A 57,671-nucleotide genomic window follows, 5' to 3' on the forward strand; every position below is an offset into this window, starting at 1 on the left:
CTAACGATGTAGCGATGCAGGTTGTTGCGGTAGGTTTCATTATCGGTGTGATTCAAGATTCGGCTGAAACAGCACTTAACAGCTCAACTGACGTAGTGTTCACTGCTGCAGTATGTAAAGCTGAGCAAAACAAAGCATCATAAGCTGTTGGTTTTAGCTGTTAGCTGTTAGCTGTTAGCTGTTAGCTCTTAAAGCAAACAACACGCAAATAAAAAGGGAAGCATCTGCTTCCCTTTTTTGTTATCTGATATTCGTGGTTAAAGCTGAAACGACCGTCACTTAATAGTTCTCAGTCGCTTACTCCACCATAGGAGAACCTATCAAGCCAATGAGCTCGACTTACTGGTTTCTATTCCAGTTAGACTCAACCGCGGACTGACTGAAGTCTAGAGGGTCGCTATTTGGGGTCGCTTGTCTCTCTGTTGATGCTTGTTCCGTATTAGGTTGCTGGCTGTAATCGACATTCGTATCTTGAGCACTCGAAGTTTGAGTATCTATATGGCTCGCATCTACTTTTAATGCCTCACCTTCTTCATCAGACGCTTCTTTCACTTTCTTAGGAATCGGTATATTACGTTTATAGAGCTTATTGAGCGCTTTAATGATTGAATGCTTAGTGATCGCTTCTTGAGTCAGCTTGGTCATTATCGGCTTAGTTAGAGCTTGTAAGCCCACGACGGCATCGACACCCAGTTCACCACCAACTTTATCCCGCAAATGCTTCGCTTCTGAGTAGCCAAAATGAGCCGACAAGAATAGCCAGATATACGCAATTGCATTGCCATGTTCACCATGGTCAATCCACGCTTCGCCTGCTCTAAACATGGCTTCTGCGCTGTTCTTTTCCGCTGCAGTTTCAAACCAGTACACCGCTTCACCGTGATTAGGCTCAACACCAACACCGTTCAAATAGCTCATACCCAGTTTGATCTTGCCATCTAGGTTATTTTTTTCAGCGGCCTTGTGGTACCACTCAAACGAGCTTTCGGCGGAGTAGTCTGGGTTTTCTTTGTCTAGACACCACTCGCCCATAAACAGCATGGCTTCGGTGTTCCCGCCCATTGCCGACTCTTCGATATAGGTGTAACCCTTGGGGATGTTCTTATCGGTTCCGCGCCCAGAAACGAGTGCTTTACCCATCTCAAATTTAGCCACCAGATCGTTATCCATCGCTGATATCGCAAGCTGCCAGAAATTGGCTTTTTCTCTTAAAATCAGGTCTTCTTTGCGCTTCATGCTCAGGCGCACAATGCCATACATGCCGTTGACATTATCTAGATGTGCGGCCTTATCGTACCAATACAAAGCTTCCTTGATATTGTTACGTTCGGCCTCTTTCGCTAAATATAGAATCGACGGAACATGTCCGGTTTCTGCTTTGAAATGGCGCTCTTTTTGCTCTTGGATGCGCGCTTTTTCAATCGCTTTTCGGTAAGCGACCGCACGAGCTTTGCGTTCTTGTTCCAAGCGCTGTTTTCTTAGCGATAAAGAAATCAGCCACACGGCTACAAGTATTAACGAAAGAGCCGTCGCACCAATTGCGATTCCCATTGTACTCATAAAATATTTTAACCTAACTCGGCTGATACAAATCTCGATATCGAGGTGTTATCAACCATAGTGAATGTTTCGAATTACAGGGAAAAGCGCCGTTATTAACGCGTTCCACCTTAAAATGAACTTAGTTCAGTATCTCAGGAATACATAACGATAAAAAGTCTACCGAGGCCTATCGGTATGCACTCCCTAAAGGGTGTGATCTTGCTTCAATATAGGTGTCAAATGAAGACCATCTTTCATCAGAAAAAACCTAAATATCGGTGGTAAAGTTGATGGATTTCCATCATAAATTTCGCACAGTGATAGTTAAGTCAATTGTCCGTATATGTAAGCCAGTTCCGCAACCGTCTTTGCTGAGAATTTCTTCATCAAGCTTGCTCGGTGTACTTCGACTGTTCTCATCGCAATGCATAATTCATCGGCGATTTTCTGGTTACGCTTGCCATCAATGATCTGCTTAAGGATGTCGATTTCTCTTTCGGTCAACGACGCATAAGCATGGCGATACACATTCATGTGAAGGTGCTTTTCAGAGGCTTCTAACCCTTGCTTGATTGCCTCGGCCAATTCCCCACCTTTTACTGGCTTTTGGAAGAAGTTCACCGCACCTGCTTGCAGGGCTTCTACCGCCATTGGCACATCCCCATGCCCTGTCAGATAGATAACCGACAGCGGGCTCTGTGCTTTCACCATCAACTCATGAACTTGTTGCCCTCTCATCTCTGGCATTCTGCTGTCTAGCACGACACAGCCCGGCTTTGTGAGATCCACAGAGTCTAAAAAGCTAGGGCCATCTTCATAGGCTGACACCGTGAAATCATGCTCTTCCAATAAGAACACCAACGAATCACGCATCGACTCATCGTCATCAACCACATAAACCGGCAACGTTTGATGAAGTTCAGGCATAACAAGATTCCTTATGAATCATTTGAAAGAGAAAAAGGTAACGTCACGGCAACGTGACAGCCATGAGGAGTCAGTGACTTAATGGTCATTTGACCGCTGTGGTCTTCAATCACGTCTTGGCAAATCGCAAGCCCTAAACCCAAACCGTTTTCTTTGCTACTCACAAAGGCTTGAGTGACTTGCTGCTCAGTAAAATCTAAGCCCGTGCCGTTATCGATAACCGACAGCATCATTTTATCCGGTTGATACTCGGTAATCACTTTAATTGTTGGTAGTTCGCTGTTTTTGTTATAAATATCAGACGCAGCGCTTTGTTCGCGATACTGTTGTGCGTTACACGCGTCAGTCGCATTGTTGATCAGGTTTACAATCACTTGCTGCAATCCCACAGGATCAACATGCAGTTGGATAGGCTTACCTACAGCGTGGCGCTCAATGATTATCTTGTGTTTCTGTAATCGAAATTGCAGCAGCTCAATGGTGTCTGTGAGTAACTGCTCGATGTCAGTCTGCGACTTCTCAGATGAGCGTTTCTTTATCATATTTCTTAAGCGTTGAATGATCGCGTCAGCCCTATCCACTTGCGACTGAATCTTCTCGAACACGGGTCCAATATCGGTCAATGGTTTGTTCTTCGAAATCCGTAATAAACCACCTTCGCTGTAGTTGCGAATGGCCGCCAAAGGCTGATTGATCTCGTGCGCCAAACTGCTTCCTAACTCACCAACTACTGCGATACGTTGAGAGTGCTCAAGTTGCTCACTCTTACTTTTTAGCTTGTGCAACGTGGCTTCTAACTGTTTTTTGCTGCGGCTAAATTTGTACTCCAACCAGAAGTGGTAAGCATTCAGTAACACCACCAGAATGAAGAACGCCCAAGCCCATTGCTGATTGTACTTAAGCCAGATTAACGCTTCTTTCCACCATGGCTGTTGCAGTGGGTGCATGTCGAGTTGCTGATACAATTTATCGATGGAGAGCAGGCTAGTTGGTGACGTCCAACCCGAAGCATTTGCCGCAATCGCTGGCGCACTGCTCTTTGGCATTGAAAACAGCACCTGACTCATTTGTTTAGCCAGTGCCGAAGAGGCTCGTTCTGTTTTGGCAAACGACCAGTTGGAATACAGAGGCGTAGACACTTGGCATCGGAAGCCTTGAGGCGCTTGGTTACCGATGATTCGATATTGCCCAGCCACCAGCAAACCTTCGCCAATCATGTTTTCAACCAAACAAGCAGGCACCACAGCCGCCTCAATGTGTCCTTCTCGCAATTGGTACAAACTGGCATCAATAGGAAAACCCAAGAACTGAGTATTAGAGAAAAAGTGGTTAGGGTTCAGCCCTTCCTGCATAACTTGATAGCGCATGGTGAGGTAGCCGCCAAACGCGTTTTCAGAAACCGCAGCAATTGGCTTTCCGCTCAGTTGTTCAAACGAGATATACGGAGACATCCTTCTGACCACTAATGCCGAACCGATACTGCGCGTGCTGCTCACACCTTGATCGTCGTAATTGTGACTGGTCATGGTTGCCATCCAAGAGAGCGCGTATTGACGTCCTAAACGAACTGCTTGACCGGGATTGGTGACAACAAAATCGACCGTGACATCTTTCACCGCTTCCGCCATCTCTTCTAAATTAAAAGGCTTGAGAACAAAGTGCTTACCCGGAATGCGTTCAGACAACCAATCCATTGTTGGCTGCCAACGTTGCTGCGCCGAAAGCTTACCTCGAGTCGCCAACACACCAACCTCGATAATTTGGTCGGGTTCATCTGTGTTTTGGTTTGTGCTTGTGCTTGTGCTTGTGCTTGAAGCTACTATCGCTTGTTCAGATTGAGCAGCGACACACACACCTGCAGTTAGGCTCAACCAACAAAGGCTGACAACGGTCATTAGTTTTCGAACGGTCACTGAAATCTCTTTCTCCAAGCGGACTGTTTATCCAATTTATTCTGGCTTCATTTTAGGTTAACGACGTGCTCCACGCTTAACTCATGTTTTAGATCGCCTTAAATAATCCTCTGAAACAAAGCATAACAGCTAGATTGCTAAAACCGCATTTGTTCTAGATCAACTTTAATCTGGGTATGTGGAAATCCACAATACCCCGTGTACGGTCAAAATCTGACAATGAGCCCAACAGAACGAATACCCATTTATAGGTACTAATATGGACTCATTGAAAAGACGGTTTCTCAGCCAGTTCGGTAAGGTTTCCGCCGGTGCTGCGCTCATTCCCATCACCGGAATCAACACCGCAGTCGCAAGCACAGCCATTCGCAATAACAACCAACCAGACCGTAAAGGCGAAGTAGGCAAACGCTACGCCATGGCGATTGATTTGCGTAAATGCGTAGGCTGTCAGGCATGTACTGTTGGCTGTAGCGTTGAAAACCAAGCACCGATAGGCCAGTTCAGAACCACAGTAAAACAGTATGAAGTCTCCCTTGATGATGGTTCGACGGCTCAACAAGAGGTGAAATCATTCATGCTACCTCGCCTGTGTAATCACTGTGACAACGCACCTTGCATCAAGGTTTGTCCTGTTCAAGCCACCTTCCAACGTGAAGACGGCATTGTAATGGTCGACAACGAACGTTGCGTAGCCTGTGCTTACTGTGTCCAAGCCTGCCCTTACGATGCTCGTTTTATTAATAACGATACACTGACCGCCGACAAATGTACCTTCTGCGCACACCGCCTTGAAGATGGCTTACTACCCGCTTGTGTAGAAACCTGTGTCGGTGGCGCGCGTGTGATTGGCGACCTGAAAGATCCAAACAGCGAGATCAACCGTCTGCTCAATGAAAACCAAGACGACATCAAGGTGCTTAAGCCAGAGCAGAACACCAACCCACATGTTTTCTATATCGGCATGAACGAGCGTTTCGTTAGTCATATCGAAGGCCAACCTGCGATTTATGATCCAACCGCCATCGATAACTCAGCTTCTAGCAAACAAGGAGAGACAGCATGAATATCACCGAGGTGTTAGTTCCCGCTCAAGAGATCGCTTGGCTACCGTGGGCGGTTCAATATTTCTTCTACATTGGTTCAGCTTATGCGGCGGCTATTCTGTTTTTGATTGCACTGATCTTCAAAAACTCTACCAGTCATCAATTCCGTTCTGCCCTGGTGCTTGTAATGGCCATTGGCGCGATTGTTGGTCCATTAGCCCTTACTGGTGACTTACACCAACCTGGACGTGCATGGCACTTCTACGCTCACATCACGCCTTGGTCATGGATGTCACTCGGCTCTCTGTTTCTTCCTCTGTTCTCTGGTCTGGCTGTCGCGACGGCTTGGGTTTACCTGCGTTATGACATTGCACAGCTTAAAGATAGTGAAAACCCACTTCTAAAACGCTTGTCTTGGCTAACACTCGGACAATGGCAGGTTTCAACAAAACTGATGATTGCACTCGCTGCTGTAACAGCAGTATCAGGCTTAAGTATTGCGCTTTATACCGGTGCCGAGATTGCAATTTTGGCGAGCCGACCGCTTTGGCATCAACCAGCTTCTCCGCTGCTTTGGTTTACGACCGCATTCTTCGCTGCAACGGGTTTAACGCTGTTGATTTGGGCCCTACTGCCTTCAAGCAAGCCAAGCTTAAAGCCAACAGACCTCGCTCTGGTCCAAAGAACCATTACGTTTACGGGCGGCCTTGCCATCATTCTTACGTCGATTTGGGCATCTAACCATGGTCACTTCAACTTGTATGAGAACGACGCTTGGGGTATCAATTTAGGCATCATGACCACCAGCATTTTGCTGTGCATGATCTTGGTTCTTCCGCTGCAACGTCTATCGCAAAGCAAGCTTGGTGTCATCCTTGTCGCGCTTGCGACCATGGTTTCGGCATGGGCGGTACGCTGGGTCACCATGATGGAAGTACAAACCATTCCCCGTTTTGATGTGGGTGCATTCCCTTATGAATTACCAATGGGTAGCGCAGGTTTACTTGGCATTGTTGGTATGTGTGGCCTTTGGTTAGCACTTGCCTTGTTCGCCTCTGAAATCGTGTCTGTTGGATCTACAAGAACAACTGGCTCTGCACTAAAGACAGCATCAAAGCCAAACCAAAATACATCATCGCCACTTAACCGCTCACATAGCTTGTAGTCTGAGGAATCATCATGGATAACAAACGTCGTCAATTTTTGAAAACAGGCCTTGCTGCCGGTGGTGTTGGAGCTTTTGCTGCAGGTTATGCGACAACCACAAAACACATGGTTCACGGTGCTATCGATGGCACAGCTGGCAAGAAAACCAACCACATCCAACACGGTAATTCGTTAGAGACGGAATACAGTGTCGATGAACAAGGTAAGATTTCACCAAATCCAAACCAACGCGTGGCACCATCAATGTGTTTTGGTTGCTGGACACTGTGTGGCTTGCGTGTACGTATCGATAATCGCAACGACGAGATCTTGCGTATCTCAGGTAACCCGTACCACCCACTATCAAGTGATCAGCAGATCCCGTTCAAAACACCGGTAAAAGACGCCTACATTGGCTTGTCTGGTGAGTCAGGCATCAACAACCGCTCGACTGCCTGTGCCCGTGGTAATGGTATGTTAGAGATTCAAAACAGCCCATACCGAATCACTCAACCGCTCAAACGTGCCGGTAAGCGTGGCGAGGGCAAGTGGGAGCCTATCAGCTACGAGCAGCTTATCTCTGAGATCACCGAAGGTGGTGACTTGTTCGGTGAAGGCGAGGTGGAAGGGTTACGTTCGATTCGCGATATCGAAACACCACTTGATCCGAAAAACCCTGAATACGGACCAAAAGCCAACCAGTTATTGGTAACTAATGCCGGTAATGAAGGCCGTGATGATATCTTGAAGCGCTTTGCATTCAACAGTTACGGTACTCGCAACTTCGGCCACCACGGCTCTTATTGTGGCTACGCATTCCGTGCAGGCTCTGGCGCAATCATGAATGACTTAGACAAGTTCTCGCACTTAAAGCCTGACTTCAACAACGCAGAATTCATTCTGTTCATCGGTATGTCTCCAGCTCAAGCGGGTAACCCGTTTAAGCGCCAAGCACGACAACTGGCTGAAGCTCGTACTAACGGAAAACTAAGCTACACCATAGTGACACCAAGCCTTCCGGCGGGATCTTCAAGCCTTGCAGCAGGCGATCGCAACAACTGGCTACCGATCAAACCGGGCACCGATTCAGCATTAGTTTTAGGCATGATCCAATGGATCATCGAAAACCAACGCTACAATCACGACTTCTTGTCTCGCCCAAGCGCACAAGCGATGCAGAAAGCAGGCACCACACACTGGTGTAATGCATCTCACCTCGTTATCAGCGACGAAACACACCCACAAAACGGGCGCATGCTTCGTACATCGGATATTGGTTTGCTAGAAACGGGCGAACCGATGTCTGACGATGATGCATTCGTCGCACTAAATGTGACAACGTCACTATTAACATCAAATATTAAGGTCGATGAAGCGGCGTTGTTCGTCGATCAAGACGTAGAAATCGATGGTCAGACCGTTCGTGTTAAGTCTTCTCTACAAAGATTAAAAGAAGAAGCCTTCAAATATGACCTTGCTTACTACAGCGAGCAATGTGAAATCCCGCAAGATCAGATCATTGCACTGGCAAAACGCTTCACCAGTTACGGTACAAAAGCTGTCGTGGATACTCACGGTGGTAACATGCACACCAATGGCTTCTACAACTCGTTCTCTATTCTGATGCTGAACGCGCTGATCGGTAACATCAACGCGAAAGGCGGGGCGATCGCGAAAGCAGGTGGCTACCCAACTTCTGTTGCAGGCCCACGTTACGACTTTACCAAGTTCAAGGGTAAGACTAAGCCTCAAGGTGTGTTCTTATCACGCAGCAAATTCCCGTATCACAAGACCAGCGAATACAAACGTCGTGTTGCCGCAGGTGAATCACCTTACCCAACACGCGCGCCTTGGTACCCAATCTCTGCGCCGCTGTTAACCGAGCATTTATCAGCGGCCATTGATGGCTACCCATATCGCGCAAAAGCGTGGATCAACCACATGGCGAACCCACTTTATGGCGTTCCGGGGTTAGACAACCTATTAGGCGAGAAGCTTAAGGATCCAAAGCAATTGGGTTTGATCGTCTCTATCGATGCCTTCATCAATGAAACCACAGCACTATCAGATTACCTTGTGCCAGACACAGTAACTTACGAGAGTTGGGGTATGGCGACACCGTGGCACGGCGTCGCAACTAAAGCGATCACCGCTCGTTGGCCGATAGTTGAGCCTAAAACCTCACGCACCCAAGACGGACGTGCCATCAACTTAGAAAACTTCTTTATTGATCTAGCGAAAACACTCGATTTGGGTGGCTTCGGCGACAACGCAATCAAAGACAGCCAAGGCAACTGGCACGGTATCCACAGTGCGGAAGACTTCTACCTGCGCTCTGCGGCTAACTTAGCATTTGCCAAAGGTGGCGTGCCGAATGTAGATGCAGAAGACATTGTTTGGTCTGGTCTTGAGCGCCTTGTGCCTGTGATGAACAAAACGCTTAAGCCTGAAGAGATGCTAAAAGTGGCGTACATCTTTGCGCGTGGCGGTCGTTTTGAAGACGCAACCAATGCCTACACTAATGAAACCATGAAGTACAAATGGACTAAGCCACTGGCTATTTGGAATGAAAAGCTTGGTACCTCTCGTAACACCATCAGTGGCGAGCAGTACATGGGTTGCCCAACATGGTATCCACAAAAGCTGGCAGACGGCACACCATTGGCAGAGCAGTTCCCAGCAAAAGAGTGGCCATTTACTCTAACCAACTTTAAATCCAATATTCACAGTGCGGTGTCTAACCTGTCACCACGTTTAGAGTCGATCAAAGGCGTGAACCCGGTGTACATTCACCCGCAAGACGCCTCTTCAGCGGGCATCAAAACTGGTGACGTATTTGCCATTGAAACACCGAGTTCAACCACACATGCGTTGGCGATGGTGATTGATGGCATCAAGCCGCGCACATTAGGCTTTGAACATGGCTTTGGCCATAAAGAACTCGGCGAACGTGCGCACTGGATTGGGGACACGCAGCAACCAGTAAAAATGAAGTCAAACGATGGCGTTAACATCAATGATATTGGCTTGATTGACCCGACGAGAGAAGGCAAAGGTGTAATGCTGGATTGGGTGGTGGGCGCTGCAGCAAGACAAGCGCTTCCGGCGAAGATCTACAAAGTCTAATCACAAATCCAATACACGCCCCTACTGATACATAGCTAGGGCGATAACAGAGCAACTTTACCGTTCGAAGTTGCTCTGCTTTTTTAACAGCCAATGCATCGATAGCATTCAATCCGCGACATCCAAGCCTCAACAACCAATCCAGTCGCAACAACCAAAGATTCTTCTCTTTTCTTCTCTTCACCACAACTTTTTTAGTCAGAATCCATAAAGCGGCTATGCTTATACAATCGGTGCCATAAAAGAGCCTTAACAAGCAGTTACACCGAGGCGAACATGGCAGTTCCCTTGCATTTCGTTAACGGCAATCAGATTCGCCTATCGAAATTCACATAAATACCATCATGGTGACTGAGGTTATTAATGTGAGACTTACCTCAAGTTCCAAGTGAATTAATGTGGAAATCCACAATAGCGCGAGCAACCAATTATGTCGAAAATGCGTGCACTATAACCAATAGCGACGCCTCATGATTAAGCTGAACATAAAAACTCAAACTCTAACGCTTTGCATCGCTGCTCTGGGAAGCCTTTCTTTATCCGGTTTTGCACAAGCAGCGCCTAATCCAATGCCAGAAGCCGCAGAAACCTGTAGCGGATGCCACCAAGCCGACGGAAAAGGGATGCCTAACATCGCCCCGATGCTTGCAGGGCTTAATGCTGACTACCTAGAACATCAACTGGTTCTATTCTCTAGTGGTGAGCGTCAAAGCGCGATCATGAAGGGCATGGCGGATGGTGTGTCTGATCCTGCGATTCGTCGTGAAGTTGCCGAGTACTTCGCTTCGCTGCCTTCTTATGAATTCACTGATTTAGAACAACGTGGCTCACAAGCTGATATCGATAACCCGTATCGTAAGCTGGTATTCCAAGGCGATTGGGATCGAAACATTCCAGCTTGTGCAACCTGCCACGGCCCAAGTGGTATGGGCGTAGACAAGTTCCCACGCCTAGCGAGCCAACACGCCGACTACATTCAAACTCAGCTCAACGCTTGGAAAAACGGCACTCGTAAGGGTGATGATTTGAACATGATGGGCAACATCGCCGGTAAGTTGACCGACGATGAAATCAAAAACCTGTCTTACTACTTCGCATCTTTCCGATACTAAAGGGCTCGCATGAAAACATTACTTTTAATTACCGCAACCCTTGCCTCTGGACTCGCTTACGCCGAAGGTGAGTTGCCTGATCGCCAAACCGAACTGCCCGCAGTTGAGAAACCTCAAGATAACAAATATCTGGTGCCACGAGACTTGGTCGATATTCCTGCTGGGGAATTTGGCGACAAAGTAAAACTGGGCTATTCGCTGTTTGTTGACTCACAGCAGATGCGCGGCGAGTACGTCGGTAACGAGCAAAGCTGTGTCAACTGTCACATGCAAGCAGGCATGAAGGCGAATGCGGCGCCTCTTTGGGGTGCTTACATGGCCTACCCGGCTTACCGTAAGAAAAACGACAAGGTAAACAGCTACGCAGAACGTATCCAAGGCTGTTTCACTTATTCAATGAATGGCTTGCCACCAGCCGTTGGCTCAAAAGAAATGGTCGCACTAACGGCTTATTCATACTGGTTGGCGATGGGTGGCATCTTAGATAAAAACGGCATGCAAGATACGCCCGTTCCTGAGATCAGCGATGCGGATTTACAAATCGGTGGTAAAGCGGAAAGCTTTCCTCTTCCTGAAGAGCTGCTAAGCAAATATCCAATTGATGATCGCAGTAAGTTGGCTGGCCGTGGCTATCCTAAGATAGCTAACCCTGAACAAGAGCCTTCGATTTCGCGTGGTGAGAAGGTTTACCAAACCAGCTGCCAAACCTGTCATGGTCAAAATGGCGAAGGCATTAAAGGGGCTGATGGTCGATCATACCTGCCACCACTTTGGGGCGAAAACTCGTTCAACTGGGGCGCAGGTATGCACCGCGTAAACACAGCGGCTTACTTTATTTACGAAAACATGCCGCTTGGAAAGAGCCAACAGCTTTCCATTCAAGACGCATGGGATGTGGCCGCTTTCGTCAACAGTCATGAACGCCCACAAGACCCACGATACAAAGGCGATGTGGCTGCTAATGCAGAGCGCTATCACAACCATCAAGGCTACTACGGTAAAGAAGTTGATGGCCACGTGCTAGGTACAAAAGCTTACCCAAGTGGTAAGGGAATAATCCAAAACCATTAGTGGTCCCACAAAATTTTGCTAAACGTGAAGTGATACCGATGGCACCACTTCACATCTACTAATAAATTAAATAGGTATTAAGATAAGGTACATAATTAATCTACCAAACACCCAAACGTTCATATTGAGCTCGTTTCTGTAGTAGTTTTTCATCGGATTTCGCTACTTTAAGTAAGACGCGTAGGTACCCAGCAGAGGCCGAATAGTCGCGTAATTGCTCACATACTTGTATTAATCGAGACAAAATCCGATGCTGCCTTGGAAAGGCACGATTAAGCTCTTCGAGCTCTTTTCGAGCCCCCGGGTACTTAGCATTAAGGCCGAGTAACGAAGCGCTGCATAAAGTGACATCAAAATCATCCGGGGTGTGCTGTTTAGCTACGGACAGTAGATCTTGCGCCAAATCTATATTGCGCCATTTTAGCATCGCTTTGATGGCTACGATTCGTGCAGTGGCAATGTCTGTGTCTTCAGATATCAAGAATGTATCTTTATTATCAATAATTAGGCGTTCAAACTCTTTCCATCGCTCATCTTGATAAATAGCGTGGCACTGCATAAGCAAAGCATAGCTATTTTGGTTATGCTTAAACTCATTATTAGCTATCTTGGCAGCAGCTTTATAATCACCTTCAGAAAGCGCCTCTGTGAGAGAGGAAGACCAATCGGTTTTGATTCCTGTTTGATGGGGTGTGTTAGCGAGTTTAGGTGCCGCATAGCAAAGCTGACGTACTTTAGCTTGTTGAAAAGCTTGCGACAGCTGCGTTACCGATAAGTATCTTTCATTCGGTTGCTTATCTAAGCATTTAAGTATGACTGCTTCAATCTCAGGACAAATAGAAGAATTTAGCTCACTAGGTTTGGCAAATGGGGCGTGCTTTCGTACATCGACTTGTGTCGAATGTGGTAACCTTCCCGTCATTAATTGGTAGAGCAGAACACCTAAGCTATAAATATCTCCTGCGATCAGTTGTTCCGTGGTGCCTTTTCGTGATGCACAATCACAAAATTCTGGCGCAGAATAAAGTACAGTTCCGCCATTTTCTCTGGTTTTAACATAAAACTCTAATGGCAATGCAGAGCTGCCAAAGTCAGTGAGTTTTACTAAGTTGTCGTCACCAACAAGGATGTTATGAGGTTTGATATCCCCATGTGAGATCGGAGGTTCAAGCTGTGATAGATAGTCGACCGCTTTTAATACTTGCTCGTAGATATTAAAATAATACTCGGCTGAGTTTCCCGCGACACATTGGTATTGGTTGTAGGGAAACGCACTTTTCTCATCACTAAGATGAATATCTCTATTCTCAAGCTTCTGTGCCAAAGTTTCACTTGGGAAGTATTCCATCTCGATAACATAGAGATTGTTTTCTTCCTTAATACGACCCATATCATAAACTTGAATCACATTCGGGTGCGGTTCAAGTCCAATAAGATCTTTGCCTTCAGCAAGGGTTCTGTCAGGAGCTGAGTTTTGCTTAGGGATCTTAAGAGCAACAATTTTTTTATCGTTGATGCGCTCCGCTCGATATACCCAGCCATGAGTCCCATCACCCAAACACTCAAGCAAGTAGTAACGTTCGCCGAGTTGTTTGTTTGATTTAGATAAGAATAGACCTGCGACTTGATTCATTTTACCTCCGTAAAGCGACTCGCTTCGAGATAGAGTTTATTATCTGGGCGAGAGGAAAATAAGCAGCGATGAAGAATCAACGATGCATATTGCACCCCTGGAATAAACACCCCTTTACTATTGGTTGCCCCTTGCTTAAACATACGTTGTAAATTGTCAAAATCAGGGGCAGAAACAACATCTGTACTCCAAAATGACAGGACCAATACGGAAGGTTGCTCATTCCAACGGTGATAAGCTTCAAGTAAATTCAGCAACTTTCCTTCGAGCTTTTGTTTGTCTGACTTTGAACCTTGGTAGCGCTCAAACTCAACCACCGCACTCGGTTGCTGAGTGTCATAATCAAACCAAACAGAATCAGACCGAATGTCATTTCCTGCTGCCATAGGTGCTGGCGCTTCAACGACAGCCATATAGCCGAGCGTATGGCCTAATGTGTTCCATACACTGCAACCAAGGCTGTGGATTAACACATCTTCATCCTTTACTCCCCACTGTGTTAGAGCAGGGTAGCAATTATCGATGAAAGTTAGGCTATCCAACTTGTTAAGAATTTTAGAGGCAAGATCAGCCATCAAAGCGTTCCCAAACACTGAGCACATCAGGCGATTCACCACCGTGAATTAACGCTTTGGTCCCGACTTTAACGAGTAATGGTGCCGGAATGGAGCGACCACAAACGAGAGCTTCACCCGTCGATAAGCTCGATAGCTCATCAAGATCTGCTTTGCTGACCATATCTGATGCTTTAGCAATAAAGCGTTGGTCATCAGGGTTTTTCAGTCTCATTGTGATCAAGGTATTACATTGAGAGGTTACATCAGCATCAAGTTTCGATGGCCTTTGGCTGACAATCCCAAAGCCAACGCCAAACTTACGACCTTCACCAGCAATCTTTTTAATAATCCGGTGACTGACTGCATTACCGCCAGCCGGTGCGAAGTTATGGCCCTCTTCGTAAACCAAAAAACATGGACGTGTTTTATCAGTTTTGCTCGATGCAGCACTAAGTATCTCGCTGGAAAGTAGGCCACAGACAACTTGTTTAGCTGTATCGCTTAACCCTTGCAGATCGATAACGACAAGACGTCCTTTGCGATCAGAAGCACGCCCAATCATTTGGTGAATGTCTGTCGCTTGCTTCATTGTCGCAGAGTAAAAGCTCTTCGCTTCGTTTAGTACACGGCTTAGCTTCATTGAGGCTACCGCAGCGCTTCGTCCATTTAACGCTTTTGCTTCCGCTTCGGATAAGTCGTCCCATTCGCGTAATTTGTCCAGCTCATCACCGAGGTAACTGCGTAAGTTATTGATATCGCGAGGTGTGCTTTTATCGGTTTTTCGCCAATAGCGAATAGCCACATCAAGTACACGTTGTTGCGGCTCGGTTAATCCCGGTAAAATTTCTGAGATATCATCCATTTCAAAATGGTCAAACTGCAGTGCTAAAGGGCGGTTTTTGCTGGCGTATTTATGGTTAAATGCCTCGTCTTGTGGTGTATAAACTTGAATACCCGCATCAGCAGCCTGAAGCTTCTCAATCATCAGTTTTATCTCAGGCAGAGCCTTCTGATCTCTGGCATCTTCAACGCTTTCAAATCCATCATTGAAATGCAGGCTGCCTTTCGATAAAGCTCGTCCATACTCACCATGAGGGTCAAACACCACAACAGTACCGTTATTGATTGCCACCAAACGCTCGATAATACGGCCGACAGTATAAGACTTACCTGAACCCGTCATTGCAAGAATCGCCATGTGCTCAGTAACCAGCTTATTAACGTCAAGATAGACAGGTACCGTGTTATCGCCACGCTCATAACCAACCAAATTACCTAAGTGTAAGCTGCTATCTTCACGAAACTCGTAGAATTTACTCAGAAACTTAAAATCAACCGTTTCCACACGCTCACCTGGGGTAAGAGGACGACGTGGAATTTTAATTTGATTGGTAGCAGGGTCACGATAACCGACAAGTTCAATGCTAGCATGCATGTTTTCACCAGTCATATTGGCGCCAGGGAGTAATTCCAAATCTGTGACGCTGTCACCAAAGCCAGAATTAAATAACATGTTTGAACGTTGGATACGTGTCACTCGACCTAGGACTGCCACTTCAGGCTCATCTTTGCGTTCTTGGTGCATGATCCGCACAAACTCGCCACGACGAACTGAAAAGGAGTTTTCAACCACCATAGTGAGCTTACTTGCATCACCGGTATTGCCCACTAATTTACCCAGTACACTATGTTTCACTTATAAATCCTCATCCAATCCTGACAGCCAAGTGTCTTCTACTTCGTTATTTTTAATCGCATCGCTCAAACCTTGGCGATAATAGTTAGCAAATTGATCAAGCATTTTGAGTTGTTGCATTGCCAGTAATTGGGGCAAAGGTTTAGTTTTACTTTGCCCTTGGATATCCAGTGCCATTAATTTCCAAGCAACAGCATCTAATTTCGCGGTGTCCCAATCTTGCTCTTCACCGGCTAACTGCACCATTTGAATTTGGCTTGATTGGCCGCCACGATAATGGAAACCCACAATCCCTGCCGCGACAGACTCCGCAGGCTCCATTCTTAAGCTGCTATCAGAAAGTCGAAAAGCAATGGTGCGAGAAAATGCGCTTAAAATGCCATGGATAAAACGTTTATCTCCGATACCCCGTAAACTTGACTCTAGATCTTGCAACCTGCTTAAGTTGGCACTTTCGAGTTTGTCGGAAGAAAGAAGATAGCTATGACCATCGGCATTTCTTAAGTCTTGTTTGGCAATGCTGACAATTGCACTAAACCGCTCTGCAACGATACTAGCCAGGACCGGGCCGTGTGGGTTCCACGGAAACAAATGTTCTCTGTGCTGGCGCCAGAAATCAGAAATGCACGCTTTGGTTTTTTGATATTCTTCACCGTGCTTGATGTTTCTATCCAGCGGCGCCATTGCTCGATCCAAGAACAGTGGTGTATCAACCAAAATCAACTTGGCTTTGGAGCCCTGTTTTAACTGTCTCTCAACGAGCTGGTAGGCTTGACGGATCTCAATTAAATCTAAGCGTTTTCGCTGCGCTTCAAAATCAATATCATCCAATTCAGAGAGTGAATCGCTGCCGCCGCTGCTGACTTGATTTTGCTCGATGCTCATTTCGGTACACACGGCACCGGAAGCAAAAATATAGCCACCAAACGTCCCTTTAATGCATGAATGCGTCGCGATGCCAGACACATGTAAATCAATGACTTTGGGCCTTTCAACACTTTTTACCAAGCCGAGTTCTTTAAAGAGCGGCGCGACCTTCATTACGTCTCTAATTTGATGGATCAATCGCCCTGCACTGCCAGGTAGCCTAATTTGAGACTCTACGGCAAGTGATTGGGCTAAATTCTGTTTTCTCATAACACTTGCTCCTTTAAGGTCTCGGCATAAGACCAGTACGGGCTAGATTTTAATGTCGATAAGCCAAGTTCTGACAACGCATTACCGTCAAGGTACCCTCCTTGCGTTAACCGAGAAAAACCTTGGCTCGCTTCATCAACCGATAAGTTAAAAACAGGCACAACAAGCGATGCCTGATATCGAGTGAAAGCATCAACATCACCCACTTGCCAACCAAACACACAGGCTAACAGTGAATAATCGGTCGGTCTCAGTTCAATAACATCACTGCCGGTATTGTCGCTAACATCACCCACTTCACCGGCTAACGCAATGAGCTCATCGAGCCAACCTTTCACAACGGTCGCTTTATCTAATAAAGATATCGACCACAGAGGCAAACAGGTGGCAGCAAAAACGCCTGATGCTGAATGGAACCGAAAGTAACGAGTATTAAAGTTGCTTCCCCAGTAGTGACCAGAACTGCGATCACTGAGTCCTTGCTGGGCACAAATGTGTTGTGTGACTTCATCGACAATAAGCAGTGGCAGTTCACCTTCCACCTCCGACGGCGTATCGGTAAATTGGACTTGCCAATCAAGTTCGCCATCAATGCTCCCCCCTTTATAGGGAGGAATAAGTACTAATGTATTACCTGATGATTGACACCATTCACGCCATGACGTTTGTTGTGAGCCCTCTAATTGTTGATAGTCTTTTCCTATCATTAGCACACAGCCGTGTTGTGGCATTTGCTCTTTTGGCTGAGCGCCAAGCAATGAATGCAAAAAACGGCCGCGGCGATGCTGAGTTAACGATCCAGCGAGATAAATAGCCATTCGTTACCCCCCAAACGCAAATTGGAGTTTGATAATACCTTTCTCGACTAACTTACTTTGCTCGTCTGGTGATAAGTCGGGTTGCTCTTTAGCCAATATTTGACGCGATATTTCAACCCAGCGCTGAACACTAATACTGGTACCCTCAAGGGCCTGCTCGGCCTGCTTGGTCCACTCCTTGTGCCGACAATCAAGCTCTAGCGCCATCTCTGATAAAGAGCATTTTTCAAATTCAGATTGAGAAATGACTGCAATTTCAGGCAAAGCTAGTGCACTAAACAGTGGTTGAACCTGAGGACGCAAAGTTTGATTAGTCAGTTCAATTTGTTGAACGCGATATTTATTTTGTTCAAGGTCTAGTTTATTGACTTTACCTTTTAGTACGCCGACTTGATCCATCACTGGCTTCATCAGTTTTTGTGGTAGGTCCTGAATCGATGCAAACTGTCCAATACGCGCTTCATGATCGAACTTATCGCTGAACACTTCGACTTGTTCATCGAGGTCGGATAATGAGTCTTCAATGTCACGTAACTGTTCACGATAAAGCAGTATATCTTTAGGGTGATTTACATGTGGGTACCCCATAGGAGGAACCGTGCCGATGTATGTTTCAAGCTGAGTGATCTTATTATCAAGCTGAGTGATTTCGATGCGAGACTCGCTAAACAATTTAGCCAATTGACGATAAGCCTGCAGAATATAGCCATTAATTTGGTCAAACTCTTTACTCTGGCCACTACGAATATCAACCCCCACCTCACGAGCAAGATCATCTAAACGCTGTGATACTTTATCGAGCTGTAAGGTGCGCAAATAGTAACTGAGGGTATTAGATGAGCCTTGGTACTCTATTCTTTGAGTTTCTGTTACTTGAGTGTGTTGTGTTGCGCCTTTTAAAATATTGTCTATTTTGCCAAGTGAGTTAATAAACAACTCGCGAGGGAATGGGGGTTGTGAGTCTTGTTTACTACAAATACTCGCTATTGCTGCTTGGCTCGCGGATCTGATCAGCTTGGCACTACTACCTACAAAAGCGGCGAATTGCCCCGCTTGCTCTGTACGAGAATAAAGCGGACTTGATTCATCTTCTAAGCGAATAATTTTCTCACTTCGATAAGCATGAGAGACTAAATGGCGATTTAATACTGCATGAATATGTCCCAGCATGGTCTGGCGTAATAACAAAACGGTCGGCAAGTTAGTTATCACTTCTGGCAAATTATTTGTTACTTCTGGCAAGTTGTTACTTAACGCATTCTCAACGCTAATTAACTGATTCATGAGATCTTGAGCTGCAATTAAATGCTCGTCCGCTTGAGTCGTTTGGGTGCCGACTTGGTTCGCATTTCGGCCTGCAAACAGACCTGGAACTCTATCTTCCTTAAAGATATCCCTCAAAGCTTCGACTTGTTTCAGATATTCGCCACGGCCAACCATCCCTTTGCGACCATTCATATCGCTTTCTTTCGGGTCATAAAACCATGAAGTCGCATATTCGAGTTCACCCTGTTTTAGGTCGTCATAAGAGAGTTGTCGCCAGCACTCATCTTTTGCAGTTGGGTCTTCAATTTGCAATAAATTAAGCTGACTACACCACCACATCCAATCATTAAAGACCGCTTTTGTGCTCAAACCTTGGCTTGCAGGGGACCATAAGTAACCCCAATACCATTTTGCTTTCGCATCATGCAAAGACCAGTTTTGTTTGAGTGCTGGATTCGCGATGTGGGCCAAAAATGGCGGCACTTGAGCTTGAAGATGGTTGGTGTTTTCAATGTTGCTAAATAGCCCGGCATGTTCATCCAAACGGTAACCGCTTTGAAAAACTTTGCCGTTAAGCGTCAAGCGACTAAACATCGCACGCACTTCACTGGCGTCTAGACCATGACTAGAGTGAATGTCATTCAAACTGGTGACATTTTTATCTAATAACAGCAGTTGCCACGTCTTCAGTAATTTCGAACGGTCATCTTCATTAATTCGACCTGATGGACGAAGTGGCCATGCAATCAAACCTCGTTCATTAAGCCAATGACGCCATTCATGAATACGTTGATAAGCGTAGTCACGAATATTGGTCAATCGCGTTTTGAACTTCGAAGTAAACACTCGCTCATTCAATTCAAAGTTATGAGCGGCCTGTAGCTTACGGTCGATACCAATGCGTTCAATCACATCAATTTCACTGGTATTGAGGTAATAAAGCAGAATATTTTCTTTCAACAGATCGCTCACACTGCCTTTACTGTAATCGTCCATCACCCCGATAGAGCCAGTAAAAGCAATCACAGGAAAACGGCCCGCATCACTATGTTGACGAGATAACTCCTCGTTAAGCACCTTGAGTTCTTCTTTACTATCAACCCACGCAAAAGCAGCCTTAGCTTGAGGGTGTAAGCGCAAAGCCTCACAAGATTGTAATCCTCCTTGCGCCCCACGCCCCGAGCCAGTTTGGGTAAATTGAACCGCTAGATCTTTACGGTTATAAAACGCTTCTTGATTGTAGTGCCAGTCGCGGTCTAATAAACGGAACAGGCCAAGTAATCGGCTTCGACGACGCGCTTGTGGTGACAGTTCCCACTCTTGTTTTAACTCAGCCATTGCATGTTCATGACCGTCGGCAAAGCCCACTTCACGGAAGATCATCGAGTTTTGTTGCTGCGAGCGATAACGCAAGTCTAAACGCAGTAGCATCGCCACACTTGGGCCAATGTGAGTTTTATCTTCGTCGTCCAGTGTTGGTGAGTCGCCATTAAAGGCTTTCCACAGAGCATCGGCGGCAAACTCAGCCGCAGGATGGCTATAGAGCAAACTGATTAAATGACGGAACTCTTGCAAGTCGAGCGGCAATAAGAAGGTGTCTTCACTGCCTGATTCATTGATCGCAAAAGTGCGCAAGTTTTGACGCAGTGCGCGCAAATTAAGCCCTTGCTCAACACTTGGGTAAAAATATTCGTCTTTCTCACGAGAGAACTTACCGTGCTCCAACGCCTGACGGCAGTTGAGCATCGACCACTCAACCTTGCGGTACAAACTGACCACAGGTTCGTCATACTCATTTTTTAACGGCAACAGATTCAACAGCGACTGGTTCTCGCTATTGATTGGTTTAGGTAGTTGACCAAACAACAGGTGCCTTGCATGTTTGAGTAATGGCTTGTCTTCTGTTTTAATACCACCAATCGCATTGTGGTCGAGTACGTGATCAGAAATACGGCCGGAGTTTTTCAATACCTGGTCAAACAGCTCACCGATATTACTAAACGGCTCTGTCCCTTCCCCATATTTATCAAGCTCGACATCAATATTTGCCATCACCACGTTAAACCAACCAAAATTGGCCCCACTCATGGCGTACGCTGCTTCTACTAACCCAACAGGGTACTGATGGCGAAGTTGGTTTTTCTGCTGCAGCTTGGCCACATAATCGGAGACATCAGCAAAGGCATTGTTTTCCAATTCAACCAGCTCAAAGCGTCGCGCGGTTGACTGAATTTCTCGCAGCTGCTGGCCAAGTAAAGGCGAACACAACGCGACGTAACGAAGCCAAGGCAGTTTACGGCGTGGATCCTCTTCTTTGATTGCTTTACCAATCAAGCGGATCGCTTCACCGTCTAACTGACAGGCGTCATCACGGTCAATACCAAAGGTCGCGGCTTCCGCCACAGTCTCAAGCTCATCCAGGACAATCAGAATGTATTGAATACCAAACGATTTAAGGTACTGATAGGCCGAATCCACTAACTGAGTAACCGTGACTACTTCACCATTTTCGTCTTGCGCTTGATCGTAATAAAGCGCCTCATCACTGAACTGCAGTGACAACATCAAGCGACGAGCCAATTCTTGATGATCAAAACCTTCTGGCTCTAATCGTTGCAAAGCTTGCTTGGCAATACTTGATTGAATCGAACCATCAAATTGCTTGGTCGCCAACGGCAATAAAGACTGGTACAAGCCATAGGCAAACCAGTTATCCGTGTTTTGAAACTTGGAAACGATTTGCGAATAGCGGATATATAAGCCGAGGTATTCATCACGTTTGTTTTCATCATCAAACAGCTGAGCATTTTCAAGTTCACCGATATCATTGCGAACATACCAGCCTTGAGAGCAGTCATTAATTTGAGCGATCAACTCATAGCCTAAACGAGACTTACCGCGTCCCCATTCACCTTCGACCGCAAATACGTGGGCAAATTTATCGTCATCATGGTCGATGGTCTTAATAAAGGTGCGATAGCGATTGAAAAACTTACTTTGCCCCACAAGCGGATCTTTGGAGGGGTAATCAGACACACCCGTTGCGGCCCAGTTATGTTGGGCGGATAAGGCATCCCAATGTGCTTGTGGAGAGAGATTCTCTGATTGATGTTTCATGTGACCTTCCTTCTACAACCTAGCCGAAGTCGAGAATGTTTGAGTTGTTTGTTGTTCTTGTCGCCATCGAGTGGCTTGGGTGCGAATGGCACTGCGTAGTGTTTTTCCATACAAGGCAAACGCGCGTTGTCCTTTCATTCGATAACACGCATCAGCAAAGTGTGGGGCGATTTTATAACTATCGAGCTCGCCGCCTGCACCATCACGATGCTGCCAGACTTGGCGACGCATCAAGCGCTCAATCACTTCGCCAAGCTGACGGTTAAGCTCGGTATCCGAGACCACCGCTGGAAATAAGGACATCGATAATTCAGTTAAAATACGAGTAACGAATTGAGCCAAACTACCGCACAGCACTTCATCACCATATTGGTTAAGGACCAGCACGTTAACCAAAGAGGGCTTGTATGGGTTTTGCCCTGCTGGCAACTCAAGCACTAAGCCACTTTGGCCTTCACTGGCCCAGATGTCTTGCTCGTACATGATGGCCGTTAGCAATAGGGCCCAAGGTGAAGACAGGACCCAATCTAGCGCCATATCTGAACGTGGCTTGTGAGCATCAATAGGCAGCGCCAAAAAGTCTGATTCGACGAAGCGATTCCCAGACTGAGTCAGTGAAAGATCGTGCAACAGATACGGGCTGTACTTCACTTCGCACTCGGTTGTCGGCAGCAGCCTGCCTGCGACCCAATCTAAATCTGGGCGACCGCTTTCTAGTGATACTGGTTTTAGCTCGGCCAGTGGCGTTTTTTGCCACAGTGATAACTGATGCGCCATAGCAACCACGCGAACAAGGCTTGGTAAGGTAGTGATTTGTTCAGCGGTGGCGCCAAACAGTTCACGCTCTAATTGAGGGTATGGAGTGGCACTGAGTGAAGCTTTACTTAAAGTACTCTCCACCCATTCGCTGGCACCACCGAGCTGGCTAATGCGATCGACCAATTGCAGCGGATCGCTCAACTGCGCGGCCTCTTGACAACGCGCTGCGAGCAAGGTTAACCATGGCTGGCGAAATTTATCATCAGTTGTTAACAGCGCGGCCACCATTTGGGCATCACTACCCAGCTCCGCCACACCTTGCAATAGACGTTGGCTGGCCAGCCAATGGCGGCCATCATCACACGGATAGGCCAACCCTTGCAGCATTTGACGTAGCGATTTGTCGGCGATAATGGCACAACCGTTAGCCAGCAGGCGCTCTAACGGGCGCACAACTTGAGTCAGCAATGCTTGTTCATCATTCAGTACAGCCGTACTGAGTAACGCCGGTGATGATGGGCTCATTTTACGCCTCCTGCAGAGCGAGTTCAGCTTGCTCAAGTAGGCTATAAAGCTGGTCTAAATCATCAAACAGCGGTGAGGCACCGTCAACATCGATACCTTTGGCACTGAACCGTGCCAGCAGAGCACGATCTAAATCCTTGTTTCCAGACTCCAGCGCTTGTTGAGCATCAATAAGCTCTTGTTCACTGATATGACCTTCGATAAGGCTTTCGACCAATAATTTAGCTAACGACGTACACCTTTTGGATAAACGTTCAGCGTATCTTGCATAAGATAAGTTATCTGCAAAATGCTCTTCCGTATTCTCATCAAGGCGAGGGATAAGGACCTTACTAATATCAGATAGCGACGTATGTTCAACTGTCGTTTTTACAGCCCATTGATTAAGTTGCAGCTGACCTTCAGGACGATTTAACCAATGAACCAAGAGTTCGGACCGGATCGCAGTCGGCGACAACATCGCTACTCGTTGATTAATCAACATTGGTAACTCTTCAGGAAGAAAGTACTGAGCCCTGAAGTAACCATCCATACCGATGACAATCATTCCTTCTTTCGCTTGATAATTGGCTGAATCAGCATAGACACCACGATTGACTCCAGTGTCCAAGCCAATAAAGTCTTTTGTTCCAATATTACGAATACGGACTAATGGAACTTCAAATTCACCTTCAATAAAATCAGAACTCTTAACTGGGCAGCCTGAGGTTGCATTCACTATTGACGACAACCTCTCATGATCAATTGATTTAATCTTTTCTACAAGCTCAACAACATTGGAGCGATATGGCCTTGGGTCTAAGCGATCACTCAGTAAACTAGGGCTAGAAAACGTCGACTTTTCCGGCATTTTATTAATAGGAAGCTGTAAACTGTTTAGCCTTCTATCCACATCAGCAACAAGCTGCTTCGCCAACGCACGCAAACGCTCTGCCTGGCGAACTTTATCGCCGATGTAGGTTTGGGCTGTGCAACAAGGTTTCGGTATAGGCATTCGTTCAAAATTGAACAAATACAGGTTTTTTTGTACAGCTCCGCCTGCCTCTTTTCTAGCTATAACTTTAAAATGCTCTGACAACGTAAATGCAAGAACATAATAATTATCAAACACCTCTTCATTTGTTCGATATTTAACCAAAGCTTGATTGGCAGAGTATTTAACTTTTGACTCAGGAATAATAGCTGAGCTACCAATTGTTCCTGCTATACTAACGACTATATCTCCAGCTTTAACATGTGCAGTGTTTAATAATGTGTGCGTTTTTGACGTCACTTTCAGTACACTACTCTCATCAATAAATGGAGCGCTAATATCTTTTATTTTAATAAATCCGGGGTCGCTAACACAATTAGATTCAACAATAGAATTACATAGTTCATACGCCCCAAACCCCCAAACCTCCCCAGAACTACCGAAAGACTCATATTCATCAAAATTGTAAATTTTGTTCAGCGCTACAATTGCATCTGGGTCATAAAAGTCAGTATCTAAGCGCTCTGGTGTTAACCAATCACTTGAGTAAAATTGAGCAAACATCACTCACCTCGCTTATAAGCAGCGACAATTGGATCGAGATCGTTATTCACACCCGCAGCGTAATCTTCGATATTGTTCTTCACTAGGTAGCCCAAGGTTTCTGCTACCGCCATAAACACATCGGTTTGTGGCTCGGGTAAGAACTGCTCTGGGTGCTCTGGGTTGTTCGGACGTTTTTGTAAGTACAAGATGGATGTTTTTGCGCCTGTGCCAGACAATTTGAACGTATCCGATGGTAGTGACACGACCGCTTTCACAATCGCCTTACCGCCGCTAAAAGTACCTGTTTTCGGATCTTTTTTACCCATGATGTATTCACGCACGTAACGGTCACCCGAGTTACATAAAATACCGTCAGGAAGCACAATCATCAGACGGCCGCCAGGTTTTAGTAGCTGCAAACAGCGGTCAATAAACAGTACCGCAGGGTCAATGGAACCACCTTTCACTGGCTGCCACTCACCTTTTTTGTTTGGCTTACTGCCTAGTGCAAGGCCTGTGACCGTAGGGGTCATTTCGTACTTTGGTTTTTTACCGGTCGAGATATCATGCAAGTCGGTGCGGAAGCCTGGCCAAGATGATTCAACACCACCCAGTACCTGTTCCATATCCGCTTCGTACTCTTTTTTAGGATCCGTTTTTCTTTTTGGGTCTTTCTTAAATTTAGGGGTACCAAATGGCGGGTTGGTACAGATTAAATCAAAGCTGTTTGGCTGAAGCGACGGTGTGGTCAGCGAGTTACCGGTGTAGAAAATCTTCGCTTTTGGTGCACCTTGCAAAGCCATATTTACACGAGCCAACATCACCATACGCGGCGCGGCGTCAGCGCCAACAAACCCATTTTCCAGTAGGTGATTAAACTGTTGCTGACGCTCTTGATCCGACAAGCCAGCGACGGTGTGAAGGAAGTTTTTCACGCGGCTTAGCGCTACCGAGCCAAAACCGTAAGAGCCACAGGTCGGGTCGCAGAAACGGAACTCACCCGAAGTGATCTTTGCTACCGCATCGGTATCGTTAGCGATATCATGAAACACCATATCTAGCATGGCGTCTTTAACTGGCTTCGGCGTTAGGTAAATACCTAAGCCACCTTTTGATTCAAAGTTAGCACGTAAGAAGACATCGAACACACGGCCAAGGAAATCGGCTGAAACGTCAGCCAGTGTGCCTGGGCGTACCTTGCCAGATTCATCTTTAAATGGTCCTAAATCTTGAATCGCTCTAAGTAAGCTTTCGTAGTTACGTGGCTTTTCTAAACGTAGGTGAGTTTTGTTATCGAAAATCGCGTTCGATTCACCGGCATCATTTACAACGATATAGTCTGTATGTGTTTTGAAAAAATCGAACGCCGCTTGAATCAGCTCTACGGCGGCATCACCATGCTGTGCCACATACTGGTGCGTAAACACTTCTAGTAGATCGTAACTGTCATCTTTATGTTCAAAGCTAAGCGTGGTGTCCTCTTTATGATGAACACGGAACGATTCTAAGAAGAGGATTTTTGCCACTTCTTCAATGATATCGTTCTTGTCCGAAACTTTATCTTTGACCGTTTGGTACACCTGCTCATGGAAGGCATCTAAGTCTTGCATAAGATTGCGGTATACCGATGCAGACCAAGCTAGGTTGGCTTCTCCGCCTAGGCGATCGTAATCACGAATTAAATCAATCCCCGGAATTTCAGGAACGGCTTGACTGAAACCTTTAAACTCGTAACTACGCTGGTTATTGGCATCTGCTAAACAAATAAACGCAGGCCACTGGCTGTCGTCGCTCATCAACTCATTTTCTGCCAACAACTCAAATACGAGACCATCGAGAGCTTCTGGTTCTGAGTAATGCCACTGACCGTCAGCCAATGCCAACACCAAAATACGTGGGGTGACATTACCTTCAACCACCCCCCAAACTAATTCGGCTTTTACTGCTTCATTGCTGCAGGTTAACGGTAGAGATTCACTAAACGCATTAAATTGGTGACGGGTTGTAACCAGTACTTCCGGTAACTCTTGGGTTTCATTACTCATTATTTATTCCTACATAATGCCCTGTATAGGCGAGTGCAAAGCGTGGCTTCGACTTTTAATTTTTTAATACGGCGGAAAATAAAAAGAACCATCACGGTATGTGATTAAGCCTGTTTTATCATCGGCCCCATCATGGTTAATTTGGGGTGCTCTAACGCGGCGGTTTTTAACATCACTTCTGTAGCGACAATATGGTTTGGCAACTGACTAAGCGCTTGCTTAACGGCCACCGGTCTTTTCATCGCAATCACAATATCGAGCAAGATATCGCCTAAGTCTGGCGTTTTCTCGGAACTTTGCTCTGCTTGCTTATCAGACAACTGGTATTGGTCATTGACTTTATTTATTCCAGTTTGGCAACCAAGCCACAACGCCAATTGCTGAGACTGCCAGCCGATCGACTGCCAAATGTGCTGATATTTTTGCCAGATCTCATCGAGAGTTTGCGGTTCATGAGCTAAACCCGATAAGGTTTGCTGTAGCGCTTGGCGCAATTCGTTATCTTGCATCAGAGAATCCTGCTATTTCTGGGTGAACCGAATTGTAGAGCGCTAACATTCTCTGCTGTATTTGCTTGAGGTTCTGTTTCGCTTTGCGTTGCTCGGTTAAGGTTGATTCTAATTTGTCATGCCATTTTTTAGCGAGCTCTTCAGGGAGTGGTGGCATAACCACCAAAGCAAGATCGGCATTATTGATGAAGGCTTGTACTGTCCCTGTCACCAATTGTGCTAATTGCCATTGTACAAACTCGGTTTCAAGCATTAAGACATAAGCACCGGTATATTGATGAAAGCGTAAAGTTGCCAAATGATCACTGGTTAATAGTGGGCAATCTGGCTCTACATCAATCCAGGCTAACTTGCCCTCCTTAACAAAGGTCGAAACCAATATATCATTTTGCTCAACCGGACGTTTTTTTACCTTACTAAAAGCGTTTGATTCATCAGAATCGATATTGATTCGTTCAATAGACTCTATGAGCGATAAGTCTTGCTGTAGGTGGCTAATTTTCACTAGACCGAAATGGGTCTCTTCTGAGCTTGCCCCTTTATCGATTTTCGGTTCTATCACTGCCAAGTCTGCTAGTGCGATCCCACCCAAGTCTAGAAGCTCGCGTGATATCTTATGTCGCTCGGTAAATCCAAAGCTCCACCTATCGTCAACATCAAGCGCGTTAAATCGCATCACTTTAGGCGCTGCCGTCACACGGGTTAGGTTTTCATTTCCGCAATATTCATCGACCCAATCACTGGCCTCTTTGCGTAAAGTATTCAGACTTCGCTGCGCACGGTGTAATTTACCTGTCCATTCTAAATATTGCTCAGCCAGCCCTTCAAAGCCATAGGGTTTAGGTACTACAGGCAGTTGTTTTAATTGGCTAAGACCAACACGGACCAAACCTATCCCACCTACATTTTGTTCTAAATATTCAAGGTAAAGAGGCTGTTGCAGACAAAAGGTAAGCCAGACGGCGTCATATTGTTCTAGCCCACGAATAATCGCCATATTGGCATCAATAGGGTGCTGGCCATCGTGCTCAGTTACAAAGGCAGCACCTGCACTGCCCACCCTGCGTACAACCACATCACCTGGTTTTACACAAAAATCGTCTTCAATAAATGGAGATAAATAGTGCTGGCTCTCGGGTACCAATCGCATATTGCTGATATGGCGCATGCGATAAAAGCACTCTTGCTGAATGAGAGCTTCGAGCGTTCGCGCTGTTTCTCGCTGTTTCTCGCTAACTTTAAGCTCTAGGTATTGCTGCGTTAATGGATCTCTGTGATTCACATCCAACAACGAAACATGAGTCAGGTACCAATCAGAACTTGGATTATCGCTAAAACGCCAGCCATCAATAAAATGAATACCTTCATAGCAGGAAATCTCTTTAAAACTCTGATTTTGTTTAAATTCAGGTAACGCCGCAGCAAGAGACAGGTGATAACTTGCCCGCCAATCTGACGCTGGAATAAAACTGCCTGAGGCTAAGATTCTCGTTTTGACCATGATTGGTACATTCTCAATTTCCCATCTTGCCATCCACTATATAGCAAACACCCCCCAAAGTCAAAACACCACTTGCGAGTCGATTGCGAATGGTAAAAATAATTTCCAAAAAATGTTTGACAAAAGCGTTCTGATATGAACATCATATAATAACAAGAGGCAAAATAACACTCGCAAGTCTAAAGCGAATGAAATAAAAAACACAGACAGGAGATTTGATAGTATGTCTAATAACTTAAAAGGGACCATCTACCTAGTAAAAGATGGCATCACACAGAACACTCAACTTTTGAAAGGTGAGGGGTACCAAGAAACTTCCATTGAGATGGAAGGTGCCACTGCAACACTATATGTCAAAGATGTCACCAAAAGCGACCCAGCTTATGTTGATCTTTTTGCAAATCAAAATTTGCCCGACACTCTGGACTTTGGCATTAACCAGTTAACTGGTGCTGTACTCAAAGTTTTCCGAGCAGGCCACACATTTTTCATCTGCTTTGGTCAAGGGCACCACCTGCTTGAGAAATCTCATTTAGTCAGTAACTTTGGTTTACGCACTGCCATTAACAGCATTGACGTTGAAAAAATCCGCAGCATGGACACAGCTTCGAATAAGGCAACGCTGCTCAACAGCCGCTTCCAAAGTGGGTTGGGGGCTGAAATGAATCAGCTTCCAGTGGACATTGACGAAGATATGCTATCGGCTATTGTCGGAATTTCTAAAGATGCCACTTTTGTGAGCAAAGTTGCGGGTCGCAAACAAGCACTCAACGTTACGCTACCCAACAGTCTAAACAAACTACCTACGCTACTTGATAAAGCGTGGCAAAAATACAAAGCTGCGTTACCTACCGAGCTTAAGTGGGTAGAAAATATTGCTGAAGTCATCCAAGAAACCACGATTTCTAAGCTCAATCTAGAATTACTTAAACAGATTAACAGTAAGAACGCCACGATCAATGGCTTCTATCTAATGGAACCTGAAGTGATTGAGCATAACAATATCATTGGTTATGCATACAAGGCTCGCAGTAATCAAGTATCTGACTTTTTGAGTCTGAATCATTACCTTAGTGAGATTAAAAAGAAGAAAAATGTAATCACTCTGGATCACCTGATCAAAGATTACAAAATCTATGCTCATACTCCCGCAGGCCACATTAACCACAGTTGGAGTGGGTTTGAATGCCTGTATGGCGAGCTGATTCTAAACCACGAGTATTACGCCCTTCGTAATGGCACTTGGTATGAAATCAATAAAGATTTTGTCAAAGAGGTTAATGATGCCTTAGCCCGAATCGACCACTACCAATATTCGTTGCCTGAGTTTGACCATAAAGATGAAGGCAGTTACAACGAAGATGTTGCTGATTCGAGCACTCACATTAAATGTATGGACAAGAAAAACATCTGGATTGGTGGCAAGCAAAGTCGTTTTGAGTTTTGCGATTTGGTGAACAAAGCGAATGGCTATGACCACCGCACAGACATGATTCACGTTAAGCACTACACCAGTTCCGCAACCTTGAGTCACCTGTTTAGTCAAGGAACCGTTTCAGCCGAGATTTTCCGCTCTAGCGAAGAAGCGCGAACCAAACTGTATAACGACAACTCAGGTGTGATGCCATTAAGCGACCCTAAACAAAAGCCGGTAGCAAACGACTATCGCGTTGTGTATGCCATTTACGGTATTAACTCATTACCAACAGCCTTACCCTTCTTTTCTAAAGTAAACCTGAAGAATGCGTTTAACCGCTTACAAACATTAGGTTATGAAGTCGCACTGGCTCACATTCCATTAGCTGGTCAAAAGCTACAAAACCCACTGAAAAAAGTGGCTTAGAGTGTTAGGGCTTCGGCCCTAATTATTACCTAAGCATATTCAATGAGTTTGTTTAAGCAACAAAAAGAAGGAAAATCAATGGTTAAAAACGTAATTTCGAACATCTACACTATGGCCAAAAACTCGATTACAACGGCTTTAAATGAAAAACCCCCGAAAAAAGCGGCGACCGCATTTACACTGGGGGGCCTTTATGCTGCTGTAGGTGGGGCTATTTTAGGGGTTATCATCAGTGTATCTATCCAGGTCAATATATTGGAGTGGCATACTTCTCACTACTCTTTAAAGGGCACTTACATAAAGCATTATTCGTCGCGTATTTATCTCGAATCTTTTTTACCAGTTATCTCGGCACTCTGTTCTATCAAGTCATGATAGACATCCTAATAGCAAACGGAATGGACTTTTCATTTGAAGCAGTAAGAGAGGATTACTTTGACGTAATATCTCAACCAATTCTCGCTATTATTTCAACGATAACCCTTTGGTGGTCAATGTGGTACTTACCGCTGCGTCGAAAAAGTATCGAATAATCAGAAAGAAAAGGGGCCACTAATAATCAAAAAACATATAGTGAGTGACCTACTACTGTACATAAAATAACAAAACTGAGCTAAAACAGAGATAATATATCCTCAACAATTATGGGGCGAAAACGCGTTTAACTGGGGCGCAGGTATGCACCGCGTAAACACAGCGGCTTACTTTATTTACGAAAACATGCCGCTTGGAAAGAGCCAACAGCTTTCCATTCAAGATGCATGGGATGTGGCCGCTTTCGTCAACAGTCATGAACGCCCACAAGATCCGAGATACAAGGGCGATGTGGCTGCTAATGCAGAACGCTATCACAACCACCAAGGCTACTATGGCAAAGAAGTTGATAGTCACGTGCTAGGTACAAAAGCTTACCCGAGTGGCAAAGAAGTGATTCACAACCACTAACTTTAATTAAAGAGGCACTCCTTTCGAGAAAAGAGCTGCTCACACCAGCTATAGCTAAGCTTTACATTGTAAATTAGTGACTGCCGGAAAAGTAAAAAGGAGCCAGATCGTATGACGATCTGGCTCCTTTTTGATTTGATATGGCAGATAAACAGCTAACCTTGCTGCATCTTCTCCCAAATGGTTGGAGAGCCAATGTAATCTTGAACCGTCGTGATGAACTCTTTAACCAGTTTGGTCTGCTTACGGTGTGGATAGACAGCATAAATCGCGGTATCGATTGTAGAAATCGGATAATCCGGTAGCAAGGTGACCAAGCCAAGCTCTTTCATTGAGGCATACAGGTTTGACTGATCAAGGAAGCCATAACCCAAGCCATCTTTCACACAAGACACCATGGTACGAACATCACTCACCTTATAGTTCCCACGAATCGTCAGGCTTTGGAAAGTATTGCCATGCGGTTCTTCACTGATACGCAAATGATCAACCGTCATATCACCATTGGTATAAATCACGGCAGGTAACGCGAGCAGATCTTGCGGCGTTTTAGGCTCACCATGTTGCTTAACAAAATCATTCGACGCGACCAACATGAAGTTACTGTCAGCAATCTTCTTGGCAATCAAATTCGATTCAACGAGCTTGCTAAAGCGAAACGCAATATCAAACTGGCCTGCGATGATGTTAGCGATCTTGTCGTCCAATGACAGCACAATCTGAACATCCGGGTACTTTCTCATAAACTGAGTGATGATAGGTTGCAGGTATTGCTGACCAAAATAGATAGGCGAGGTAATTCGCAGCACGCCTTTAGGTTCAGACTGGTACGAATCTGCAATGCCTTGGATCTGACTGATAGTGTCTTTCAATACATAGGTTTGCGCGAGAATATCTTCACCCGCCGACGTCAAAGAAAACGAGCGCGTAGAACGGTTGAGCAGCTGAACACCTAAGTCTTGCTCAAGCTTTTTGATCTGTTTAGAGAGTGATGAATTGTCCATATCATGCAAGGTTGCCGCTTTGGTAAACGACCCTTGTTGAACCACATCTAAGAACAATAACAACTGATTAGTATTGGGCACTGCGCCTCTCCTGCAATAAAACTCGATTAGCGTTCATCTTTAGGGGTATCCATCACAACCATAGTCGTTATGGACTGAACCTGAGCACATTCCCCAAGCACATCGGCATGAAACTTCTTATAGCCCGGCAGATCTTTGGTTTCGACTCTCAGCAAGTACTCATTAGCACCGGTAATGTTGTGGCACTCCACCACCTCTTTTTCCATGCTGACATGTTGTTCAAACTCTAACTGAGCCGCTTTGCTGTGGCTCGATAAGCCAATCGAAACGTAGGCAATAAAACCAACGCCCATCAAGCCGTTATCTAAAACCGCACGGTAACCTTGGATGATGCCTTTACGCTCAAGATCTTGTACTCGTCTTAACGTCGCTGAAGCCGACAAACCAATTCGTTCTGAAAGCTCAATGTTGGAGATTCTGCCGTCCAATTTAAGCTCTTGCAATATCCTTTCGTCAAATCTATCCATACGTACTTATTATTGTGCATTTAGTGATAATAGATGAAATAAAAACACATAATTGCCTCACTTTCCACCTACTATGTTTCTCAACACGTGAAAGTCATGACCGGTCAGTCACTTCGTTCATTTTATTGCTGGAGAACCATTATGCCTTTAGAACAACTTAGCGCACTTGCCTTGTTTGCGTTTGTCTCGACCTTCACGCCGGGTCCGAATAACATCATGCTCATGACATCAGGTGCAAATGTTGGCTTTGCCCGTACGATTCCACATATGCTTGGCATTGCTCTAGGGTTCGCGGCCATGTTGCTGTTGGTTGGCTTCGGCTTAATGGGGATTTTCAACGCGTACCCAGTGACGCACCAAGTCTTGAAGTACCTGAGCCTTGCTTACCTCGTATACCTAGCGATCAAGATAGCTTTGAGCGGCAAAGCCAAAAGTACCGAAGCGTATAAGCCAATGACCTTTCTCGGCGCGGCAAGTTTTCAATGGGTAAACCCGAAAGGTTGGTCGATGGCGCTGACGGCGATTTCCGTTTATAGCAGCGGCAGCTCATGGTGGGAACTTGCAATCATCGCAGCCATTTTTACGCTAGCTAACTTGCCATCAGTGACCTTCTGGACGGCAGCAGGCAAGCAACTTCAACACTGGTTAACGACGCCAGTACGTATCAAAAGCTTCAACTATGGCATGGCGGGATTGCTATTAGCATCAACGATTCCAATGCTCTAATCGACTCACTATAGCTATTGATGGTTAGTACACAGTTACTAGCCATCATTGTCGTTAAAGAAACCCGATAATCTCACTCACCCAACGACCAAATATCGCCTGCCCGCTCGGCGTTAACGTCCATATAAACGCTGCTATATTTATTGCCACCGTCAGCCAATAAATCGCTCTGAACGGTTGCTTTTGCGTTTTATGACGCAGCTTATCTTGCGCGATCAAAGCCCCCAACCAACCACCAGCGACAGAAAAAATGTGCAAGGTTTTCTCAGGCACGCGCCAATTGCCATTGATCGCCGCTCGCTTGTCTTTCGCGTACACAAAAAACGTCACCAATCCGATAACCAGATACCACACCAACAGCGCTTTCGAACTTTCCGCAAACAACACAGATATCGCAACCAACACCAGATAGGTGATCGCAATTTGAATAGATGAAGACAACATCAACTCCTTTTGGGCAACAGCTCACATACTGTAGCAATTACGCCCTGTAGATTTTGATAAGGATGAGTAAGGCATATTGTAATTCAGTTAGCCTGCCAAATAACAAACAAGCCCTTTCATCCCTACATAACATGATGGAAGTTAAAGGAATTATAAATATGTACAACCAAAAGTACGCCATCTATCAAGTTTTTACGCGTTTATTTGGCAATAAAAACACCCAACATGTTCCATGGGGCACAATCGAACAAAATGGCGTCGGCAAGTTCAGTGATTTTACAGATAAAGCGCTGTCGGAAATTCGTAAACTCGGAATAACTCACATTTGGTATACCGGAGTGCCACATCATGCACTCATCAATGACTACAAACATCTTGGTATTTCAGACGATCACCCGAGCGTAGTAAAAGGCCGTGCAGGGTCCCCTTACGCAGTCAAAGATTACTATTCCGTAAACCCAGATCTCGCCGAAAACCCAGAACTCCGTCAGGAAGAGTTTGAGGCATTAATCAAAAGAAGCCACGACAACGGCTTAAAGGTAATCATCGATATCGTCCCTAATCACGTTGCGCGTCATTATGAGGGGCTAAATAACCCACAAGGCGTTAGTGACTTTGGTGCTGAAGATGACACAACACTCGAATACCATCGAGATAACAACTTTTACTACATCCCGAACAGCGCCTTTGAACTGCCAGATATCAAGCCCGCCTTTACGCCACTTGGTGGTGAGCAGCACCCAAATCTAAGTTCTCCGTTTATCGAAAAGCCCGCTAAATGGACAGGTAATGGCTCACGCTTGGCTAAGCCTGATTTCGATGATTGGTATGAAACTGTGAAGATCAATTACGGTGTGCGCCCTGACGGTTCAAAAGATTTTCCAGAGTTACCGAGTGACTATGCCCAACGTGACTACCATGAACACTACCATTTCTGGGAGTCTGTCAATGTGCCTAACTCTTGGGTTAAGTTCCGAGACATCGCCTTGTTCTGGTTAGACAAAGGCGTTGATGGTTTCCGGTACGACATGGCTGAAATGGTGCCTGTTGAGTTTTGGAGCTACCTCAACTCATCAATAAAGATGAAAAATCCCAATGCCTTTCTCATGGCAGAGGTATACCAACCGAACTTATATCGCGACTATATCCATCTGGGTAAAATGGACTACCTGTATGACAAAGTTGATCTGTACGATGGACTTAAAGACATCATGCAAGGCAAGGCTTCAACGGCTATCATTCCCGAGATTCAACATCAAATGATGGATATAGAACACCACATGCTGCACTTCTTGGATAACCACGATGAACAGCGCATCGCATCTCCAGAGTTTGTTGGCAATCCTAATATTGCGAAGCCTGCAATGCTCGTCAGCGCCTTATTGAGCAGTTCACCAACCATGATTTACTTTGGACAAGAAGTCGGAGAACCGGGCGCGGAGAACGCAGGCTTTGGACAACCATCGCGTACCTCCATCTTTGACTACATCGGCGTCCCGCAACACCAAAAATGGATGAACCAAGGTGCATTCGATGGCGGGCTATTAGACGAAAACGAAAAACAACTACGTGACTTCTATCAGAAGATCATGAACTTTTCGCTTGAGCACTCTTCAATGACGGGGCAGTACCTAGACTTACACCAGAGCAATAATTTGAGTGATTCGGTTTACGCATTTCTACGCTATGAAGACCAAGAACTGACCATCGTTGCTGCAAATTTCAGCCAACATATCACCGAGAATATTCACTTAACCGTTCCAAGTGATGTTATACAAGCACTCACAATCGCTGATGAAAGTTACTTGTTAGATGAACATATTGAAGGCATTCAACAACAGATATTAAAGGTTGAGAAAAGTATTGGCAGTTTTAGTCTTGAACTAAAACCACTGGCTTCATTGGTTTGGGTATTTCCCTTATCTGGGTAGGATGTTTATCATTATTAATCCCCAAACAAGCTGAATTTTAATTAATTGATAAATAACTTAATTCCCATATTAAATTAACGTAACCTCAATTCGATACCTTCCTCACATTAATAAGGATGAGCTCTCATCCTTATTACCTACTCCCATCCTCTACGCCTTCTACTATTGCTGTCTCTTATACACATCTCCGAGCCCACGACATCCTCTACGCCTTCTACTATTGATATTAAACATATGAGTTATTGATCCAATTAATTTTACTAAAACCAAATACAAAGCGTGATATTGACACTAGGTTTCCTATTTTTACGTATTAAAAATAACTTTATACATAGCCATCACAAATAGTTGACCATCGTTAAGACTAGGATATTCATCTTCATAAAAAGTGAAATATGGATATTAAAACGTGAACAACATAAATATTAATAAAATTATCTCTCTACGAAATACCTTCAACAATACCAAAAAGAAGAGCTTCAAACGCTCTACATTGGCCAAAGCAATGTTACCGCTCTTCACCGCTACTTTGATCGCGGGTTGTGGTAGTGATAATGATAGCGACAACGGTACAGACCCTGGCAACAGTGGTTTATACCCTGCCGCTGCAAACGAAGTCGTTATTTACTACAAACGCGATGTTGCCGCTGCCAGCTCATCTGGCTCAACTTACGACGGTTGGGGGCTGCACCTTTGGAATGGTGAAGGCTGTACCAGCACAGATTTAGTCGGCATGGGATTAAGTGAGACCGGAACCGACTGGAACAGTCCTTACGAATACGATGGTATCAGCGATACTTACGGTGCTTACTATGTGTTGAAAGTTGACCCAGATGCCTCTGACCCACACAAATGCATGAACTTCATCTTGCACAATGGTGATGAGAAAGCATTTGGCAGTGCGAACTCAAAAGTCGAGTTAACTAAGCTTGGCGATTCACAAGGCGTATTTGGTTTCCATGGCAGCAGCGAGTTGTACTACGACCCTATTTCAGAGCGACCAGTCAATATTGATGGTCAAAAAGCACACTGGCTAGATGCAACCACAATTGGTTGGGAAGCGGCTAGCAATGCAGACTCTGTGAAGCTTGTCTATGCACTAGACAACAGCATCACAATGAACGATGACAAAGAGATTGTCGGCGGAACTGCAATTGAACTAAGCAAAGACGGAGAACTATCTTCTGAATTGAAAGAGCGTTTCCGACACCTAGCAAGCTTACCAGCAGTGGCAATTGATGTTGATGACACAACACTGCGCACCATTTTGAAGTCTCAGATAATTCTTGTTGCCTACAACTCAAATGGCGACGTTACCTCTTCAACTGAGGTTCAAAAGCCGGGTGTGCTTGATGCGGTATTTGCCAGTGAAGATGCTGGTAATGCGATGGCTGAAGAACTAGGTGCGATTGTTGAAGGCAGTGCGGCTACCTTCAAACTTTGGGCACCAACAGCGCAAGATGTAGAACTCGTTCTGTACAGTGAAGATCTGCTAAGTTCACAAGTAATCCCGATGACAGAAAACACTGAGACGGGCATTTGGGCGACTGACGCAGTTTCTAACGCAGTGAACAGTTACTACCGTTACCAAGTGAAGGTTTATCACCCAACCACAGGCAATATCGAAACTCGCCTTGTGACCGACCCTTACTCACTCAGCTTATCGAAGAACTCTGCATACTCTCAAGTGATTGACCTGAATGATTCAACCTTGAAACCAGCGAACTGGGACAACTACAAACGACCAACCGTAGAGAAAGACGAAGACCATGTACTTTACGAGTCTCACCTACGTGACTTTAGTTTCAGCGACAAGCTAGGTACACCAAACCTAAACGGTAAGTATCTAGCTCTCACAGAATCAGATCGTGAGTCGGTCAAACACCTACAAGCTCTGCAAGATGCAGGCTTAACGACGCTGCATATCTTACCGGCATTTGATATCGCTACCGTTGATGAAGATGAAGCGAGCCGTGTCGATATCACCGACACCGTTGGCAAACTGTGTGATGTAAAACCGACAGCCACCTTATGTGGAAGTGAAGACAAAAACAAAGTCATCGAAGAAGTACTCGATGGTTATGATCCTTCAACAGGCGATGCACAAGCGCTAATGAACGATTTACGTATGCTCGACAGCTTCAACTGGGGTTACGACCCATTCCATTACACAGTGCCTGAGGGTAGTTATGCGACGGATCCAAACGGATCTAAGCGTATTCTAGAGTTCCGTCAAATGGTGAAAGCTACGCATGACATGGATCTGAAGCTGATCATGGACGTGGTATACAACCACACCAACGCATCTGGCGTAAACGATAAGTCAGTATTGGATAAGATTGTTCCTGGGTACTACCACCGTCTTAACGTGAACACAGGCGGCGTTGAGAATTCAACCTGCTGTGACAACACCGCGACCGAAAACCTGATGATGGGTAAATTGATGGTCGACTCACTTAAGGTATGGGCTGACGACTATAAAGTAGATGGTTTCCGTTTTGACTTAATGGGTCACCAACCAAAAGACATAATGGTAGAAGCGCTTGCTGAAGTGCGTAAAATCGACGAGAACACCCTGTTCTACGGTGAAGGTTGGGATTTTGGCGAGGTAGCAAACAACGCACGCTTCGACCAAGCAAACCAAATCAACATGGCAGGCACAGAAATCGGTACCTTCTCAGACCGTTTGCGTGATGCAGTTCGTGGCGGTAGCCCGTTCGATGGTGGTGTCGATTCAGAAGGCAATCACCCACTTCGCTTCAACCAAGGTTTCGGTAACGCTGCGATTGCTAACGATGAAACCAAAGTCGATCAAGAGTCTATCAACGGTCGTTTGCACAACCAAGACCTTGTCCGCTTAGGTATGGCGGGTAACCTCGCAGAATACGTGCTGATTGATTACAAAGGCGATACAAAACTGGGTAAAAACGTCGACTACAACGGTGCACCGGCTGGTTACACCAAGATGCCTTCAGAGAACATCTCCTACGTTTCAAAACACGATAACCAAACACTTTGGGACAATAACGCTTACAAAATCGCAGAAGGGACTAGCTCTGCAGAGCGTGCTCGTATGCAGTCTGTATCGCTTTCTACCGTGATGTTGGGCCAGGGTATACCATTCATCCACATGGGTTCTGAACTGCTTCGTTCTAAGTCGATGCAGCGCGATTCTTACGACTCTGGTGACTGGTACAACCGTGTAATGTTTGATGGTACTGATAACAACTGGAACGTCGGCTTACCTCGTGAAGACAAAGATGGTGCAAACTGGGATCTGATCAAAACCATCATTGCTGACCCAACGGCGAAACCAGACGCAGACGACATTGAGCTAACTAAACAGCAATTCCTTGAGCTATTAAAGATCCGCAGCTCAAGCGAACTGTTCCGCTTAGATACAGCTGACGAAGTTATGAAGCGTGTCGATTTCCGTAACGTTGGCGAAGACCAAGTCGAAGGCCTGATTGTCATGTCTATCGATGATGGTGTGTCTGCAGGTACAGACCTAGATCCTGTGAACGATGCGATTGTCGCGGTTGTAAACTCAACCAGTGAATCTCAATCGTTCAAGATCACAGGAGCGACAGGCTTTACGCTTCATGACGTTCAACAAAACTCAGCTGACGACACAGTGAAAAACGCAACCTTTACCGCTGAAACCTTCACAGTACCTGCACTAACCACCGCTGTGTTCGTGCAAGCTCAAGACGGTGCACAAGGTGCTGGTTTGCCGGTTGATAACTCAGACAAGGATGTGTCTAGTATTCCACCATACGGCCAAACAACAGTTTATGTTCGTGGTGACATGAATGGATGGAATCCTGTTGATGATTGGGCGATGAGCTTTGTTGCTAATGGGGTTTATTCTGTAACAGGCAACTTGGAAGCGGGTAACTATGGCTTCAAGTTTGCTGATGCTGATTGGGTATCACCTAACTTTGGTTGTGATTCCGTTGAACTTGCTGATGGTTCAATCGACCTAGGTACTGATGGTAACTGTCAACTAAGCGTAACAGAAGCTGGTAGCTATACATTCACTCTTAATGCGATTCACGAGTTGAATGACGACGTAGATGGTCCAATTGTTTCGGTCACTAAGCAGTAAAGCTTAAAGTATCGATGCGAAGTAACAGATAATAAAAACCAGCGAAAGCTAGCCTTTGGGAGACGTCAGTCTCCCTTTTTTTGTGCTCAACAAACACCATTCCAAATACACCACATCATTCCATTGCCTCCGTTAACTCCAATGTTAAGAGATAAATTAACCACCTTAGTTCTTAGTCCTTAGTCCTTAGTTCTTAGTTCTTAGTTCTTAGTTCTTAGTTCTTAGTTCTTAGTTCTTAGTAGAAAGCATAACGAGTACATGTGAACGTCTTATTCCAGTATGCGTAAAATTTAGGAAGTCAAGCTTAGGTCGGTAGATGAAATGGTGATATGTAAATAGAGTTCGTATTAAACTGTTTGAGGGGAGTAAAGTAGACGAGAGTGTTTTTTTGTTAGCCGCTAGTAAATCAAATCCATAAATAACGAATCACACCCATTTATATTAGCCATTGGTTATTGTGTGTAAGTCTGTGGTTATTTACATTCAAGTGTTCGGTGAATATCAGTATTACTTTTAATTTACTACAGGCAATAAAAAAGGCTCCTAGTTAGGAGCCCTTCTCTTTATATCAATCGGTATTTACAAACTCGTCGACTACTTTTTATTGACTGCTTTTACAAAAACTTCTTGTGCGCCTTCAATACCCAATGCTTTTGCTTCATCTAGCAGGCTCAGAGCTTTTGGAATATTATCTGCATCTACTGCTGCTTGAATGGCATTATGGTAGTAAGTTTGTGTTTCTGGTTGAATTGTCTCAACCTTAGCTGCTGCCGCTGGTTTAGCGTTAGATTCACTGCTAGACCCGAATGAGAAGAAACCCACTCTATCAATCGTTACTTCTATCTTACCAACATTCGCATTTGGAACTGGAATATCTTCTACTTCTGGCAAATAGTTACCACGGCCTTCCGCATCTAGACGTGCAGGGTGAATTACATCAGTAAAACCACCAAGATCTTCTTGCTCTGTATAAATAACTAAGTACACAGACTCAGCAGTTGTCGGTGGGTAGAAATCGTTTTCTGCAACAAGACGGTTGCCCAAGTGCAACCTAGGCTTCGCGTATTCAAAGCTGTCTTTACCGTAACGCTCTAACTCACGACCGTTCTTATCATAGATAACCGCATTAGGAACAAATGCAGTCTCACCGATCATGCTAGTGATCTTAATAGAGTATTCACCACGATCCGCTGGTAGTTCGATCGCTACTACAGGGCTGTTTATACCCTGATAGTTTAAAATTTGACTGTCTGGTGTTACATCGAAAATTGCCGAGCTTGGAAGCTTCATAGGGGCAAATTGAAGACCAGCAATAGAGTTAACTTGTTCAGCCTGTGCCACTTGCACTTGCTCAACTACTTGTGCAGATTGACAACCGGCCAACGCAACACAGCCACTCAACATTAGAGCTTTAAAATACATAACCCTTCCTTCTTGTTATTTTTTTAAGAAATTTACTAACTTTAATTACCACAAAGAGAACTATTCACCTAGGGAACGATCAACTTAATCGTACATTCCTTAAAAAAATAGCCGACGCGAGCCGGCTATGAATTAGGACAGTTTAGGATTTGTTACGCTAGATGTTTACCACCAAGCTTCAGCTTGGATACCGAATACATATTCTGTATCGTCGCCATTGAATGCTTCTTTGTTTTCAGTATCTAGGATGTAAGAACCGTAAACACGGATTTCAGGACGAGCCCAGAAGCTGTCACCCATAGCCCAAGCTTGAGCTACTGTGAATTTAGCGTTACCGAAATCTTCAGTCGCTAGACCACCTTCAGCAATTCGCTCACCAGCGTTGTAGCCAGCTTCAAATACTGTACGCATAGTGTCGTTCCACTTGTACATTGGACGAACTACAGCAGAGTACTGGTCGATATCGAAAGTCTTGTTTGTGTAGTTACCATCTTTGTCTGCACCACCGATATCGCTACCCGCTAGGTAAGCTAGTTGGTGACCCATTTCCCAAGATTCGCCAAGGTTCATTACACCCCAGTTAATTAGACGGAAACCAGATGCTTCGTTGAATGCTTCAGTACCACGTGCGTAGTAAGAACCAGAACCCCAGAAGTTTGCAGCTTGTACGCCGTAGCCGTTAGTACCGTACTGAAGTACTGTTTGGTGGAAACCGTTGCTAGTTCCTTGGTGTAAAATCGCAGAAGCTAGTAGGCCGTCGTCAGCAGACTCGCTTGCGTCATCTGAGTCAGTTGCGAAGTTGTACGCTAGAGCAAATTCTAGAGAAGCATCTTGCCAAAGGCCGATGTTCGCTAGACGAGCATCAAAGATGTAACCAGTTGAATCATCAGTGTCGCCATCTTGAATCAATGCAACAGATAGTTTTTGGTCGCCAATAGAGATGTTCTCAACACCACCACCAGTACCAGATGTATTTAGGTAGTAGAAGTCGGTAATGTGGATGTCTTTACGTTGGTAGTATGTTTTACCAGCCCAAAGAGTCGCTTCTTGGTCAAAAGATAGAACGCCTTTCGCTTTAACTGCGAACTGAGCAACGTTAAAATCAGAATCTTCCCAACCATTTGCGCCTGGTGCACCAGAAGCAATCATTGACTCAACGCGCCACGTTTGCTCACCAGTTTTTAATTCTTCAGCTAAACCAAACTCAGAGTAGTTGTCATTTTCGTTACCTAGACGACCAATACCGTTTTTGTTAACTGATACATCACCATTACCGTTACCGCTGATACCAGTACCAGCACGCATGTAACCGTTAAAGTCAACAGCGAACGCAGAGCCAGCAGCTAGCGTAGTCGCCACTGCAGCAGCAATCAAACTTACTTTTTTCATTCTTAACTCCATTAAGGACGATTTATTTTAGGTTTTTATATTTTTGCTCTCTTGCGGCAACCAAAGGCAGTAATGGTAGTCGTAAGATAGAGAGGTTTAGGGTTTCCCCTGATTCGTTTCAACGGGGTCAATATTAAGAGGGGATGACAAGTTTGACTTCCTCCACCCCTAACTAAATTAAGGGGGACTAGAGGGGAGTAGAAAATATACAGAACGGTGTTTTAAAGAGGTAGATCACTTAATCTAGGAGGAGTAGACAGCACTCAGATCTAATTATTCAGCATAAGTGAGATCTACTTCAAATATATAATTTGAACTTCATCGATGAATTATTTTTTTAACCGTAATTATTCTGTGAAGTTGCTTGACCTTACTGTGACAAAGCTTTTTACTTATAGTTCACTGATGTTGATAAACGAACAAGAAATCAAGCAATGACTAGAACGCTCGCTCGCCCTTATCCGCTAGGCGCAACGCTAGGTAACACTGGCTGCAACTTCTCAATTTATTCTCCTGACTGTAAATCTCTCTCTCTCGCTCTTTTTGATGAGAACGATGAATTCACTACTTATAAATTGGAAAATGAATACGCTGATATCAGATATGTATTTATTGAAGGTATTAAAGCAGGACAAAAATACGGTTTCATTGCAGAAACAGACAATGGCCCTATCCTACTTTCAGACCCGTACGCGAAAGCAATAAGCGAACCGCTCGATTACGTTACGCCCTATAGCAATGAGAAGAGCTTTGCGATGGCGAAATGTGTCGTTGTCGATGACACCTTCGATTGGCAAGACGTGGAAAAGCCGCGAATTAGCCGTGAAGAGACCGTTCTATTTGAAACCCATGTAAAAGGTTTATCTCAACTTCATCCAGAAGTAGAGACCAATACTAAAGGCCGTTACTTGGGATTAGTCAGTCCTGAAATGCTTGCGTTTTACAAACAGCAAAACATCAACTCTCTACAACTTTTACCTATTGCAGCATGTATGCACGAACCTCACTTATTGGATATGGGGAAAGTAAACTACTGGGGCTACAACCCATATTTGTTCATGGTGCCAGACCCTCGCTATGCAGAGAAAGACGCGGTTACTGAACTTAAGACTGCGATTCGTGAGCTGCACCGCAATGGTATCGAAGTCATTCTCGACGTTGTCTACAACCACACAGCTGAAGGTGGTGAAGGCGGTACAACCTTCAACCTAAAAGCGTTAGATAGCCGCTACTACATCAAACATGGTTGTCATTACGCGAACTTCACAGGTTGTGGCAATACAGTCGACCTCACCCATCAACCTGCACTCAACTTAGTCATGGATACGCTTCGTTACTGGGTAAGTGAATTCCAAGTCGACGGCTTCCGTTTTGATTTGGCCGCGACACTAGGACGCGAAGGTGACAACTACAATCCTGAGGCTGCTTTCTTTAAAGCCGTTGCTCAAGATCCTGTACTCAAAGAAACCAAGCTCATCGCAGAACCGTGGGATATTGGTCCTAATGGTTATCAAGTGGGTAATTTCCCTCTAGGTTGGAATGAATGTAACGACAAGCTTAGAGACATCACTCGTAGCTTCTGGCGTGGTGACCAAGGCTACTTGAAAGAGTTTGCGACTCGCCTAATGGGTTCACGTGACATCTACAGCGCTGCGCACTGGCCATACAAACTGACCGTTAACTACATTACTTACCATGACGGCTTCACCATGCAAGATCTTGTTTCGTACAAGCATAAGCACAATGAAGAAAATGGTGAAAACAACCGCGATGGGCACGGTGACAACCGCTCTGAAAACTACGGTGTAGAGGGCGAGACCGAAAACCTATTGGTTATTGCAACCCGTGAAAAGCAGAAGCGTAACTTCATGGCGAGCCTACTGTTTGCTTTCGGTATTCCGCATATCCTGACAGCAGACGTGTTATCCCATACTCAAAAGGGTAACAACAACGCATACTGCCAAGATGGGGAGACGAGTTGGCTTAACTGGGAAGACTCTGAGCGAAAAACGTATTTCAAGACTTGGCTATCGGAAATGATTTCTGCTCGTCAACAATACATGGTGCCATTTATTAAGGCATTCAGTGGCGAAAAACGTAACTCTAACCGCATCTTCTGGAGCCGTGTCGATGGCACACTGATGGAACATGATGATTGGAACCGTTTAAGCTCGGTAGCACTACACTTGGGAATTGGCAAAGACGGTGACGAGTTGATTTATCTCATCAACCAAACCAACGCCCCTGCACGCTTCGCATTACCTAAGGATCGCGATCAAAACTGGGTGACCATTTGTGATACAAACCTGAGAAATGTAAAACCGGGTCATGCTGAAGGTGAAATGCTGTTATCGCCAACGTCGATGGCTATTTTGCATTATTCGCCAAGTAAGACTGAGTCAATCTAAGTTAAAAGCTAAGTCAGCTCAATAAAACACCAAAAATCATAAAAGCCAGTTATGTTTGTAGCTGGCTTTTTTGTTAGCTGAATATCACAAAACTCATTCTTTTATATGGAATTATTTGCATTGCTGTGATTAAGAAAACTGTTTAGTATGGCCGTACTATAAAAATGAATCTATTACGTCTTTGGATATCATGGCTTTACCTAAAACACTTATCCGGCTTTTCAAACCATACATACTCTTATTAACCGGAGGAATGCTTTACCTAGCGGCAGCTCAATTAGAAAAAGTAGAGACTGCAGCAACCAACCAATCATCATCAAATATCCGCATTGCTAGCTCCACTATTCGTTCCAATATCGAAGCGGTATTTGGCAAGCTTTACTTCCTAGAAACCAGCCTAGGTTTACCTCAAGCCACCAGCTTTGATGACAAAAAATTCCGCGAACTCAGCGATAATATTCTAAAAAGAACACCTAACTTCTCTGACATCATTCGATACCAACCTCAATCTCAAAACTATATTTCCACTCGAGGCCTGCCTCTATCAAATGAACAGATATCAACAATACAGTGGCATTCAATAGACAGTGTTGTTGAAGACTTCTATATCTCTTCCGTTTACCAAAAGGCAGATGGTCGTTGGGTATTCGCCGTTAAGCACACTGCCGAAAGGTTGAATGAGGAAATATGGATTGAGTTTGATCTTCTGCACACCACGCAAGGCTTAAGAGATTTAAAGACCCTTAACCATGGTTATGTGTTCGTGGTGGATAGAGCAACAGAACGACTGGTTTTTCACCCTGACCCGAAACGTATCGGCTCTAAGTCCATCAGCTATCATGCAGGAATCAGCCATCAACTCTCACTCGGTGAAACCGTCGGTAAACACGAATACTACTATCAAGATAACTTCAAAATATCGGTATTTGACGCTGACAACAGCTTGAACTGGGTATTCATCGCAGGCACTGATCGCCATGACATCCTAACCAGCTCGCACCAATTTACATTAACGGGCGTGGTGCTTGGCTCCCTGCTTCTGTTATGGATTGGCGCAAACTATCTGGCTTACCGTTTAAACGTCTCTTTGTCTCGACTGAATAAAGTGGAAGATCTTGCTAGCTTTAAGCGGAAGTTGAAATCCATCTTAGATAGCTTTACCTATCATAAAGGCATCCAATTCTGTCTGTATCAGCCTGAGAGCCACTCATTCAGTACCATCGACTACCACGGAAACAAGTCAACGGTGTATTGTGATGATGCCTTAGCGGAGCGCTTTGCCCCAGACACCATGGCTTACAGAAACGGAAAGTACGCCGACCCACTGGCGCGTAAACTCAAAATACACCAACGTCATTACTGCATTCCTTTGTACTCTCGTAAACAGTTGATCGCGGTGATTTACCTAAACGCTAACTTACCGATCAGTCAGAGCATTCTACGAATGATCAGAGATTACACCGAAGTCTCGTTATCTAACTTGCTGCTTCAACATCAATTAAGCAGTAAAGACCTGATGACACAGTTAGACAATAAAAGCAGTTTCAACATTGCGGTCGAGAACTACGTAAACGAGCCCGACACCTATGTCGCTTTGCTTGATATTGACAACTTTGACCACGTAAACCGAGCTTACGGTGAAGCGGTTGGTGACAAGATGATCAAGCTGACTGCAGAAGCGCTACGTTCTTACTTCCCTAAACCAAAAGGACTTTGTTTAGCTCGTATTGGAGGTAAAGAATTTGCCGTCTTGTTCAAAGCGAATGATGCCAAAGATGCTAAATTCCAACTGGATCAATGCCGACTTGGTGTTGCGGAGAAAACCATTGTGACTCCAGACATCACATTGTCGTTGGGCGTCAGTGTCGGGTTCTCGCACATAGAAGGCGAACGTGATTCTGCTTTGGCACTCGCGGAACAAGCCAAACTGATTGCCCAGCAGCTTGGTAAAAATCGAGTGGAAGGTCATATCAGAGCTGTCGCTAAAGCATCATAGACACGAGCTAATACACTCGTATCACAATTGGTACGATACCGAGAACAACAAAGCACCTAGGATTCATACCCTAGGTGCTTTTGTTTTTATGGAAAGTCATTACAATGCGCGTTCAACACGACAATACCCCTTTTCTAACGACACGAGCCTTATGAAGCTAAGTAACCGACTGCAAACTCTCCATTCCCTTGTCAGCAATGACTACCAACATATTTGGGACTGTTGCTGTGATCACGGCTTCTTGGGTGTTCAATTACTGTCGGATAACAAAGCCCCTCAGATTCACTTTGTCGATATCGTCCCGTCTCTGATGAATGAATTGGAAGGCAAGCTAACTCGTTACTTTCCCCAAGGTGAAACAGTAGAGCAAAAGGTCGCTAGCCAATGGCAAGTTTACTGCCTAGATGTCGCAGCGATTCCATTGGAAAAGCACACTGGAAGACATCTAGTCATTATTGCAGGTGTGGGTGGCGATCTAACTCAGAAATTAGTCGATGATATTCACCGTCAACACCCTGACAAAGCGATCGATTTCTTGCTGTGCCCTGTGCATCAGCAATTCGAATTGAGAAGCCATTTAAAGTCGCTCAATTTCGGCCTTATTGATGAAGTGTTGATTGAAGAGAACCGCCGCTACTACGAAATTTTATTGGTCAGCAATAACTACTCAGGCGAAGCTGAAAAGAGCCGATCGGTTAGTGAGATATCAAATGTGGGTGACAAAATCTGGGTACCGAGTTGTGATGAACAAATGAAGGTATCTCAGCAGTACAAAGCCAAAACGCTGCAGCACTACTTACGTATTCATCAAGGCCAAGAGAAGCAAGGTAAGCCCAGTGAAGTTAAACACATCATCGATGCTTACCAAGCCATTTAATGGTAGTAAGTACTAACTTTCTCGCTTACCTCTAGTAACCCTAATTCAATAAAAAAGCCGATAGTTCAATGAGCTATCGGCTTTTTTTTAATGTTTGTCTCGTCCTGAAATGTGTTTACACATTGAGGACGAATTATGACTACTTCAAATAATACCTACGTTAAGCGCACTCAGCGTGATTACACACTAGGCTTTAAATTACAGGTCGTCGCCGCTGTAGAAAGAGGCGATATGACATATAAACAAGCCCAAACCATTTATGGTATCCAAGGCCGTTCAACCGTTTTAACCTGGCTTCGAAAGCACGGTAAGATGAATTGGGCGCAAAATCCAAGGATGAATGTCATGAGCCAATCACCTAAGCCTAAAGAATCGCCTGCACAGAAAATAAAACGTCTTGAAAAAGAGTTGGAAGACGAAAAAATCAAGAACCTCTTCTTAAATAGAGTGGTTGATATCCTTGATGCTGAGCACGGAACCAGTCTCAGAAAAAAGTATCTAGCCAAGGAGCCAGAAGCCTTCAAAAGCAAGAAGGAATAAGTCTAGTTCGAGTATGTAGGCTTTGCGGCATAACAAGGCAGAGTGTTTATCAACGAGAAAAGCGAGCTCATCACCGTCGGTTAGAGCTTAAACCGATTAAAAAAATGGTGTTGGATATTAGGCGCTATATGCCTCGGGTTGGTACTAGGAAGCTCTATTTTTTAATAAAACCCAGACTACAAGAACAAGGTATCAAGTTAGGCCGAGATGCGCTTTTCAACTACTTACGCGCTGAGCGATTGTTGGTAAGACCTAAGCGTAGTTTTACAAAAACGACCAATAGTCGGCATTGGATGAAGAAACACCCGAACTTATTAAAGGACTACAAGCCATGTAGTCCAGAGAGTGTGTTGGTGAGCGATATAACCTATGTTCAATCTGATGAAGGAGTTCACTACCTATCATTGGTTACAGATGCTTTTAGCCGAAAAATAATGGGTTATGAGCTGAGTAATGAAATGAAAGCGACGGATGTCGTGAAAGCGCTAGATATGGCTATCAAAGAGCGTCGATATCATCATTCTTGTATCCATCATTCAGATCGTGGTCTACAGTATTGCTCAGGTGTATATCAAGATAAACTGAAAACTAGCGGCATAATGCCTTCGATGACAGATGGTTATGATTGCTACCAAAATGCCTTAGCAGAAAGAATAAACGGGATCCTGAAACAAGAGTTCTTACTTGATAGGTGTAAGAGTCTTGAGGAGCTTAAACGACTAGTAAAAGAGTCTATCAATATCTATAACAATATGAGGCCGCACCTCAGTCTCATGATGAAAACTCCAAATGAGGTGCATGAAAAAAGCCAACAGCTGGCGCTGTTGGCTTAGTAGAAATACTGTCAACGTATTTTAGGACGAGACAGTTGTCGCTTTGAATTGAGCTTACTGCTCTTGTTTCTTATGAGCCGCATCAGGCTGCTCAATCGTTTCAACCTCAGAGGGCGTATCAACCCCGTAAACCGTATCAAGATAAGCATCTTTCTCTTTCCACGTGTTGTTTAACCAACTGTGGAAGCGACGTTTAAACGCTTTATCTTCAAAGTAATTACCGTTTACGTTCTCGTCCATCGGGTGCAATTTAATACGCACCACAACCTTGGTCATTTTGCCTTTCAGCATATCTTCAAATGGAGACACTTGGTTTTCAGGGTAAGCCAATGTGACATCCACAATGCCATCTAAAATTGGTCCCATTGCAGATAGAGCAAACGCCACACCGCCGGTTTTCGGCTTCAATAGGTGTCGGTAAGGGGTTTTCGCTGTCGCCAGTTTGTCGTGGTTAGCACGCGTACCTTCGACAAAGTTAACCAATGTTGTCGGCGCTAGCTTGAACTTAGTACACGCTTTGTTGATTGCATCGAAATCATCATTACGACGCTCTGGGTTGCGTAGCAAAAACTCGCGTGAGTGACGTCGCATGAACGGCATATCTAAGCCCCAGCAGGCCAAGCCAACAAAAGGCACGTACAGCAGTTCGTGCTTAAGGAAGAACTTCGTCATCGGCATCTTGTCTTTCAAGATAGAGGACAAAATCACAATATCCGCCCAGCTCAGGTGGTTCGACATCATCAAATACCACTGTTTGGTCGAGATATCTTCCCCGCCTTCCACTTGCCACTCGATGTCATTATTCACATTTAACATCCAAAGATTGAGCGAAGCCCAACACCAGAATGTGAAGTTAGCTAAACGAGTACACGACTTTTGTACAACAGAGATTGGCAGAATCAGTTTGATGAGGCCAAAGAAGCTCACGGTAAACGCAGTCATTGCGGTATTGATGGTCACGAACAACACGTTCAAGGCCATACGAAGATTATCAAGCATAAAACACGGCTATATTGAGATCGAAAGCCGCCATTATACGCATCTACAAATTATTCTCTTTAGTTATTAGTGCAATACTTCAGGGGTCAAACCACTCTGCAGACTTTGCTAAAGCTCGGCTCTAGATCCCCTAAAACAACGCCCCACGCAAACAAAAAATACACATTCGAGTCGTTTGGACTTATTTATGAAGGTGTCTTTTTGACACAATAACAATTAATTTCAACCGCCAAGCCAGTATTGATAAGCATTCTCATTATTGGCATGCTACATGCAACTCCAAAGTGTAAATAGTTGAGTATCCTTAATGAGATAACTTCTCTTCTTAAAGGTGATGATATGGCAGATATTCCTCATGGTTTGGTAACCGGAAAAGTCCTACACAAGACAGAATGGACAGATCAATTGTTCTCACTCCGAGTCAGTGCTCCTGTCTCCCCTTATCAGGCTGGTCAGTTCACGAAGCTCGGTTTGCTAAACAGTGAAGATGAATTCGTGAGACGTGCTTATTCCATGGTTAATGCGCCGGAACATGAGCAAGGTCATCAGCATCTAGAGTTTTTGATTATTAAGGATCAAAACGGTCAGCTCTCTCCTCAGCTTCATGAATTGAAGGTAGGCGATGACATCTTTGTCGGCAAAGACCCAAGCGGCTTCATGACATTGGATGAGATCCCAGAGATCGCCGACGATCTATGGATGCTTTCAACCGGAACCGCGGTTGGTCCATTCATCTCAATGCTCGAAAGCATGCAGATCCAACAACTGAATGGATTGGCTTCAGACAAAGCCTCTTCATTCAAAAATCTGATTTTGGTACATGCCGTAAGAACAGAACAAGACCTGACTTATCGAGACCGTATCACTCAACTCGTCGATCACTTTCAAGGGAAACTTAAATATGTGCCAATTATTTCTAGAGAATCTGTCACCGGAACTTTGCGCGGACGAATCCCAAGCTTGTTACTTGGAGGCGACCTTGAGCAAGCCGCGTCTGTCGCTTTCAATCAAACCCGCAGTTTCTTCTACCTTTGCGGCAATCCGCAAATGGTTCGTGACACAAGTGAAGCGCTAACCAGCTTAGGTTTCGAAAAGCACTTACGTAGAAAGCCTGGTCAATTCAGTAGTGAGAACTATTGGTAAAGATTGCTCACCTACGACATAGAAGTACCCATTTCAAAGAACAGTCAGATAAGAGGTTTTATATGAGTCATTTACGTATTCCGTCACACTGGAAAATCCAACGTTCAACACCGTTTTTCACCAAAGACAACATCCCAGCAGCACTGCTTAACCATCACAATACGGCAGAAGGTGTATTCGGCCAGATTTGCGTAATGGAAGGCACTGTCACCTTCTATGGTTTTGCTGATGCAGAAGCAACAGAACCAGAAAATGTTATCACGATTGAAGCCGGACAATTTGCCACTAGTCCACCTCAATATTGGCATCGAGTGGAATTGAGTGACGACGCACAATTCAACATTAACTTCTGGTCAGAGAAAGAGACCAAGAAGATGTTCAACACTCGAAAGTAAGATCCATTCGATATTGATGAACTTACAAGCAAGCTACTTCGTAATGTGATTTTTAGTGTTCAATAAGTAAAGATAAAAGACCAAATAACCATAGTAATTACAATGACTAATGGTGATAGACAAGAGAAAAAAACTCTTGCACACTGAACAAAGCTGTTAATTTTAACCCCTTATCAAATAAACATAATTGGGGTGTTCATTTTTTAGGTAAGAGAGGAAGCCATGCTCAACATTGCTTTTTTTAGCTCAAAATCATACGACGAAAAATCATTCAACCTAGCGAAAGGCGAACTCAACGCTGAGTTTCATTTCCATGATTTTCGCCTCACCACAACTACAGCGAAAATGGCGCACGACAACGAAGTGGTGTGTGCATTTGTAAACGACGATCTATCACGAGACGTGCTAGAAATTCTTGCACAAGGCGGCACAAAGCTGATTGCAATGCGCTGTGCAGGCTTTGATAAAGTCGACCTAGACGCCGCCAAAGAGTTTGGCCTGCAAGTGGTTCGCGTTCCTGCTTATTCACCAGAATCGGTAGCAGAGCACACAGTCGGCATGATGATGTGTTTGAACCGTAAACTGCACAAGGCATACCAACGCACTCGTGATGCGAACTTCTCCCTTGAAGGCTTGGTAGGCTTTAACTTCCACGGTAAAACCGTTGGTGTGATTGGTTCAGGTAAGATTGGTCTAGCGACAATGCGCATTCTGAAAGGTTTGGGCATGAACATCCTATGTTACGACCCGTATCCAAATCCATTAGCCGTTGAACTAGGTGCTAAATACGTGGAACTGGATGAGCTTTATCAAGAGTCTGATGTGATTTCTCTACACTGTCCGATGAGCAAAGAGAACTACCATCTATTAGATGCGACTGCATTTGAGAAAATGAAAGATGGCGTGATGATCGTTAACACTAGCCGCGGTGAACTGTTAGATTCAACCGCAGCAATCGAAGCACTGAAACAGAGCAAGATCGGCGCGCTTGGCCTTGATGTTTACGACAATGAGAAAGAGCTATTCTTCCAAGACAAGTCTAACGATGTGATTGTCGATGACGTATTCCGTCGCCTATCTGCTTGCCACAACGTGCTGTTTACAGGCCACCAAGCTTTCTTGACCAAAGATGCTCTGTTCAACATTGCCAATACAACGCTAACCAGCGTTGACGCTTTCTTTGCAGGCAACACCAGCGGCAACGAACTTGTAGAATAACAAGCTAGATTAATCACAGACTGCTGTCTAAAATATAAAGCCACGCGAGTTCTTGATGAACGGCGTGGCTTTTTGGTTTATGCCAATATAAAAAACAGAACTAGATGCAGAAGTGGCAATCCTCGATGCCTAATCCGTAGGTACCTTTTCGAATAGCCAGATGCTCTTCTCCGGCCTTCACGCCCATCTCATAACCTGCATCCAAGATGCTTTGATCCATAGTTAAACGCTTGACCGCGAACGATTCAGGTGGCGCGATCACCTTGATGGTCGCATCTTTTGGCGGATTACGAATGAATTCTAAAGACTGGTTGTAGTTTTCAGCACGTACCGCCATCGACTCCGCAATGTTCGGGAATTTCTTTAACAGTTTTTTCAGCATCCACTGATACTTCTGCGGCTTCATTCGGTAGCTAAGTGGGTGAGAAAGAATCACGGTAATATCGCGCGCGCCACGGCGATAAGCTTCGCGAACTGGAATCGAATCCGCGACACCACCATCGGTATAACAACCGCCAGAGAAGCACGGAGTTTCACGATAAGCGATAGGTAAAGCCGTTGTTGCTTCAACCACATTAGACAGGTTTTCTGGCTTAATGCGATAATAATCGGCACTGCCTGTATCCACATTCGTCACAGCGGCAATCAGTGGGATACTTGAAAACATCTCACCACAATCAAGCGGGTAGCGTTGGTTTGATTCATTCCAGAGCCACTTCACGTCCACCAAGTTACCACCCTTGGCAAAACGAGCAGGGTTGAAGAAGGTTTTATCGGTCGCCATCGTGGTGATCACGTTGTAGCTGCGTTTGGGCGCTTGAGATAAGTAACCAACCAAATTGGACACGCCCGCAGATACGCCAATGGCAAAATCATAAGGACGGAAATCGTCTTCCATAAAGGCGTCTAACACTCCGGCAGCGAAGATACCTCTCATTGCCCCACCTTCAACGATTAATGCGCTTTTACTCATCTCAAACTCTACTACTTTATAAACTGATAGCCGTAGGATAATCCCGTCCATCTTATAAAGATAATGGGATAGATTTATCAATTCGATAGGCAAAAACTATTAATATAAATAAACTCATTTTCCAATGATTTAGGGTGATTTGATGAGCCGCGAGATCAAAAAAGGCCATTGAGTGATTCACTCAACGGCCTTTCATTTAACTAATCAAGTTTGTTGATTACGACTTAAATTCGCTTACATCGATTTCAAGCAGTTTGCCAATGCCTTCGCCGTATGCTGGGTCGGCTTTGTAACAGTGTCTTAAGTGACGCAGTTGAATCTCTTTAGGCACGCCGCCTAGGTTGCGAGCTGTGTTATCAAACAGAATCGCTTGTTTTTCTGGTGTCATCAGACGGAATAGGTCACCCGGTTGTGAGAAGTAATCTTCATCTTCGCGGTGATCCCAGTGCGCTGCCGCACCATCCAAGTTCAATGCTGGTTCTGCAAAGTCTGGCTGCTCTGCCCATTGGCCTTCGTTGTTTGGCTCATAGCCTAGTGTGCTACCAAAGTTACCGTCAACACGCATCGCACCATCACGGTGGTAGCTGTGTACAGGGCAACGAGGTGCGTTCACTGGGATATGCTGATGGTTAACACCTAAACGGTAGCGCTGTGCATCACCGTAAGCAAACAGGCGACCTTGCAGCATCTTGTCTGGTGAGAAGCTGATACCCGGAACCACGTTTGCAGGGTTGAATGCAGACTGCTCAACTTCAGCGAAGAAGTTTTGCGGGTTACGGTTCAATTCAAACTCACCGACTTCAATCAATGGGTAATCTGCGTGTGGCCAGATCTTAGTTAGATCAAATGGGTTGTATGGTACTTTCGCCGCGTCCGCTTCTGGCATCACTTGTACTTTCAGTGTCCATTTAGGGAAGTCTTGGTTATCGATGCTGTCTAGCAGATCACGTTGGTGACTTTCGCGGTCATCACCGATCACTTGTGCCGCTTCTGCATCCGACAAGTTCTTAATACCTTGCTGAGATTTGAAGTGGAACTTAACCCAGAAACGTTCGTTGTCTGCGTTAATAAAGCTGAATGTGTGGCTACCAAAACCGTGCATATGGCGGTAAGTCGCAGGGATACCACGGTCACTCATCACAATGGTGATTTGGTGAAGCGCTTCAGGTAGAGAGGTCCAGAAATCCCAGTTGTTCTTTGCGCTGCGCATATTAGTGCGCGGGTCGCGTTTCACGGCATGGTTTAGATCTGGGAATTTAAGAGGGTCACGTAAGAAGAACACGGGCGTGTTGTTACCTACCATGTCCCAGTTACCTTCTTCGGTATAGAACTTCAATGCAAAACCACGAATATCACGCTCTGCATCAGCCGCGCCGCGCTCGCCCGCAACTGTCGTAAAACGTGCAAACAAGTCGGTTTTTTTACCCACTTCAGAGAACAGTTTTGCCTTGGTGTACTTTGTGATGTCGTGTGTAACGGTAAATGTGCCATAAGCACCTGAGCCTTTCGCGTGCATACGACGCTCAGGTATCACTTCGCGGTCAAAGTGGGCCAACTTCTCCAAAAACCAAACATCTTGAAGAAGTTGTGGGCCACGTTTGCCCGCAGTTTGAACATTCTGGTTATGAGCAACAGGACAACCCGCAGCTGTAGTTAGTTTTTTACTCATCATCAATTCCTTATTACCATTTAGGTACAGCATCTTTGCTGCACCTTCACTTCTGTATGGTGGTTATTCATCAGACAAAACCACGCAGCAATTAAGGATATAGAATAAGCCTGACTCAAAGTAAAATATAATCGTTTGTAATTATCGTTATCATGGATAAAACCTATCGAATTAATGATCTAAATCATAATCATTCAATATTGATAATAATATTTAGAATATAATAATCATGAACTTACATGACTTCATGAACTAGTTCCAAGGTTCTCCCTTTTTCATCATAACTCACTAATTTTGCGATATTTTGTGACCTAACCGTAAAGTCGCAGCGATATTTCTTGCCGTTCTCGTTAAGTTAAGCTCCGCCTCTTGTAATACTTTTCCTAAAGTTTGTGGCGATCTTACGGTCCCGAACAAGCTGCTCATTTCACCGTAAAGCGCTTCGACTTCAGTGCCTAATGACCCGGCAATCCCTATAGTCGGAATACCTTGCAAGCTCGCACGTTTAGCAATGCCATAAGGTGTTTTACCTTGCAGGGTTTGGTTGTCCATTTGGCCTTCGCCGGTAATCACGAGGTCTGCGCCTTTCAACACTTCATCGGCTTGTAAAACATCGAGAACCATCTCAATTCCAGGTTTAATCTGCATATTGAATAGCAAACCAAGTCCCATCGGCGTACCACCAGCCGCGCCATAACCCGTGCACTTGTGAACGGGTTCATCGCCACTAACACAACCTTGTGCTTCAGCTACTTGAGCAAAGTTCGCAAGCGCTTTATCCAGCGTCACAACTTGTTCTGGACTTGCCCCTTTTTGTGGGCCGAATATATGGCTGGCACCATTTTCACCACACAGCGGATTATCGACATCGCACGCGACGATTAACTCGATATCAACACAGCGTGAATCTAGATCAGTAAGGTCAATAGATGCTAACTCCGCTAGCGCAGCGCCACCTCGATTAAGATCTTGCCCTGCATTATCTAACAGTGTCCCACCTAACGCTTGCACAATACCCGCTCCACCATCGTTGGTCGCGCTGCCGCCTAATCCAAGGATGATGGTTTGAGCGCCCTGTTCTATCGCTTCTAATATCAGTTGCCCAGTACCGAAAGAAGAGGCAACCAAAGGGTCACGCTGGTCTGGCGTCAGTAAATCCAATCCAGATGCGGCAGCAATTTCAATCAGTGCGGTTTTGTTAGGGCTACGCGCTGACTGTTCAAGCATTGCCCATTCTGCGTTTACAAGTTCACCCAGTGGCCCTTCTACTTGGTGGGTTCGCTTCAGCCCCGCTA

At 45.0% G+C, this 57,671-nt stretch carries 41 protein-coding genes and 1 pseudogene (2 of these 42 running past the window's edge); 19 read left to right on the forward strand and 23 right to left on the reverse strand.

Annotation, left to right across the window (positions count from 1 at the left end; translation table 11 throughout):
* A protein-coding gene (sstT, locus tag FLM53_RS22995) for a serine/threonine transporter SstT (protein WP_086714851.1) crosses the window boundary here: on the forward strand, window positions 1–143 show its end. 1,075 nt of this gene lie to the left of the window's left edge; the window shows 143 of its 1,218 coding nt (coding positions 1,076–1,218); its start codon lies beyond the left edge, outside the window; its stop codon occupies window positions 141–143.
* A gap of 196 nt (window positions 144–339) precedes the next feature.
* On the opposite strand, the gene FLM53_RS23000 is transcribed toward sstT, so the two are convergent.
* The 3 genes from FLM53_RS23000 to FLM53_RS23010 all read right to left on the reverse strand — a co-directional run bounded on the left by FLM53_RS23000 (window position 340) and on the right by FLM53_RS23010 (window position 4,382).
* Complete coding sequence (locus FLM53_RS23000) at window positions 340–1,560, reverse strand: tetratricopeptide repeat protein (protein ID WP_176679252.1); 1,221 nt, start codon at window positions 1,558–1,560, stop codon at window positions 340–342.
* 306 nt (window positions 1,561–1,866) lie between these two features.
* The gene (locus tag FLM53_RS23005; protein WP_176679251.1) at window positions 1,867–2,469 is read right to left on the reverse strand and encodes a response regulator transcription factor; all 603 of its coding nucleotides are present in this window, start codon (window positions 2,467–2,469) and stop codon (window positions 1,867–1,869) included.
* Window positions 2,470–2,480: 11 nt separating this feature from the next.
* A complete protein-coding gene (locus FLM53_RS23010; protein ID WP_176679250.1) occupies window positions 2,481–4,382 on the reverse strand; it encodes a sensor histidine kinase in 1,902 nt (633 codons plus the stop codon).
* Between the two features lie 259 nt (window positions 4,383–4,641).
* Between FLM53_RS23010 and dsrO the strand changes: the two genes are divergently transcribed.
* The 5 genes from dsrO to FLM53_RS23035 all read left to right on the forward strand — a co-directional run bounded on the left by dsrO (window position 4,642) and on the right by FLM53_RS23035 (window position 11,883).
* Window positions 4,642–5,448 carry a sulfate reduction electron transfer complex DsrMKJOP subunit DsrO gene (gene dsrO, locus FLM53_RS23015; protein ID WP_176679249.1) on the forward strand — a complete coding sequence of 269 codons (807 nt, stop codon included), beginning with the start codon at window positions 4,642–4,644 and terminating at the stop codon, window positions 5,446–5,448.
* Complete coding sequence (nrfD, locus tag FLM53_RS23020; protein WP_176679248.1) at window positions 5,445–6,593, forward strand: NrfD/PsrC family molybdoenzyme membrane anchor subunit; 1,149 nt, start codon at window positions 5,445–5,447, stop codon at window positions 6,591–6,593. The genes dsrO and nrfD overlap by 4 nt, the downstream gene beginning before the upstream one ends.
* 14 nt (window positions 6,594–6,607) lie before the next feature.
* A complete protein-coding gene (locus FLM53_RS23025) occupies window positions 6,608–9,700 on the forward strand; it encodes a tetrathionate reductase subunit A (protein WP_176679247.1) in 3,093 nt (1,030 codons plus the stop codon).
* Window positions 9,701–10,170: 470 nt separating this feature from the next.
* Window positions 10,171–10,812 (forward strand): c-type cytochrome, encoded by a 642-nt coding sequence (locus tag FLM53_RS23030; protein ID WP_059017575.1) that lies wholly within the window; start codon window positions 10,171–10,173, stop codon window positions 10,810–10,812.
* Window positions 10,813–10,821: 9 nt separating this feature from the next.
* A complete protein-coding gene (locus FLM53_RS23035; RefSeq protein ID WP_176679246.1) occupies window positions 10,822–11,883 on the forward strand; it encodes a c-type cytochrome in 1,062 nt (353 codons plus the stop codon).
* Between the two features lie 100 nt (window positions 11,884–11,983).
* Here the strand turns inward: FLM53_RS23035 and FLM53_RS23040 are convergent, their stop codons facing one another.
* From FLM53_RS23040 to FLM53_RS23090, 11 genes are all read right to left on the reverse strand, one after another.
* A complete protein-coding gene (locus FLM53_RS23040; RefSeq protein ID WP_176679245.1) occupies window positions 11,984–13,516 on the reverse strand; it encodes a protein kinase in 1,533 nt (510 codons plus the stop codon).
* Window positions 13,513–14,091 carry a hypothetical protein gene (locus FLM53_RS23045; RefSeq protein ID WP_176679244.1) on the reverse strand — a complete coding sequence of 193 codons (579 nt, stop codon included), beginning with the start codon at window positions 14,089–14,091 and terminating at the stop codon, window positions 13,513–13,515. Before FLM53_RS23045 ends, FLM53_RS23040 begins: the two co-directional genes overlap by 4 nt.
* On the reverse strand, window positions 14,084–15,769 hold the full coding sequence (locus FLM53_RS23050; protein WP_176679243.1) for an ATP-binding protein: 1,686 nt from the start codon (window positions 15,767–15,769) through the stop codon (window positions 14,084–14,086). Before FLM53_RS23050 ends, FLM53_RS23045 begins: the two co-directional genes overlap by 8 nt.
* Window positions 15,770–16,906 (reverse strand): hypothetical protein, encoded by a 1,137-nt coding sequence (locus tag FLM53_RS23055; protein WP_176679242.1) that lies wholly within the window; start codon window positions 16,904–16,906, stop codon window positions 15,770–15,772. It lies immediately after the preceding gene.
* Window positions 16,903–17,724 carry a hypothetical protein gene (locus FLM53_RS23060; protein WP_176679241.1) on the reverse strand — a complete coding sequence of 274 codons (822 nt, stop codon included), beginning with the start codon at window positions 17,722–17,724 and terminating at the stop codon, window positions 16,903–16,905. Before FLM53_RS23060 ends, FLM53_RS23055 begins: the two co-directional genes overlap by 4 nt.
* 3 nt (window positions 17,725–17,727) lie before the next feature.
* Window positions 17,728–22,107 carry a hypothetical protein gene (locus FLM53_RS23065; RefSeq protein WP_176679240.1) on the reverse strand — a complete coding sequence of 1,460 codons (4,380 nt, stop codon included), beginning with the start codon at window positions 22,105–22,107 and terminating at the stop codon, window positions 17,728–17,730.
* Between the two features lie 12 nt (window positions 22,108–22,119).
* Window positions 22,120–23,391 (reverse strand): hypothetical protein, encoded by a 1,272-nt coding sequence (locus tag FLM53_RS23070; protein ID WP_176679239.1) that lies wholly within the window; start codon window positions 23,389–23,391, stop codon window positions 22,120–22,122.
* Window position 23,392: 1 nt separating this feature from the next.
* Window positions 23,393–24,928: a restriction endonuclease subunit S gene (locus tag FLM53_RS23075; protein ID WP_176679238.1), complete on the reverse strand. Its 1,536-nt coding sequence runs from the start codon at window positions 24,926–24,928 to the stop codon at window positions 23,393–23,395.
* Window positions 24,928–26,955, reverse strand: a complete 2,028-nt coding sequence (locus FLM53_RS23080; RefSeq protein ID WP_176679237.1) for a class I SAM-dependent DNA methyltransferase — start codon at window positions 26,953–26,955, stop codon at window positions 24,928–24,930. The genes FLM53_RS23075 and FLM53_RS23080 overlap by 1 nt, the downstream gene beginning before the upstream one ends.
* Window positions 26,956–27,059: 104 nt before the next feature.
* Window positions 27,060–27,464, reverse strand: coding sequence for a hypothetical protein (locus FLM53_RS23085; protein WP_176679236.1), 405 nt, complete (start codon window positions 27,462–27,464; stop codon window positions 27,060–27,062).
* Window positions 27,454–28,998 carry a hypothetical protein gene (locus FLM53_RS23090; protein ID WP_178992134.1) on the reverse strand — a complete coding sequence of 515 codons (1,545 nt, stop codon included), beginning with the start codon at window positions 28,996–28,998 and terminating at the stop codon, window positions 27,454–27,456. Before FLM53_RS23090 ends, FLM53_RS23085 begins: the two co-directional genes overlap by 11 nt.
* A 190-nt stretch (window positions 28,999–29,188) precedes the next feature.
* Here FLM53_RS23090 and FLM53_RS23095 point away from each other — a divergent pair, with 190 nt between their 5' ends.
* The 3 genes and pseudogenes from FLM53_RS23095 to FLM53_RS23105 all read left to right on the forward strand — a co-directional run.
* Window positions 29,189–30,808, forward strand: coding sequence for a TIGR04141 family sporadically distributed protein (locus tag FLM53_RS23095; RefSeq protein ID WP_176679234.1), 1,620 nt, complete (start codon window positions 29,189–29,191; stop codon window positions 30,806–30,808).
* A 42-nt stretch (window positions 30,809–30,850) separates the two neighbouring features.
* Window positions 30,851–31,183 carry a hypothetical protein gene (locus FLM53_RS23100; RefSeq protein ID WP_176679233.1) on the forward strand — a complete coding sequence of 111 codons (333 nt, stop codon included), beginning with the start codon at window positions 30,851–30,853 and terminating at the stop codon, window positions 31,181–31,183.
* A 255-nt stretch (window positions 31,184–31,438) separates the two neighbouring features.
* A pseudogene (locus FLM53_RS23105) lies at window positions 31,439–31,753 on the forward strand (c-type cytochrome); the annotation flags it as partial.
* Window positions 31,754–31,908: 155 nt separating this feature from the next.
* Here FLM53_RS23105 and FLM53_RS23110 read toward each other — a convergent pair.
* A complete protein-coding gene (locus FLM53_RS23110; RefSeq protein ID WP_176679232.1) occupies window positions 31,909–32,838 on the reverse strand; it encodes a LysR family transcriptional regulator in 930 nt (309 codons plus the stop codon).
* Between the two features lie 26 nt (window positions 32,839–32,864).
* On the reverse strand, window positions 32,865–33,305 hold the full coding sequence (locus tag FLM53_RS23115; protein WP_009845852.1) for an Lrp/AsnC family transcriptional regulator: 441 nt from the start codon (window positions 33,303–33,305) through the stop codon (window positions 32,865–32,867).
* A gap of 141 nt (window positions 33,306–33,446) precedes the next feature.
* Between FLM53_RS23115 and FLM53_RS23120 the strand changes: the two genes are divergently transcribed.
* Complete coding sequence (locus tag FLM53_RS23120) at window positions 33,447–34,031, forward strand: LysE family translocator (RefSeq protein WP_048662449.1); 585 nt, start codon at window positions 33,447–33,449, stop codon at window positions 34,029–34,031.
* Window positions 34,032–34,085: 54 nt separating this feature from the next.
* Here FLM53_RS23120 and FLM53_RS23125 read toward each other — a convergent pair whose 3' ends face one another.
* Window positions 34,086–34,475 carry a DUF1294 domain-containing protein gene (locus FLM53_RS23125; protein WP_176679231.1) on the reverse strand — a complete coding sequence of 130 codons (390 nt, stop codon included), beginning with the start codon at window positions 34,473–34,475 and terminating at the stop codon, window positions 34,086–34,088.
* Window positions 34,476–34,633: 158 nt separating this feature from the next.
* Between FLM53_RS23125 and FLM53_RS23130 the strand changes: the two genes are divergently transcribed.
* Both FLM53_RS23130 and pulA read left to right on the forward strand, forming a co-directional pair.
* Entirely contained in the window at window positions 34,634–36,406 is a 1,773-nt protein-coding gene (locus FLM53_RS23130) for an alpha-amylase family protein (protein WP_176679230.1), read from the forward strand.
* Between the two features lie 409 nt (window positions 36,407–36,815).
* Window positions 36,816–40,514, forward strand: a complete 3,699-nt coding sequence (gene pulA / locus FLM53_RS23135) for a pullulanase-type alpha-1,6-glucosidase (RefSeq protein WP_176679229.1) — start codon at window positions 36,816–36,818, stop codon at window positions 40,512–40,514.
* Between the two features lie 594 nt (window positions 40,515–41,108).
* On the opposite strand, the gene FLM53_RS23140 is transcribed toward pulA, so the two are convergent.
* Together FLM53_RS23140 and lamB are read right to left on the reverse strand one after the other, a co-directional pair.
* On the reverse strand, window positions 41,109–41,936 hold the full coding sequence (locus tag FLM53_RS23140; protein WP_176679228.1) for a MalM family protein: 828 nt from the start codon (window positions 41,934–41,936) through the stop codon (window positions 41,109–41,111).
* Window positions 41,937–42,101: 165 nt separating this feature from the next.
* Window positions 42,102–43,325, reverse strand: coding sequence for a maltoporin LamB (gene lamB, locus FLM53_RS23145; protein WP_176679227.1), 1,224 nt, complete (start codon window positions 43,323–43,325; stop codon window positions 42,102–42,104).
* 434 nt (window positions 43,326–43,759) lie between these two features.
* Here lamB and glgX point away from each other — a divergent pair, with 434 nt between their 5' ends.
* From glgX to FLM53_RS23165, 4 genes are all read left to right on the forward strand, one after another.
* Window positions 43,760–45,733 carry a glycogen debranching protein GlgX gene (glgX, locus tag FLM53_RS23150; protein WP_176679226.1) on the forward strand — a complete coding sequence of 658 codons (1,974 nt, stop codon included), beginning with the start codon at window positions 43,760–43,762 and terminating at the stop codon, window positions 45,731–45,733.
* Between the two features lie 253 nt (window positions 45,734–45,986).
* Entirely contained in the window at window positions 45,987–47,729 is a 1,743-nt protein-coding gene (locus FLM53_RS23155) for a diguanylate cyclase domain-containing protein (RefSeq protein WP_176680056.1), read from the forward strand.
* A gap of 151 nt (window positions 47,730–47,880) precedes the next feature.
* On the forward strand, window positions 47,881–48,606 hold the full coding sequence (locus tag FLM53_RS23160; protein WP_176679225.1) for a tRNA (adenine(22)-N(1))-methyltransferase TrmK: 726 nt from the start codon (window positions 47,881–47,883) through the stop codon (window positions 48,604–48,606).
* A 135-nt stretch (window positions 48,607–48,741) separates the two neighbouring features.
* Window positions 48,742–49,979, forward strand: a protein-coding gene (locus FLM53_RS23165; protein WP_176679224.1) for an IS3 family transposase whose coding sequence is annotated in 2 segments (ribosomal slippage) — window positions 48,742–49,114 and window positions 49,114–49,979 — 1,239 coding nt in all. Because the reading frame shifts where the segments join, the coding sequence is not laid out codon by codon here.
* A 54-nt stretch (window positions 49,980–50,033) separates the two neighbouring features.
* Here FLM53_RS23165 and FLM53_RS23170 read toward each other — a convergent pair.
* Entirely contained in the window at window positions 50,034–50,978 is a 945-nt protein-coding gene (locus FLM53_RS23170; protein ID WP_176679223.1) for an acyltransferase, read from the reverse strand.
* A gap of 339 nt (window positions 50,979–51,317) precedes the next feature.
* Here FLM53_RS23170 and FLM53_RS23175 point away from each other — a divergent pair, with 339 nt between their 5' ends.
* From FLM53_RS23175 to FLM53_RS23185, 3 genes are all read left to right on the forward strand, one after another.
* Window positions 51,318–52,121 carry a ferredoxin--NADP reductase gene (locus FLM53_RS23175; RefSeq protein ID WP_176679222.1) on the forward strand — a complete coding sequence of 268 codons (804 nt, stop codon included), beginning with the start codon at window positions 51,318–51,320 and terminating at the stop codon, window positions 52,119–52,121.
* 62 nt (window positions 52,122–52,183) lie between these two features.
* Window positions 52,184–52,516 (forward strand): DUF1971 domain-containing protein, encoded by a 333-nt coding sequence (locus tag FLM53_RS23180; RefSeq protein ID WP_048660978.1) that lies wholly within the window; start codon window positions 52,184–52,186, stop codon window positions 52,514–52,516.
* A gap of 222 nt (window positions 52,517–52,738) precedes the next feature.
* Window positions 52,739–53,734 (forward strand): 2-hydroxyacid dehydrogenase, encoded by a 996-nt coding sequence (locus FLM53_RS23185; RefSeq protein WP_176679221.1) that lies wholly within the window; start codon window positions 52,739–52,741, stop codon window positions 53,732–53,734.
* A gap of 100 nt (window positions 53,735–53,834) precedes the next feature.
* Here the strand turns inward: FLM53_RS23185 and FLM53_RS23190 are convergent, their stop codons facing one another.
* From FLM53_RS23190 to FLM53_RS23200, 3 genes are all read right to left on the reverse strand, one after another.
* Window positions 53,835–54,707, reverse strand: a complete 873-nt coding sequence (locus FLM53_RS23190) for a patatin family protein (RefSeq protein WP_176679220.1) — start codon at window positions 54,705–54,707, stop codon at window positions 53,835–53,837.
* Between the two features lie 217 nt (window positions 54,708–54,924).
* Window positions 54,925–56,376: a catalase gene (locus FLM53_RS23195; protein WP_123309551.1), complete on the reverse strand. Its 1,452-nt coding sequence runs from the start codon at window positions 56,374–56,376 to the stop codon at window positions 54,925–54,927.
* A gap of 288 nt (window positions 56,377–56,664) precedes the next feature.
* Window positions 56,665–57,671, reverse strand: partial view of a glycerate kinase gene (locus FLM53_RS23200; RefSeq protein ID WP_176679219.1) — the 3' portion only. The gene runs 166 nt beyond the window's last position; the window shows 1,007 of its 1,173 coding nt (coding positions 167–1,173); its start codon lies beyond the right edge, outside the window; its stop codon occupies window positions 56,665–56,667.

This window comes from Vibrio sp. Scap24 (genome assembly GCF_013394185.1).
Classification (GTDB): Bacteria; Pseudomonadota; Gammaproteobacteria; order Enterobacterales; family Vibrionaceae; genus Vibrio; species Vibrio pomeroyi.

Coding starts and splice junctions, on each gene's coding strand:
- FLM53_RS23155 (WP_176680056.1), top strand. CDS start 45,987: ATGCTTTACCTAGCGGCAGCTCAATTAGAAAAAGTAGAGACTGCAGCA.
- FLM53_RS23175 (WP_176679222.1), top strand. CDS start 51,318: ATGGCAGATATTCCTCATGGTTTGGTAACCGGAAAAGTCCTACACAAG.
- FLM53_RS23040 (WP_176679245.1), bottom strand. CDS start 13,516: ATGAATCAAGTCGCAGGTCTATTCTTATCTAAATCAAACAAACAACTC.
- FLM53_RS23060 (WP_176679241.1), bottom strand. CDS start 17,724: ATGGCTATTTATCTCGCTGGATCGTTAACTCAGCATCGCCGCGGCCGT.
- dsrO (WP_176679249.1), top strand. CDS start 4,642: ATGGACTCATTGAAAAGACGGTTTCTCAGCCAGTTCGGTAAGGTTTCC.
- FLM53_RS23160 (WP_176679225.1), top strand. CDS start 47,881: ATGAAGCTAAGTAACCGACTGCAAACTCTCCATTCCCTTGTCAGCAAT.
- FLM53_RS23085 (WP_176679236.1), bottom strand. CDS start 27,464: ATGCAAGATAACGAATTGCGCCAAGCGCTACAGCAAACCTTATCGGGT.
- lamB (WP_176679227.1), bottom strand. CDS start 43,325: ATGAAAAAAGTAAGTTTGATTGCTGCTGCAGTGGCGACTACGCTAGCT.
- FLM53_RS23125 (WP_176679231.1), bottom strand. CDS start 34,475: ATGTTGTCTTCATCTATTCAAATTGCGATCACCTATCTGGTGTTGGTT.
- FLM53_RS23195 (WP_123309551.1), bottom strand. CDS start 56,376: ATGAGTAAAAAACTAACTACAGCTGCGGGTTGTCCTGTTGCTCATAAC.
- FLM53_RS23030 (WP_059017575.1), top strand. CDS start 10,171: ATGATTAAGCTGAACATAAAAACTCAAACTCTAACGCTTTGCATCGCT.
- FLM53_RS23075 (WP_176679238.1), bottom strand. CDS start 24,928: ATGTTTGCTCAATTTTACTCAAGTGATTGGTTAACACCAGAGCGCTTA.
- FLM53_RS23035 (WP_176679246.1), top strand. CDS start 10,822: ATGAAAACATTACTTTTAATTACCGCAACCCTTGCCTCTGGACTCGCT.
- FLM53_RS23180 (WP_048660978.1), top strand. CDS start 52,184: ATGAGTCATTTACGTATTCCGTCACACTGGAAAATCCAACGTTCAACA.
- FLM53_RS23170 (WP_176679223.1), bottom strand. CDS start 50,978: ATGCTTGATAATCTTCGTATGGCCTTGAACGTGTTGTTCGTGACCATC.
- FLM53_RS23045 (WP_176679244.1), bottom strand. CDS start 14,091: ATGGCTGATCTTGCCTCTAAAATTCTTAACAAGTTGGATAGCCTAACT.
- FLM53_RS23130 (WP_176679230.1), top strand. CDS start 34,634: ATGTACAACCAAAAGTACGCCATCTATCAAGTTTTTACGCGTTTATTT.
- FLM53_RS23070 (WP_176679239.1), bottom strand. CDS start 23,391: ATGAGCCCATCATCACCGGCGTTACTCAGTACGGCTGTACTGAATGAT.
- FLM53_RS23120 (WP_048662449.1), top strand. CDS start 33,447: ATGCCTTTAGAACAACTTAGCGCACTTGCCTTGTTTGCGTTTGTCTCG.
- FLM53_RS23000 (WP_176679252.1), bottom strand. CDS start 1,560: ATGAGTACAATGGGAATCGCAATTGGTGCGACGGCTCTTTCGTTAATA.
- FLM53_RS23025 (WP_176679247.1), top strand. CDS start 6,608: ATGGATAACAAACGTCGTCAATTTTTGAAAACAGGCCTTGCTGCCGGT.
- FLM53_RS23080 (WP_176679237.1), bottom strand. CDS start 26,955: ATGAGTAATGAAACCCAAGAGTTACCGGAAGTACTGGTTACAACCCGT.
- FLM53_RS23095 (WP_176679234.1), top strand. CDS start 29,189: ATGTCTAATAACTTAAAAGGGACCATCTACCTAGTAAAAGATGGCATC.
- FLM53_RS23190 (WP_176679220.1), bottom strand. CDS start 54,707: ATGAGTAAAAGCGCATTAATCGTTGAAGGTGGGGCAATGAGAGGTATC.
- glgX (WP_176679226.1), top strand. CDS start 43,760: ATGACTAGAACGCTCGCTCGCCCTTATCCGCTAGGCGCAACGCTAGGT.
- FLM53_RS23185 (WP_176679221.1), top strand. CDS start 52,739: ATGCTCAACATTGCTTTTTTTAGCTCAAAATCATACGACGAAAAATCA.
- FLM53_RS23140 (WP_176679228.1), bottom strand. CDS start 41,936: ATGTATTTTAAAGCTCTAATGTTGAGTGGCTGTGTTGCGTTGGCCGGT.
- FLM53_RS23115 (WP_009845852.1), bottom strand. CDS start 33,305: ATGGATAGATTTGACGAAAGGATATTGCAAGAGCTTAAATTGGACGGC.
- FLM53_RS23100 (WP_176679233.1), top strand. CDS start 30,851: ATGAGTTTGTTTAAGCAACAAAAAGAAGGAAAATCAATGGTTAAAAAC.
- FLM53_RS23065 (WP_176679240.1), bottom strand. CDS start 22,107: ATGAAACATCAATCAGAGAATCTCTCTCCACAAGCACATTGGGATGCC.
- FLM53_RS23005 (WP_176679251.1), bottom strand. CDS start 2,469: ATGCCTGAACTTCATCAAACGTTGCCGGTTTATGTGGTTGATGACGAT.
- FLM53_RS23055 (WP_176679242.1), bottom strand. CDS start 16,906: ATGAGAAAACAGAATTTAGCCCAATCACTTGCCGTAGAGTCTCAAATT.
- FLM53_RS23090 (WP_178992134.1), bottom strand. CDS start 28,998: ATGGCAAGATGGGAAATTGAGAATGTACCAATCATGGTCAAAACGAGA.
- nrfD (WP_176679248.1), top strand. CDS start 5,445: ATGAATATCACCGAGGTGTTAGTTCCCGCTCAAGAGATCGCTTGGCTA.